The sequence below is a fragment of the Brevundimonas sp. UBA4553 genome (genome assembly GCF_002387245.1).
GTDB lineage: Bacteria > Pseudomonadota > Alphaproteobacteria > Caulobacterales > Caulobacteraceae > Brevundimonas.
This window is the reverse complement of record NZ_DGLD01000022.1, coordinates 1-49771: the sequence shown is the minus strand read 5'-3', so window position 1 is coordinate 49771 and position 49771 is coordinate 1. Positions and strand designations below refer to the sequence as shown.

At 67.5% G+C, this 49771-nt stretch carries 50 protein-coding genes; 28 read left to right on the top strand and 22 right to left on the bottom strand.

The window, feature by feature from the left end:
- Positions 1 to 722: RNA polymerase sigma factor RpoD (gene rpoD, locus B4A39_RS16170; protein WP_292037851.1), on the top strand; the 722-nt coding region annotated here is incomplete at its 5' end.
- Between the two features lie 74 nt (positions 723 to 796).
- Here rpoD and B4A39_RS16165 read toward each other — a convergent pair.
- Complete coding sequence (locus B4A39_RS16165; protein ID WP_292037847.1) at positions 797 to 1285, bottom strand: Lrp/AsnC family transcriptional regulator; 489 nt, start codon at positions 1283 to 1285, stop codon at positions 797 to 799.
- A gap of 109 nt (positions 1286 to 1394) precedes the next feature.
- Here B4A39_RS16165 and B4A39_RS16160 point away from each other — a divergent pair, with 109 nt between their 5' ends.
- Positions 1395 to 2369 carry a DMT family transporter gene (locus tag B4A39_RS16160; protein ID WP_292037843.1) on the top strand — a complete coding sequence of 325 codons (975 nt, stop codon included), beginning with the start codon at positions 1395 to 1397 and terminating at the stop codon, positions 2367 to 2369.
- Positions 2370 to 2414: 45 nt separating this feature from the next.
- Here the strand turns inward: B4A39_RS16160 and B4A39_RS16155 are convergent, their stop codons facing one another.
- From B4A39_RS16155 to B4A39_RS16140, 4 genes are all read right to left on the bottom strand, one after another.
- Complete coding sequence (locus B4A39_RS16155) at positions 2415 to 2762, bottom strand: DUF1428 domain-containing protein (RefSeq protein WP_292037838.1); 348 nt, start codon at positions 2760 to 2762, stop codon at positions 2415 to 2417.
- A 146-nt stretch (positions 2763 to 2908) separates the two neighbouring features.
- Positions 2909 to 3400 carry a VOC family protein gene (locus tag B4A39_RS16150; protein ID WP_292037830.1) on the bottom strand — a complete coding sequence of 164 codons (492 nt, stop codon included), beginning with the start codon at positions 3398 to 3400 and terminating at the stop codon, positions 2909 to 2911.
- On the bottom strand, positions 3397 to 3873 hold the full coding sequence (locus tag B4A39_RS16145) for an SRPBCC family protein (protein ID WP_292037824.1): 477 nt from the start codon (positions 3871 to 3873) through the stop codon (positions 3397 to 3399). Before B4A39_RS16145 ends, B4A39_RS16150 begins: the two co-directional genes overlap by 4 nt.
- A gap of 2 nt (positions 3874 to 3875) precedes the next feature.
- On the bottom strand, positions 3876 to 4319 hold the full coding sequence (locus B4A39_RS16140) for a VOC family protein (RefSeq protein WP_292037816.1): 444 nt from the start codon (positions 4317 to 4319) through the stop codon (positions 3876 to 3878).
- A 56-nt stretch (positions 4320 to 4375) separates the two neighbouring features.
- On the opposite strand from B4A39_RS16140, the gene B4A39_RS16135 reads away from it, so the two are divergent.
- The gene (locus tag B4A39_RS16135; protein ID WP_292037811.1) at positions 4376 to 5068 is read left to right on the top strand and encodes a winged helix-turn-helix transcriptional regulator; all 693 of its coding nucleotides are present in this window, start codon (positions 4376 to 4378) and stop codon (positions 5066 to 5068) included.
- Between the two features lie 15 nt (positions 5069 to 5083).
- Here B4A39_RS16135 and B4A39_RS16130 read toward each other — a convergent pair whose 3' ends face one another.
- Positions 5084 to 5299, bottom strand: a complete 216-nt coding sequence (locus tag B4A39_RS16130; RefSeq protein WP_292037801.1) for a flagellar hook protein FlgE — start codon at positions 5297 to 5299, stop codon at positions 5084 to 5086.
- A gap of 223 nt (positions 5300 to 5522) precedes the next feature.
- Here B4A39_RS16130 and B4A39_RS16125 point away from each other — a divergent pair, with 223 nt between their 5' ends.
- The 3 genes from B4A39_RS16125 (at position 5523) to B4A39_RS16115 (ending at position 8755) form a co-directional block, all read left to right on the top strand.
- Positions 5523 to 7535, top strand: coding sequence for a DEAD/DEAH box helicase (locus B4A39_RS16125; protein ID WP_292037792.1), 2013 nt, complete (start codon positions 5523 to 5525; stop codon positions 7533 to 7535).
- A gap of 50 nt (positions 7536 to 7585) precedes the next feature.
- Positions 7586 to 7924, top strand: coding sequence for an Mpo1-like protein (locus B4A39_RS16120; RefSeq protein WP_292037789.1), 339 nt, complete (start codon positions 7586 to 7588; stop codon positions 7922 to 7924).
- A gap of 81 nt (positions 7925 to 8005) precedes the next feature.
- The gene (locus tag B4A39_RS16115) at positions 8006 to 8755 is read left to right on the top strand and encodes an SDR family NAD(P)-dependent oxidoreductase (protein ID WP_292037784.1); all 750 of its coding nucleotides are present in this window, start codon (positions 8006 to 8008) and stop codon (positions 8753 to 8755) included.
- A 75-nt stretch (positions 8756 to 8830) separates the two neighbouring features.
- Here B4A39_RS16115 and B4A39_RS16110 read toward each other — a convergent pair whose 3' ends face one another.
- Positions 8831 to 9385, bottom strand: coding sequence for a 3D domain-containing protein (locus B4A39_RS16110; RefSeq protein WP_292037780.1), 555 nt, complete (start codon positions 9383 to 9385; stop codon positions 8831 to 8833).
- A 402-nt stretch (positions 9386 to 9787) separates the two neighbouring features.
- On the opposite strand from B4A39_RS16110, the gene B4A39_RS16105 reads away from it, so the two are divergent.
- The 4 genes from B4A39_RS16105 to B4A39_RS16090 all read left to right on the top strand — a co-directional run bounded on the left by B4A39_RS16105 (position 9788) and on the right by B4A39_RS16090 (position 12323).
- Positions 9788 to 10819, top strand: a complete 1032-nt coding sequence (locus tag B4A39_RS16105; protein WP_292037779.1) for a S1/P1 Nuclease — start codon at positions 9788 to 9790, stop codon at positions 10817 to 10819.
- A 165-nt stretch (positions 10820 to 10984) separates the two neighbouring features.
- A complete protein-coding gene (locus tag B4A39_RS16100; RefSeq protein ID WP_292037778.1) occupies positions 10985 to 11773 on the top strand; it encodes an RNA methyltransferase in 789 nt (262 codons plus the stop codon).
- The gene (locus B4A39_RS16095) at positions 11773 to 12003 is read left to right on the top strand and encodes a hypothetical protein (protein ID WP_292037774.1); all 231 of its coding nucleotides are present in this window, start codon (positions 11773 to 11775) and stop codon (positions 12001 to 12003) included. Before B4A39_RS16100 ends, B4A39_RS16095 begins: the two co-directional genes overlap by 1 nt.
- Entirely contained in the window at positions 12000 to 12323 is a 324-nt protein-coding gene (locus B4A39_RS16090; protein ID WP_292037767.1) for a YnfA family protein, read from the top strand. Before B4A39_RS16095 ends, B4A39_RS16090 begins: the two co-directional genes overlap by 4 nt.
- Here B4A39_RS16090 and B4A39_RS16085 read toward each other — a convergent pair.
- Together B4A39_RS16085 and B4A39_RS16080 are read right to left on the bottom strand one after the other, a co-directional pair.
- Positions 12320 to 13021 (bottom strand): NAD-dependent deacylase, encoded by a 702-nt coding sequence (locus tag B4A39_RS16085; RefSeq protein WP_292037763.1) that lies wholly within the window; start codon positions 13019 to 13021, stop codon positions 12320 to 12322. The genes B4A39_RS16090 and B4A39_RS16085 overlap by 4 nt on opposite strands.
- Positions 13018 to 13902, bottom strand: coding sequence for a LysR family transcriptional regulator (locus B4A39_RS16080; protein WP_292037758.1), 885 nt, complete (start codon positions 13900 to 13902; stop codon positions 13018 to 13020). Before B4A39_RS16080 ends, B4A39_RS16085 begins: the two co-directional genes overlap by 4 nt.
- A 169-nt stretch (positions 13903 to 14071) precedes the next feature.
- Between B4A39_RS16080 and B4A39_RS16075 the strand changes: the two genes are divergently transcribed.
- The 11 genes from B4A39_RS16075 (at position 14072) to B4A39_RS16025 (ending at position 23360) form a co-directional block, all read left to right on the top strand.
- Positions 14072 to 15178, top strand: a complete 1107-nt coding sequence (locus B4A39_RS16075; protein WP_292037750.1) for an S-(hydroxymethyl)glutathione dehydrogenase/class III alcohol dehydrogenase — start codon at positions 14072 to 14074, stop codon at positions 15176 to 15178.
- Positions 15179 to 15228: 50 nt separating this feature from the next.
- Positions 15229 to 15597, top strand: coding sequence for a hypothetical protein (locus B4A39_RS16070; RefSeq protein WP_292037747.1), 369 nt, complete (start codon positions 15229 to 15231; stop codon positions 15595 to 15597).
- Between the two features lie 66 nt (positions 15598 to 15663).
- Complete coding sequence (locus tag B4A39_RS16065; RefSeq protein WP_292037742.1) at positions 15664 to 16128, top strand: GFA family protein; 465 nt, start codon at positions 15664 to 15666, stop codon at positions 16126 to 16128.
- Positions 16129 to 16150: 22 nt separating this feature from the next.
- Positions 16151 to 16567 carry a VOC family protein gene (locus tag B4A39_RS16060; protein WP_292037735.1) on the top strand — a complete coding sequence of 139 codons (417 nt, stop codon included), beginning with the start codon at positions 16151 to 16153 and terminating at the stop codon, positions 16565 to 16567.
- 55 nt (positions 16568 to 16622) lie between these two features.
- Positions 16623 to 17009 carry a VOC family protein gene (locus B4A39_RS16055; RefSeq protein ID WP_292037733.1) on the top strand — a complete coding sequence of 129 codons (387 nt, stop codon included), beginning with the start codon at positions 16623 to 16625 and terminating at the stop codon, positions 17007 to 17009.
- 79 nt (positions 17010 to 17088) lie between these two features.
- Positions 17089 to 17790, top strand: a complete 702-nt coding sequence (locus B4A39_RS16050) for a hypothetical protein (protein WP_292037725.1) — start codon at positions 17089 to 17091, stop codon at positions 17788 to 17790.
- Positions 17791 to 17858: 68 nt separating this feature from the next.
- A complete protein-coding gene (locus B4A39_RS16045) occupies positions 17859 to 18416 on the top strand; it encodes a hypothetical protein (protein WP_292037721.1) in 558 nt (185 codons plus the stop codon).
- A 19-nt stretch (positions 18417 to 18435) separates the two neighbouring features.
- On the top strand, positions 18436 to 19269 hold the full coding sequence (fghA, locus tag B4A39_RS16040) for an S-formylglutathione hydrolase (RefSeq protein WP_292037715.1): 834 nt from the start codon (positions 18436 to 18438) through the stop codon (positions 19267 to 19269).
- 6 nt (positions 19270 to 19275) lie between these two features.
- Entirely contained in the window at positions 19276 to 19521 is a 246-nt protein-coding gene (locus tag B4A39_RS16035; RefSeq protein ID WP_292037711.1) for a hypothetical protein, read from the top strand.
- Positions 19522 to 19635: 114 nt separating this feature from the next.
- Positions 19636 to 21480: a DUF885 domain-containing protein gene (locus B4A39_RS16030; RefSeq protein WP_292037705.1), complete on the top strand. Its 1845-nt coding sequence runs from the start codon at positions 19636 to 19638 to the stop codon at positions 21478 to 21480.
- An 86-nt stretch (positions 21481 to 21566) separates the two neighbouring features.
- Positions 21567 to 23360, top strand: a complete 1794-nt coding sequence (locus B4A39_RS16025) for a DUF885 domain-containing protein (protein ID WP_292037700.1) — start codon at positions 21567 to 21569, stop codon at positions 23358 to 23360.
- A gap of 57 nt (positions 23361 to 23417) precedes the next feature.
- Here the strand turns inward: B4A39_RS16025 and B4A39_RS16020 are convergent, their stop codons facing one another.
- The gene (locus B4A39_RS16020) at positions 23418 to 24494 is read right to left on the bottom strand and encodes a DUF1176 domain-containing protein (RefSeq protein ID WP_292037691.1); all 1077 of its coding nucleotides are present in this window, start codon (positions 24492 to 24494) and stop codon (positions 23418 to 23420) included.
- A 186-nt stretch (positions 24495 to 24680) separates the two neighbouring features.
- Here B4A39_RS16020 and B4A39_RS16015 point away from each other — a divergent pair, with 186 nt between their 5' ends.
- Together B4A39_RS16015 and B4A39_RS16010 are read left to right on the top strand one after the other, a co-directional pair.
- Entirely contained in the window at positions 24681 to 25901 is a 1221-nt protein-coding gene (locus B4A39_RS16015; RefSeq protein WP_292037684.1) for an NADP-dependent isocitrate dehydrogenase, read from the top strand.
- A 322-nt stretch (positions 25902 to 26223) separates the two neighbouring features.
- Positions 26224 to 26772, top strand: a complete 549-nt coding sequence (locus B4A39_RS16010) for a DUF2939 domain-containing protein (RefSeq protein WP_292037678.1) — start codon at positions 26224 to 26226, stop codon at positions 26770 to 26772.
- 114 nt (positions 26773 to 26886) lie between these two features.
- Here B4A39_RS16010 and alaS read toward each other — a convergent pair whose 3' ends face one another.
- A complete protein-coding gene (gene alaS, locus B4A39_RS16005) occupies positions 26887 to 29532 on the bottom strand; it encodes an alanine--tRNA ligase (RefSeq protein ID WP_292037671.1) in 2646 nt (881 codons plus the stop codon).
- 132 nt (positions 29533 to 29664) lie between these two features.
- Positions 29665 to 30147 carry a ribonuclease E activity regulator RraA gene (rraA, locus tag B4A39_RS16000; RefSeq protein WP_292037665.1) on the bottom strand — a complete coding sequence of 161 codons (483 nt, stop codon included), beginning with the start codon at positions 30145 to 30147 and terminating at the stop codon, positions 29665 to 29667.
- Positions 30148 to 30263: 116 nt separating this feature from the next.
- Here rraA and B4A39_RS15995 point away from each other — a divergent pair, with 116 nt between their 5' ends.
- Positions 30264 to 30521, top strand: coding sequence for a hypothetical protein (locus B4A39_RS15995; RefSeq protein WP_292037661.1), 258 nt, complete (start codon positions 30264 to 30266; stop codon positions 30519 to 30521).
- A gap of 145 nt (positions 30522 to 30666) precedes the next feature.
- Here B4A39_RS15995 and recA read toward each other — a convergent pair whose 3' ends face one another.
- The 5 genes from recA to B4A39_RS15970 form a co-directional block, all read right to left on the bottom strand.
- The gene (gene recA / locus B4A39_RS15990) at positions 30667 to 31746 is read right to left on the bottom strand and encodes a recombinase RecA (RefSeq protein ID WP_292037659.1); all 1080 of its coding nucleotides are present in this window, start codon (positions 31744 to 31746) and stop codon (positions 30667 to 30669) included.
- A 144-nt stretch (positions 31747 to 31890) separates the two neighbouring features.
- A complete protein-coding gene (locus B4A39_RS15985; protein ID WP_292037651.1) occupies positions 31891 to 33402 on the bottom strand; it encodes a CYTH and CHAD domain-containing protein in 1512 nt (503 codons plus the stop codon).
- 88 nt (positions 33403 to 33490) lie between these two features.
- Positions 33491 to 34240, bottom strand: a complete 750-nt coding sequence (locus tag B4A39_RS15980) for an SDR family NAD(P)-dependent oxidoreductase (RefSeq protein ID WP_292037645.1) — start codon at positions 34238 to 34240, stop codon at positions 33491 to 33493.
- Positions 34241 to 34363: 123 nt separating this feature from the next.
- Entirely contained in the window at positions 34364 to 36340 is a 1977-nt protein-coding gene (gene acs / locus B4A39_RS15975) for an acetate--CoA ligase (protein WP_409449585.1), read from the bottom strand.
- Entirely contained in the window at positions 36328 to 37695 is a 1368-nt protein-coding gene (locus B4A39_RS15970) for a DcaP family trimeric outer membrane transporter (RefSeq protein ID WP_292037637.1), read from the bottom strand. Before B4A39_RS15970 ends, acs begins: the two co-directional genes overlap by 13 nt.
- A gap of 173 nt (positions 37696 to 37868) precedes the next feature.
- Between B4A39_RS15970 and B4A39_RS15965 the strand changes: the two genes are divergently transcribed.
- Complete coding sequence (locus B4A39_RS15965) at positions 37869 to 38483, top strand: response regulator transcription factor (protein WP_292037633.1); 615 nt, start codon at positions 37869 to 37871, stop codon at positions 38481 to 38483.
- Positions 38484 to 38515: 32 nt separating this feature from the next.
- On the opposite strand, the gene B4A39_RS15960 is transcribed toward B4A39_RS15965, so the two are convergent.
- Positions 38516 to 41896 carry a hybrid sensor histidine kinase/response regulator gene (locus tag B4A39_RS15960; RefSeq protein ID WP_292037629.1) on the bottom strand — a complete coding sequence of 1127 codons (3381 nt, stop codon included), beginning with the start codon at positions 41894 to 41896 and terminating at the stop codon, positions 38516 to 38518.
- A 100-nt stretch (positions 41897 to 41996) separates the two neighbouring features.
- On the bottom strand, positions 41997 to 43670 hold the full coding sequence (locus tag B4A39_RS15955; protein WP_292037626.1) for an MFS transporter: 1674 nt from the start codon (positions 43668 to 43670) through the stop codon (positions 41997 to 41999).
- A 250-nt stretch (positions 43671 to 43920) separates the two neighbouring features.
- Between B4A39_RS15955 and B4A39_RS15950 the strand changes: the two genes are divergently transcribed.
- Positions 43921 to 44073 (top strand): hypothetical protein, encoded by a 153-nt coding sequence (locus tag B4A39_RS15950; RefSeq protein ID WP_199183607.1) that lies wholly within the window; start codon positions 43921 to 43923, stop codon positions 44071 to 44073.
- Positions 44074 to 44086: 13 nt separating this feature from the next.
- Here B4A39_RS15950 and B4A39_RS15945 read toward each other — a convergent pair whose 3' ends face one another.
- The 3 genes from B4A39_RS15945 to B4A39_RS15935 form a co-directional block, all read right to left on the bottom strand.
- On the bottom strand, positions 44087 to 45532 hold the full coding sequence (locus B4A39_RS15945; RefSeq protein WP_292037615.1) for an NAD-dependent succinate-semialdehyde dehydrogenase: 1446 nt from the start codon (positions 45530 to 45532) through the stop codon (positions 44087 to 44089).
- A gap of 72 nt (positions 45533 to 45604) precedes the next feature.
- On the bottom strand, positions 45605 to 46210 hold the full coding sequence (gene fixJ, locus B4A39_RS15940; protein WP_292037607.1) for a response regulator FixJ: 606 nt from the start codon (positions 46208 to 46210) through the stop codon (positions 45605 to 45607).
- Positions 46207 to 47661: a sensor histidine kinase gene (locus B4A39_RS15935; RefSeq protein WP_292037589.1), complete on the bottom strand. Its 1455-nt coding sequence runs from the start codon at positions 47659 to 47661 to the stop codon at positions 46207 to 46209. Before B4A39_RS15935 ends, fixJ begins: the two co-directional genes overlap by 4 nt.
- 387 nt (positions 47662 to 48048) lie before the next feature.
- Here B4A39_RS15935 and B4A39_RS15930 point away from each other — a divergent pair, with 387 nt between their 5' ends.
- On the top strand, positions 48049 to 48777 hold the full coding sequence (locus tag B4A39_RS15930; protein ID WP_292037586.1) for a TorF family putative porin: 729 nt from the start codon (positions 48049 to 48051) through the stop codon (positions 48775 to 48777).
- A gap of 34 nt (positions 48778 to 48811) precedes the next feature.
- Positions 48812 to 49771 (top strand): HAMP domain-containing protein (locus tag B4A39_RS15925; protein ID WP_292037580.1); only part of this gene is annotated, 960 nt, incomplete at its 3' end.

Sequence of the window (49771 nt, the reverse complement as noted above, 5' to 3'; positions counted from 1 at the left end):
AGGCCAAGAAGGAAATGGTCGAGGCCAACCTGCGCCTCGTGATCTCCATCGCCAAGAAATACACCAACCGCGGCCTGCAGTTCCTGGATCTGATCCAGGAGGGCAACATCGGTCTGATGAAGGCGGTCGACAAGTTCGAGTACCGTCGCGGCTACAAGTTCTCGACCTACGCCACCTGGTGGATTCGTCAGGCGATCACCCGCTCGATCGCCGACCAGGCGCGGACCATCCGCATCCCGGTCCACATGATCGAGACGATCAACAAGATCGTCCGCACCAGCCGCCAGATGCTGCACGAGATCGGCCGCGAGCCGACCCCGGAAGAGCTGGCCGAAAAGCTGGCCATGCCGCTGGAGAAGGTGCGCAAGGTCCTGAAGATCGCCAAGGAGCCGATCTCGCTGGAGACCCCCATCGGCGACGAGGAAGACTCGCACCTGGGCGACTTCATCGAGGACAAGAACGCCGTCCTGCCGATCGACGCCGCCATCCAGTCGAACCTGCGGGAGACGACCACTCGGGTTCTGGCCTCGCTGACGCCGCGCGAGGAGCGCGTCCTGCGGATGCGCTTCGGCATCGGCATGAACACTGACCACACCCTGGAAGAGGTCGGCCAGCAGTTCAGCGTGACCCGTGAACGCATCCGTCAGATCGAGGCCAAGGCCCTGCGCAAGCTGAAGCACCCCTCGCGGTCGCGGAAGCTGCGGAGCTTCCTGGACAGCTGATCGGTTCGATCGCCTGAAGATCAGCGCCGGCGGGGTTTCGACCTCGCCGGCGTTTTTCGTTCCGGGTCAGGCGTTCAGGGAATGATCAGGGAGGCGTCGGTCTTCACCCGGTCCAGGGCGATCAGGGAGCGGAACCGGTTGACGCTGTCATTCTCCTCGAACAGCCGCTGCGTCAGCGCCTGATAGGCCGCCATGTCGGTGGTGACGACGATCAGGATGAAGCTGGTGCCGCCGGTGACATAATAGCACTGCTGCACCTCCGGCTCGTTCTGGAACCGGATCTTGGCGTTCTGCACGGTCTCGGCCCGCTCGTCCTGCAGATAGACCTCGACGATGGCCGTGATCGTCAGCGGCACGGCCCTGGGGTCCACCAGGGCGACGTTGCCGCGGATGACGCCGCTGGCCTCCATGGCCGCAATGCGCCGTTGAACGGCGGCGGCGGACAGGTTGACGGCTTCGGCGATGGTGCGTTGCGGCGTCCGGGCGTCACGCTGAACGATCCGCAGGATCGCGCGGTCGAAGCTGTCCAGCGGGCGCTGGGAGGGTGCGGGTCGTCCGGCCATCGGCGTTTCTTGTTGTGCGAGTTTTTGTTGCGTCTGGGCCTGTGATCGAGAGGAAACGCCCCGTCCGCCCCTTGGTATAGCTCGCCGCCGAGCCAAGCGGGAACTGGAAATGACGACTGAAGCGATCGGACAGGCGCCGAGCAACCGGACGGCGATCGGCGTGGCCTGCGGGGTCGGCGCGGGCGCTCTGTGGGGGCTGGTCTTCCTTGCGCCGGAGCTGGCGCGGGACTTCAGTCCTCTGCAACTGACGGTCGGGCGTTATCTCGCCTATGGCCTGATCGCGGGCGTGCTGCTGGCGCCGCGGTGGAAGGCGGTGACGGCGCGGATCGACCGTCGCGACTGGCTGAACCTGTTCTGGCTCGGCCTCACCGGCAACACGCTTTACTATATCCTGCTGTCGACGGCCGTGCAGACGGGGGGCATCGCCATGACCTCGCTGGTCATCGGCTTCCTGCCGGTGGCGGTGACCATCATCGGCAGCCGCGATCACGGCGCCGTGCCTTTGCGTCGGCTGCGCCTGCCGCTGCTGCTGTGCGTCGCAGGGGCCGTCTGCATCGGCTGGCAGGCGCTGGCCGCCCCGGCCGAGACCGCGCACGCCACCCGCCTGATCGGTTTCGCCTGCGCCGTCGGGGCCCTGGCCTCCTGGACCTTCTTCGCCGTCAGGAACGCGCGGCGCCTGCGTCAGCTGGAGACGGTGTCCGCCCACGACTGGAGCCTGCTGACCGGCGTGGTCACCGGGGCGCAGAGCCTGCTGCTGTTGCCCTTGGCCCTGCTGGTCGCCGGCGAGGCGCAGCACGCGGCGGGGGACTGGATGCGGTTGGCGGGGGTCTCGGTCGGCGTGGCCGTGCTGGCCTCGATCGCGGGCAATAATCTGTGGAACCGCATGAGCCGGCTGCTGCCGCTCACCCTGGTCGGTCAGATGATCCTGTTCGAGACCCTGTTCGCCCTGATCTACGGCTTCGCCTGGGAGCAGCGGCTGCCGACTGCGATGGAGGGGCTGGCCTTCGTGCTGGTCGTGCTCAGCGTCGCCACCTGCCTGCGCGCCCATCGGGCCAGACCGGGCCTGGCGCAGGGCGAGGCATAGCGAAAACGCCGGGGACGGCGGCCGTCCCCGGCGCTGTTCGTCAGATCAGTTCTGGAACACGGTTTCGAAGCCGCCCCACATCATGCGCTTGCCGTCGAAGGGCATGTCCATGTCGGCCATGGCGGGGTCTTCCTGCATCTTGGCCCAGGCGTCGTCGGCGGTCTTCTTGTCGGGCCAGACCAGCCAGGAGAAGACCACGGCCTCGCCTTCCTCCAGCTTCACCGCCATGGGGAAGCTGGTGACCTTGCCGTCCGGCACGTCCACGCCCCAGTTCTCGATCTGGGCGGTGGCGCCATAGCCCTTGAACAGGGGCCAGGATTTGCGCGCGGATTCGATGTAGCGCTCCTTGTTCTCGTTCTTCACGGGGGTCAGGAAGCCGGTGACGTAGGACATCTTGGTTTCTCCTTCAGAAGTTGGCCCCTGTGGCTCGCCGCGCGCGGCTCGCTGATTGAGGGGCAGGGGGCGGATCATCGTGAAAGACGCAGGCGCAGGCTTGGTGGAAAGCGACAGTTGGCTCGAGGGCAGTCTGGCGTGGCCGTTTACCCAGCCTTGTCAGCAGCGGCCTCGAGGGTCGCGATGTCGATCTTGTGCATCGTCATCATGGCCTCGAAGGCGGCCTTGGCGCGGGCGGGGTTGGGATCCTCGTAAAAGGCCATCAGGCGACGCGGGGTGATCTGCCAGTTCACGCCCCAGCGGTCCTTGCACCAGCCGCAGGCGCTTTCGGCGCCGCCATTGCCGACGATGGCGTCCCACAGGCGGTCGGTCTCGGCCTGATCATCGGTCATGATCATGAAGGAGACGGCCTCGGTCTGGGGGAAGATCGGCCCGCCGTTGAGGCCGAGATAGCGTCGTCCCGCCAGGGTGAACTCGACCACCAGTTCAGCGCCTTCAGGGCTGGACGGATTGTCGGCGGGGCTGGCCGAGACGCGCTCGATGCGGCTGTCGGGCAGGCCCAGGGAGACATAGAACTCCGCCGCCTTTCGGGCCTGGCCCAGGTCATACCAGATGCAGGGAACGATCTTGTCGGTCATGACGTCCTCTCCTGTTCGGCCAGCCTCTCGGCGACCTCGCCCAACTGATCGGCGGCGGCGCCCCAGCCGGGCTCGAAGCCCATGCTGGCGTGGGTCTGCATGGCCTTGTCGTCCCAGTGGCGCGCGCGGGCGATGTAGCGCGTGCCGTCGCCTTCGGGTTCGAACGTGTCGATGCGCACGAAGTTCATCTCGCCCGGCTGCGGGAGCCAGCCTTCGGTCATGGCGCCGGTGGTGAAGATGCGACGTTCGGGGACCACCTCCAGCACCACGCCGCGATACTCATGCCGCTCGCCCTCGGGGGACTGCATGACGATGTCGGTGCGCCCGCCGGGGCGCAGATCATAATCGACCTGGGGCGTGGTCCAGGGGCGGGGGGTGAACCACTCAGTCCCGTGTTGGGTGAAGGCCTTCCACACGGTTTCGGGCGAGGCCTTGATGAAGCGGCTGACGCTCAGTTCGAACAGGTCGCTCATGATCAGCCGCCTCCGACCTGGGCGGCGAAGGCCTCGGGGCCCTCGGCGGCGGCTTCGGGGTCCATCCACATGACTTCCCAGATGTGGCCGTCGGGGTCGGCGTAGCTGCGGCCGTACATGAAGCCGTAGTCCTGCTTCGGATTGGGATCGGCCTGGCCACCGGCGCGGGCGGCGCGGTCGATCACGGCGTCGACGGCGTCGCGGCTGTCCTCCGACACGCAGATCAGCACCTGGGCCGTCTTGTGCGCGTCGGGGATGGCGCGGTCGGTGAAGCTGGAGAACTTCTCGTGGGTCAGCAGCATGGCGTGGATGGTCTCCGAGAACACCAGACAGGCGGCCGTCTCATCCGAGAACATCGGGTTCTTCGTGGCGCCCACGGCCTCGTAGAAGGCGACTGAACGGGGCAGGTCGGTGACGGGCAGATTGACGAAGATAAGCTTGTTCATTGGCGATCCTCCCTGATCTGGCGTAACGGTGTCCTATCGTGTTATGTTAGTCAACTATGAAGTTAGAAAAAGTAACTAAAGAGTCCGCCGGCCGTTCCCGCCGCTATCACGACGCCTGCGGCGCCGCCCACGGCCTCGACCTTGTCGGCGAGCGCTGGGCCCTGCTGGTGATACGAGAACTCATGATGGGGCCGCGGCGTTTCAGCGACCTGCGCAAAGACCTGTGCGGCCTGTCCGCCAACGTCCTGACGCAGCGGCTGGAGGGGCTGGAAGCCTCGGGCGTCGTCCAGCGGCGCAAGCTGCCGCCGCCCGCCTCGGTCCAGGTCTATGAACTGACCGACTGGGGCTATGAGATCAAACCGGTCTTCATGGTGCTGGGCCGCTGGGCCGCGCGCTCGCCCCAGCACGATCCGACCCTGCCGATCAGCGCCGTGTCGATCATGCAGTCGTTCGAGACCATGTTCGACGCTGGGCGAGCCCAGGGCGCGGCCATGCGTCTGGGCTTCGTTTTAGGCGAAGACCGAATGGTGGTGGACGTGGCCGACGGCGTCATCGCCACGCAGCGCGGCGAGGTCGAGGGTTGCGACGTGGTCGTGCGCGCGACGCCCCCCGCGGTCGTGGCCGCCGCCGTCTATGGCAAGGTTCCGCTGGCGGCGCTGGAGAGCGAGGCGGGCATGATCATCGAGGGCGACCGCGAAATCTTCGCCCGCTTCATCGACTTCTTTCACCTGCCCGGGAAGGCGGGCTGAGCGGAACCGGTCAGGCTAGACCAGCACGTCCAGCAGCGTGCCCGTCATCTCGTCGGCGGTGCGGGCCACGGCGGCGTTGGCGGTGAAGTCCTGTCGGGCGCGGATCTGCTCGACCGCCTCGACCGCAAGGTTGTCCAGCGAACCGCTGGCCGTGCGTCGGGCGCTGGCTTCGAAGCGGTTGGCGGCGGTCTGCATTCCGGCGGCGGCGATGCTCAGGGGCGGGATCGTCATGGGCGGTCTCCGGGCTGAAAGGAACTCTGCGGACGGTCAGGATCGTGGCTTTGAGGTCAATGGCGCCTGAACAAGCGTGGTGAACGGCGGTCTTTTTCCGGAAACGCGCCGCATCGGGGCCAATATTGGTGTATAGAGACCGCCTCCTCCTCGCCCGGCCGGCTGTTCGCCTTGGCCGGGCGCGGTCGTTTCGACGACCGCATTGCTCTTTTTCAGGTCGTATATGCCCTTTCCCGCGATCCACCCCGCGCTAGACCGCGCTCTCGTCAACAAGGGCTATGCCGAGCCCACCCCGGTTCAGGCGGCGGTTCTGGACGGCCACGGCGAGGCCGACATGCTGGTCTCGGCGCAGACCGGATCGGGCAAGACGGTGGCGTTCGGCCTGGCGGCGGCCTCGACCCTGCTGGGCGACGACGAAAGCTTCGGCCCGGCGGACGCGCCGCTGATGCTGGCCATCGCCCCGACGCGCGAGCTGGCGCTGCAGGTCTCGGCCGAGCTGGAATGGCTGTACGGCGAGTCCAAGGCCAAGATCACCACCTGCGTCGGCGGCATGGACGCCCGCAAGGAAGCCCGCGCGCTGAACTACGGCATCCACATCGTCGTCGGCACGCCCGGCCGCCTGAAGGACCACATCGATCGCGGCAACCTGGACCTGTCCGCGCTGAAGGTGCTGGTGCTCGACGAGGCCGACGAGATGCTCGACATGGGCTTCCGCGAAGACCTCGAATACATCCTGGAGCAGTCGCCGGCTGAACGCCGCACCCTGCTGTTCTCGGCCACCATCGCCCGCGACATCGCCATGCTGGCCAAGCGCTATCAGCGCGACGCCGTGCGTATCGACACGGTCGACCGCAGCCAGCCGCACAGCGACATCGAATACCGCGCCCTACGCATCGCTCCGAACGAGATCGAGCACGCTGTCGTCAACGTGCTGCGCTTCTACGAGGCGCCGGGCGCCCTGGTCTTCTGCTCGACGCGCGACAGCGTGCGTCACCTGCAGTCGTCGCTGCTGGAGCGCGGCTTCTCGACCGTGGCCCTGTCCGGCGAAATGGGTCAGCGCGAGCGGACCGACGCGCTTCAGGCCCTGCGCGACGGCCGCGCCCGCGTCTGTGTCGCCACCGACGTGGCCGCGCGCGGTCTGGACCTGCCCGATCTGGGCCTGGTCATCCACGCCGAGCTGCCGATCAACAAGGCCACCATGCTGCACCGTTCGGGCCGCACCGGCCGCGCGGGCAAGAAGGGCACCTCCATCCTGCTGGTGCCCAGCAGCCGCCGCCGCAAGGCCGAGATGCTGCTGGGCTCGGCAGGCGTCGAGGCCACCTGGGCCGCCGCCCCGACCGCCGACGAAATCCTGGCCAAGGACGAGCAGCGCCTGCTGGCCGCTCCGATCTTCGCCGAGGAAGGCAATGAGGACGACGCCGGCCTGATCGCCAAGCTGGTCGCCGAGCGCACGCCCGAGGATCTGGCGCGCGCCCTGCTGGTCCTGCTGCGCAAGGATCTGCCGGCCCCCGAGGATCTGACCGATCCGGGCCAGGGTCCGCAGCGCAAGCCGCGCGAAGCCGGCGACGCCTTCGCCGCGGGGGCCTCGCCCTTCGAGCGTCTGCAGCCGGACCAGGTGTCGTGGTTCCGTATGGATATCGGCCGCAACCGCAATGCCGATCCCAAGTGGCTGATCCCGATGATCTGCCGCATCGGCGGCATCACCAAGCAGCAGATCGGCTCGATCAAGACCTTCCCCGAAGAGACCCGCTTCGAGATCGCCAACACCCACGTCGAGGCCTTCAGGAAGCTGGCGGCCATGAACACCAACGAGGCGAACATCACGCCGTCGGAAGCCCCGCATTCGGGCATGTTCAAGGGCGGCGCGCGCAACCGCCGCGACGAAGGCGGCGAGCGTCCCTACGCCAAGAAGCCCTTCCGCCGCGACGAGGACGGCGAGGGCGGTCGTCCGCCGTTCAAGAAGAAGCCGTGGCAACCGCGCGAGGGCGAGGCTGAGGGCGAACGTCCGGCCTTCAAGAAGAAGCCCTACGCTCCCCGCGCCGACGCGCCGGAAAGCAGCCAGTTCTTCGACAAGCCCTATGAGAAGCCCTTCGCCAAGGGGCCGGGCGCCAAGAAGCCGTTCAAGCCCAAGTCGGACTTCAAGGCCGGCGGCAAGCCGGGCTTCAAACCGGCGGGCAAGCCTGCCGGCGCCAAGCCGTTCAACAAGGCCGGCAAGCCCGGCAAGCGGTTCGACTGATCGCTGATCGCTGACTTGCCCCCGGTTCGATCCGGGGGCAGGCTGCGGCCATGACCGCACGCGATCCACAGACTGGCCGGGACATTGGAGGGCGATACGCCTCCTTTTCGGCCTTCTACCCCTATTACATCCACGAGCATTCCAACCGGACCTGTCGCCGCATCCATGTGATCGGGACGGGGCTGGTGATCGCCGCCTTTCTGGCCTTCTGCGTGACGCTGAACGCCTGGTGGCTGCTGGCCATGCCGGTGGTCGGCTACGGTTTCGCCTGGGTCGGGCACTTCTTCTTCGAGAAGAACCGGCCGGCGACCTTCAAATACCCGCTGTGGAGCCTGATGGGCGACTTTCGCCTGTTCTTCGAGACGGTCAGCGGTCAGCGGAAGTTCTGATCACGTCCCCGTGCAAACGGGTCGAAGCGTCGCCTTGGGCGCCCATATGTCGGTCACGCTTTCAGTCGAAGGAGACCGCGTATGGAACTTGAGAACCAGGTCATTATCGTCACGGGCGGCGCCAGCGGGATCGGGCGCGAAGCCTGTCTGGCCCTGGCGCGCAAGGGCGCGGATCTGATCGTCGCCGACTTCAATCTGAAGGGCGCCGAGGCTGTGGCCGACGAGGTCCAGGCCCTGGGCCGCAAGGCTCATGCCTTCAAGGTCGACGTCTCGAAGGCCGAAGAGGTCAAGGCCCTGGTCGACTTCACCGTGGACCGGCTCGGCACGTTGAACGGCATGTTCAACAATGCCGGCATTGGTCTGGTGAAACCCTTCCTCGAGATGGAGCCGGCGGACTACCTGAAGGTGATCGAGGTCGACCAGCACAGCGTCTACTACGGCCTGCTGTACGGGGCGCGGAAGATGGTCGAACTGGGCGTCAAGGGCGCCTTCGTCAACACCGCCTCCATCTATGGGTCGATCGCCGCGCGGGGCAGCTTCAACTACAATGCGGCCAAGGCGGCGGTGGTCTCGATGAGCCGGTCGGGGGCGCTGGAGCTGGCCGAGCATGGCATTCGCGTGGTCGGCGTCGCGCCCGGCTTCATCGACACGCCGATCCTGGGCGACGATCCGAAGCTCAAGGCGCCCCTGGCGGCGCAGCACATGCATAACCGGCTGATTCAGCCGGAGAAGGTCGCCAGCGTCGTCGCCTTCCTGTTCACCGACGCGGCCAGCGCGGTCAACGGTTCGACCATCGCGGTGGACGACGGCTTCCTGTCCTTCAAGGTCTGACCGGGCCTGAGCGACGCAGCAAAAAGGCGACCGGATCGCTCCGGTCGCCTTTTTTGTCGGGGACGTCGCCGTCCTTTAGTTCGAAGCCGTTTCCCAGGCCGGCGGGCAGCCGTCGAAGTCGCCGGCGTCGGCGATGGTCAGGGTCTTCATGTTCAGGCTCATGGCCTGGCGCATCGAGCCGCGGCCGTGGCCTGTGTAGAGGTCGACCTTGGCGCCCTTGATCGCGCCGCCGGTGTCCGAGGCGTACCAGTAACCGTCGTGGATGGTGCCGTCGCTCATGCGCAGGCCGACGGTTTCGCGAATGAACAGCTTGGTGCGGCGGGGGATCACGCGCGGGTCGACGGCGACCGTGCGCATGGCGATCGGACGGCAACCAAGCGAATCATTGCCCGTCGCTCCGCCGCCGCCTGCGTGATAGAGGCGCGCCGAGGCGCGCCAGTCGGGATCGCCCGTCATCAGCTCGGTCTGTTCGGCCGAGAGCGCGGACGCATCGATGGAACCTTCAGCCGCCGCGGCGGTTTCCATTGCAGCCGTCTCGATCGCGACAACGGCTTCATAACGCTGAGGCTCTCCGGAACCGGAGAAGGCCAGAGCCCAGAACATGGCAAGCGCTGCGGCTGTGTTCAGCATCGAACAGACTCAGGAAGCACCGGTCCCGACACGATCCGGCAGCGGGTTTCTGACCCCCAATTGTGGCCAAACCGTGTCGGTAGAGATCAGGCGCGGCCTCGCGCTACGATCATCGTTCGATTAGTCCACAGGGCGATGAGCATATCGCGCAAATGTCACAGCATATGTGGCAGCAACGAAATCAGTATTGATCGGTTGTGGCTTCTATACTGTGGCGATCAGCTGTCCGGTTAACACCTATGTCTGTCTGCGTAACACTTTATTGCGAAGAAAGTCTGCGGCCAGGTTCAAGATGACGTCAGCGTGATCGAGCGGACACGTCGCGCGCGCCACGGGTGGAGGCGGGGCGGGGAATGGGATAAGCGGTCGTTTCCCTTCGAATTTTTCCGCCGGTGTTCTCCGATGAAGCGTCAAGTCAAACGCCTGATGATCTCCGCCGCCGCCTTGATGCTGGTCGCGGCCCCCGCCGTTCATGTGGACGCCTGGGGAAACACCGGCCACCGCCTGATCGGCGTGGCTGCGATGCGCGGGCTCAGCGACGACCTGCCGGCCTTCCTGCGCACGCCTGGCGCCATTGCTGATGTCGGCGAACTGGCGCGCGAACCCGACCGCTGGAAGGGCGCCGGCCAGCCGCATGACCGCGAGCGCGACACGGCCCACTTCATCGACTTCGACGACAACGGCCATGCGATGACGGCGAACGGCCCGCACATCGACGCCCTGCCGCGCCTGAAGTCGGACTTCGACACGGCCCTGGTCCAGGCGGGGATCAAGATCGACGAGGTCGGGTACCTGCCCTACGCCCTGATGGACGCCTATCAGAACCTGGGCCGCGACTTCGCCTACTGGCGCGTGCTGACCGCCGCCGAGGCACGCGAGATGGATCCGGGCAACAAGGCCTGGTACCGGGCCGACCGTGAGCGCCGCGAGGCCCTGATCCTGCGCGACATCGGCGTCCTGGCCCACTATGTCGGCGACGGCTCGCAGCCGCACCACACCTCGATCCATTTCAACGGCTGGGGCGACTATCCCAACCCCGAGGGCTTCACCAACTCGCGCCGCACCCACGGAATCTTCGAGGGCGAGTTCACTTCGCGCGTGGCCCGTCTGGATGCGGTGGAGGCGGCGATGAGCCAGCCTCAGGTCTCGGGTCTGGACCTGCGCGCCCGCACGGCGGCCTATCTGAAGACGACGCTGGGCACCGTCATTCCCTTCTATCGCCTGGAGAAGGCGGGCGGCTTCAGCGACGCCGATCCGCGCGGCGCGGCCTTCGTCACCGAGCGTCTGGCGGCGGGCGCCTCGGAACTGCGCGACCTGATCATTCTCAGCTGGCGCGAGAGCGGCACGGTCTCCATCGGCTGGCCCGCCGTCAAGGTGGCCGAGGTCGAGGCCGGGACGGTCGATCCCTGGACCTCGATGATCGGCGAGGACTGATCCCTCTTCCTTCTCCCTTGCGGGAGAAGGTGGGCCCGAAGGGCTCGGATGAGGGGTCTCTCAACGCCCGGAAAGGATGAGGTGGTCGGCGTCAGCGCGACCCCTCATCCGTCAGGCTTCGCCTGCCACCTTCTCCCGCAAGGGGAGAAGGACTATGCAGCCCCCATGACTGAACTCACGCCCCCCGTCGTCATCCTCGACAAGTCCCAGATGGCCGAAAACATCGGCGCGGTCGCCCGTGTCATGGCGAACTTCGGCCTGTCGGAACTGCGGCTGGTCACGCCGCGCGACGGCTGGCCGCAGGAGCGGGCCTGGGCCATGGCCTCGGGCGCCGACTGGGTGCTGGACGGGGTGCGCGTCTTCGACAGCGTGGCTGAGGCGATGGCGGACCTGCAAACCGTCTTCGCCACCACCGCCCGCCCGCGCGAGACGCGCCAGCCTGTCCGCACCCCGCGCGAGAGCGCCCGCGTTCTCTATGACGACACCGCCTCGGGGTTGAAGACCGGCCTGCTGTTCGGCGGCGAGCGCGCCGGGCTGGAGACGACCGACATCGCCCTGTGCGCCGGGATCACCACCATCCCCATCGACCCGCGCCACCATTCGCTGAACCTGGCCCAGGCCGTGGCCATCAACGCCTATGAGTGGCGCACCCTGATCCTCGACGCCCCGCCGCCGCGCTTCCGCGAGGGCGAGCCGCCCGCGTCGAACGAACTGCTGGTCGGCATGTACGAGCATTTCGAGACCGAGCTGGAGGCCGGCGGCTTCTTCCATCCGCCCGAGAAGAAGCCGTCGATGAGCCAAAACCTGCGCGTCATGCTGGGCCGCGCCGCCTTCACCGAGCAGGAAGTCGCCACCATGCGCGGCGCCATCCACGCCCTCGCCAAGGGCCGCGGCCGAGTGCTGGCCAAGCTGGCCGAAAAGCGCGCGGCGGAAGAAGCGAAGAAGGGCGAGTGATGACGGAGGCTCAGGTCGAGGCGCTGCTACGGCAGTTGTGCGTGGATCTGGGCTTTTGCGTTCATGGCGACGCTGCCGATCGCTTGATCGATCACCCGCCCGCTACGATCGACGAGTTCGCGCGCGCGGTCTTCACAGCTGAAGGGCTCGACTATGAGGCTGATCCTCGCGACGGCCTGAAGCAGGCCGTGCGCGACATGGTTGCGCTTCATCAGGCGGAGAAGAAATGAAACTCGCCCTCATCTATCCGCTGGCCGCCCTGGCCGAGATCGGCGGCTGCTTCGCCTTCTGGGCCTGGTTGAAGCTGGATCGGTCGCCGGTCTGGCTGGTACCGGGCGTGCTCTGCCTGATCGCCTTCGCCTGGCTGTTGACCCTGGTTCCGGCCGAGACGGCGGGGCGGGCGTTCGCGGCCTATGGCGGGGTCTATATCGTCGCCTCGTTGGCGTGGATGGCGCTGGTCGAGAACACGACGCCGGACCGCTGGGACCTGATCGGCGGGGCGGTCTGCCTGATCGGGGCGGGGGTCATCCTGTTCGGGCCGCGCGGCTAGAGGCTAGAGAAAAAGGCGGGCACGGTCTCGGAGGCGGGGCCATAGACGCCCTCGTCGAACAGGCGCGCGCCCTGCGTCGGCTCCAGATTGATCTCCACCGTCCGCGCTCCGGCCATCCGCGCCGACTGCACGAAGCCCGCCGCCGGATAGACCGCGCCCGAGGTGCCGATGGAGACGAACAGGTCGCAGGCCTCCAGCGCCGCCTCGATCCGCTCCATCGCCAGCGGCATCTCCCCGAACCAGACGATGTGCGGGCGTAAAGTCCCCTGCGGATGATGCGGCGAGGCGTGGGCGGCCTCCAGATCGCCGGTCCAGTCGCAGACGACTCCGGATGCGGTGCAGCGCGCCTTCAGCAGTTCGCCGTGCATGTGGATCAGCTCGAAGCCGGGGGGCGGCGGCGTCTCGGCGTGCGCCCGGTCGTGCAGGTCGTCGACGTTCTGCGTCACCAGCAGGAAGTCGCCCCGCCACCGCGCCGCCAGATCGGCCAGGGCGCGGTGGGCCGCATTGGGCTGGACTCCTGCCAGATGCCGACGCCGCTGGTTGTAGAAGTCCTGCACCAGGGCCGGGTCGGCGGCGAACCCCTCGGGCGTCGCCACCGCCTCGATGCGATGCCCCTCCCACAACCCGTCCGAGGCGCGAAACGTCGGCACGCCGCTTTCGGCCGAGACGCCGGCGCCGGTCAGGACGACAAGGTTCATGTGGGGCTCCTTTGGGCGAGACTGTCGTGCAGCCAGTCGATCATGGCGCGGACCTTGGGCGGGACGTGGCGAGGGTGGGGATGGACGGCCCAGACGCCTTCGTCGGGCGGGCGAGCATCGTCCAGCAGGGAGACGAGGGCGCCCGAGGCCAAGGCCTCGGCAACATAGAAGTCGGGCAGTTGGCACAGGCCCAGCCCCTGCAGCGCCGCGTCCAGCACCGCCGCGCCGGAGTTGCAGCGCCAGCGGCCGGAGGGGCGAAGGCTGACCTCGCGCCCGGCCTCGGTGAAGCGCCAGTGCTCGGCTGAGCCGATCAGGCCGTCGTGGCTGGGGATCTCGGACAGGTCGCGCGGGGCGCCGCGCCGCGCCAGATAGTCGGGACTGGCGCACAGGATCAGCCGTCGCGAGGCCAGTCGCCGCGCCATCAGGCGAGAGTCGGTCAGATGGCCGAACCGCACCGCCAGATCATAGCCGTCGCCCACCAGGTCGCGCAGGCGGTTGTCCAGATCCAGCTCGATCCGCAGCTCCGGGTTCTGGCGCGCGAAGGCGTTGACGGCGGGGGCGATGAAGCGCTCGCCATAGGAGACCGAACAGGTCATCCGCAGCAGGCCGCGCGGGGCCTGATCGTCGGGCTGGACGGCGGCCAGGGCCTCGTCGCGTTCGTCGATCAGGCGGCGGCAGCGGGCGAGGAAGTCGCGGCCCGCGTCGGTCAGTTCGACCCGGCGGGTGGTGCGGTGGAGCAGGCGGGTCTGTAGCCGATCCTCCAGCCGGGCGATTTCGCGGCTGACGGCCGAGGTCGACAGGCCCAGCCGCCGGGCGGCGGCCGAGAAGCTGGCCTGTTCGGCGACAGCGGTGAATTCGTCGATCCCGTCCCAGCGGCTCATGGGGACGTTCGATCATGATTGTTGCAGCACGACAATAATGTTTTGCGGTTGTCGCCATATCGGCCCCGCCGCGACGGGCGTAGAACAGACGCCAATTCAGTCACCTCCTGTCCCTGAAGCAGCGAGCGACCGCGTCGCGAGCGTTAGGGCGTCCGAAGGACCACTCATCATGAAAACCCGCGCCGCCGTCGCGTTCGAAGCCAAACGCCCGCTCGAGATCGTCGAGGTTGATCTGGAAGGTCCGCGCGCCGGCGAGGTGCTGATCGAGATCAAGGCGACGGGCGTCTGCCACACCGACGCCTATACGTTGGATGGTCTGGACTCTGAGGGCATCTTCCCCAGCATCCTCGGCCACGAAGGCGCGGGCGTGGTGGTCGAGGTCGGGCCGGGCGTGACCAGCCTGGCCGTCGGTGATCACGTCATCCCGCTCTACACGCCGGAATGCCGTCAGTGTAAGTCGTGCCTCAGCCGCAAGACCAACCTGTGCACCTCGATCCGCGGCACCCAGGGCAAGGGCCTGATGCCCGATGGCACCAGCCGCTTCAGCTACAAGGGTCAGGCCATCGCCCATTACATGGGCTGCTCGACCTTCTCGAACTATACGGTCCTGCCCGAGATCGCGGTGGCCAAGATCCGCAAGGACGCCCCCTTCGACAAGGCCTGCTACATCGGCTGCGGCGTGACGACGGGCGTGGGCGCCGTGGTCAACACGGCCAAGGTCGAGCCGGGCGCCAACGCCGTGGTCTTCGGCCTGGGCGGCATCGGCCTGAACGTCATCCAGGGGTTGAAGCTGGTCGGGGCCGACATGATCGTCGGCGTCGACATCAACGGCGACAAGGAAGAATGGGGCCGTCGCTTCGGCATGACCCACTTCGTCAATCCGAAGGAGGTGCCGGACGTGGTGGCCCATCTGGTCGAGCTGACCGGTGGCGGCGCCGACTACACCTTCGACTGCACCGGCAACACCGTGGTCATGCGTCAGGCGCTGGAAGCCTGCCACCGCGGCTGGGGCGAGAGCATCGTCATCGGCGTGGCCGAGGCGGGCAAGGAGATCGCCACCCGTCCGTTCCAGCTGGTCACCGGCCGCGTCTGGAAGGGCTCGGCCTTCGGCGGCGCGCGTGGGCGTACTGACACGCCTCGGATCGTCGACTGGTACATGGACGGCAAGATCGAGATCGACCCGATGATCACCCACACCCTGCCGCTGGAACGCATCAACGAGGCGTTTGACCTGATGCATGAAGGCAAGAGCATCCGCTCGGTGATCGTCTTCTAATATCCTGATGAGAAGCGGCGACGGGGGCGAGGATGAGCTAAGATCTTTTGGTGTTCGAGCCGTCCGTCGTTCCCATCGACCGCGAAGCCTTTCAGGTTTGGTACGAAGCCTTCATGCGTTGGGACGGCGCGTGGGACTACAATGATCCCGCCGTCTGTTCGCCAGCTCTACAGCGATGGGAAGCGGGTATGCGGCGGCGATTTTGGGCGTTGAACGGCCCGCACGCCTCGCGAACAGGGCCGTGGCTCAGACCCTCCGATTCCGCGGATATCACCTGTGCGCCCAGCGCCATCTATGCGGGTTTTGCCTGGAGCCGAGCTAATGTGGCGCAGGAATTGGCGCTCACCCTCGCCAAGCGGCATGGCGTGGGCTTCTATGATGTCAGTGGCGACGGCTCTGTCTGGCGACCAGATACCTGAGCGTGCGCGCTGACTGTCAAAGAGCATTCGCTCGGTGATCGTCTTCTAAAAAGAAGGGACTGGCCCATGCGTGACTGGAAGCTGCCGTGGAAGGGCGCCTGCCTGTGCGGCCAGGTAAGCGTTCGAGTCACCGAGGCGCCGGTTTTCGCTTCCGCCTGTCACTGTCGGGCCTGCCAGAAGCTGACGGGCGGGGCCTATTCGCTGACCCTGATGCTGCCGGCCTCTGGGCTATCGGTCGAGGGCGAGACGGAGATCGGCGGCCTGCACAATCCTGTGCCGGAGCATCACTTCTGTCCGTCGTGCAAGACCTGGCTGTTCACGCACGGCATCGCCGGCGGGGCCTTCGTCAACCTGCGACCCAGCCTGCTGGATGATGGGGGCTGGGTCGTGCCCTATGCGGACACGGGCGCTGCCGATCGTTTGCTGGGGGTCCAGTCCGGCGCGCGGGTGCAATATCCCGAGTTTCCGCCGGTAGAGGACTATGCCGGATTGATGGAAGGCTACGCCCGTGACGGGGCAAAGCCGAGGTGAGCCGCTTCCAAAGGCTGGGTGCATGACGACGGCCAGGGTCACGGGACTGAACCATCTGACGTTCGCCGTCAGCGATCTTGACCGCTCGGTCGCCTTCTATCGCGACCTGTTGGGCTGTGATCTGAGAGCGCTCTGGGCGCGCGGGGCCTATCTGGAGGCGGGCGGCCTGTGGCTGTGTCTGTCGCTGGATGCGGCGGCGCGATGCGAGCCGCACCCTGACTACACCCACGCGGCGTTCAGCGTGGAAGCCGAGGCGTTCGAGGCGCTTTCAGCGCGGGTGTGTGCGGTAGCGGCGGTCTGGAAAGAAGACGGCAGCGAAGGGGCGTCGCTCTACTTCCTCGACCCGGACGGTCATCGACTGGAATTGCACGTCGGTTCGCTGGAGAGCCGCCTGCGGCACTATCGCGACCATCCCGAATTGGGCGTCACGCTCAGTTAGTTGTCAAAAGAAACTGATCTGCCTAAAGCTTGGGCGAACAAGAGGGAGAAAGACCATGTTCACGCACGTCACCCTGGGCGCCAACGACGTCGAGGCGTCGCAGAAATTCTATGACGCGGTGCTCGGCGCCCTGGGGCACCAGCCCGGCGTCTTCAGCGATCAGCCGCTGCCGGGCGTCTGGTACATGACGCCGCGCGGCATGCTGGGCGTGGTTACGCCGCGCGACGGCGAGGCGGCCTGTCACGCCAACGGCGGCACCATCGGTTTCGCGGCGGCCAGCCCCGAGGCGGTCATCGCCTTCGCCGAGGCCGGCGTCGCGGCGGGCGGCACGGCCATCGAGGACCCGGCCGGGCCGCGCGTCACGCCCTTCGGTGCGATGCACCTGGCCTATCTGCGCGATCCTTCGGGCAACAAGATCTGCGCCGTTCACCGGCCGTCGTAAAAGCCAAGCTTGCGACAACTGACCACGGGGCGACGTCGGCGTGATCCGTTACCAACCCGCGATCAATGGGAGGATCATCATGAAGTTCGACGCGCAAAAGGCCCTCATCGCCTATTCGGGCGTTCTGACGGCTGTCTTCGTGGGGGTGATGGTCTCGGGGGAGGTGTCGGGTGTCGGCCCGGCCCGCTTCACCGAGATCGACGTCCAGCGCATCAATGTGCGTGAGCCGGACGGCACGCTGCGGATGGTGATATCTAACCAAACATCCTTCCCCGAGATCCCCTATCGCGGGCGCGAGGTTCCGCATACGGGCCGGGACACGGCCGGGATGCTGTTCATGAACGAGGAAGGCACCGAGGTCGGCGGCCTGGTGTTCGGCGGCAAGAACGCCGACGGCGTCAAGACATCGGGCGGCAGCCTGACTTTCGACGGCTACGAGCAGGATCAGACCGTCCAGATCATGGGTTTCCAGCAGGGCGCGCGCCGGGTGTCCGGCGTCTTCGTCAACGACCGGCCCGAGGAGTCGATCGACTACGACGTCCTGACCCGGTTGTCCGGCCTGACGCCGGAACAGCAGCAGGCGGCGATGCTGGCGGCCAATATGGACGGGCAACCCCGCGCGTTCCTGGGGCGTCAGGGCTCGGGCGCGTCGGAACTGGTGCTGCGCGACGGCGCGGGCCGGGCGCGCCTGGTGCTGAGCGTGGCGGCCGACGGCGGCGCCCGCATCACCTTCAAGGACGAGAACGGCCAGGCGACGCGCGTGGTGACGCCCGAAGGCTGACGGCGGGCCTATCTGCCTGGGTCGGCAAGGGATAGAAGCAGGGCCTTAGCTTTGAAGGCGGAGACGAGATGAGGGCGAAAGCGGCGATGACGGCGGGGCTGGCGGCGTTCAGCCTCTCGCTCGGATTGGCGGCCTGCGACCGGAGCGCCGAGGTGGCGCCGGCGGCCGAGGCGCCCGCCGAGGCCTGGGTGGGCAAGGACGTGGTTCTCTATCTTCCCGATCCGGTCATGAAGGCGCGGGTCGAGGTGTCGGCCCTGTCGCCCTACGTCAATGCGGCGACGATTGCGGCGGAGGGCGCCGTGCGCGCCGCGCCGGTCCAGCCCGGCGCCTCCGGCATGGTGTTGCTGATGGTCAAGCCGGGCGGGCGGGCCAAGGCCTGGGTCGTCACCGGCGAACCCGCTCCCAGCCCCGAGACGATCGCGGCGGTGGTCAAGGCGGTCGAGGCCGTGCCGGCGCCCGCCGTGCGCCAGGGGCCGATTCTGGTCGGCGTCGGCTTCGACGCCTGGGGCGGCGGCGCCCCGCCGGCCGGGGCCAGCCCGCCGATCCCGCGCGACTGGTACAGCCAGTTCTCGAAGGACGGCGGCCGACTGGATGACGCCTTCATGGCCCGGGTCTGGCCCGACTGATTTCTGGAGTTCGATTGTGATGGAAACGACCAAGACCCACGCCGTTCACGGCGGAACCCTGCGCTATCTGAAGCATGACAGCGCGACCACCGGCACGCCCATGACCCTGTCGGTCTTCGTCCCGGCGGGCGAGGGGCCGTTCCCGGTCCTGATCTGGCTGTCGGGCCTGACCTGCACAGAGGATAATTTCACCACCAAGGCCGGGGCCTATAAGGCCGCCGCGGAGCACGGCGTCATCATCGTCGCGCCCGACACCTCTCCTCGTGGTGAAGGCGTGGCCGACGACGCCGCCTATGATCTGGGCCAGGGCGCGGGCTTCTATGTTGACGCCACCGAAGCGCCCTGGGCGCCGCATTTCCGCATGGAATCCTACGTCACCGACGAACTGATCGCCCTGGTCGACGCCCAGTTTCCGACCACCAAGACGCGCTCCATCTTCGGCCATTCGATGGGCGGGCACGGCGCGCTGACCCTGGCCCTGCGCCATCCCGAGCTGTTCCAGTCGGTCTCGGCCTTTGCGCCGATCTCGTCGCCGACGCGCTGCGCCTGGGGCGAGAAGGCGTTCAACGCCTATCTGGGCGAGGACCGCGCCGGATGGGCGAAACACGACGCAGCCCTGCTGATCGAGAGCGGCGCGGCGGCGGGCGTGTTTGACGACATACTGGTGGATCAGGGCGACGCCGATCCCTTCCTGACGGATCAGCTGAAGCCGGAACTGCTGGTCGCGGCGGCCAAAAAGGCCGGGCAGGGGCTGACCCTGCGGATGCAGCCGGGCTATGATCATTCCTACTTCTTCATGGCCAGCTTCGTGGATGACCACGTCGCCTTCCATGCGAGCCGCCTGAAAGCCTGAGACTTCATGACCGACGCCGCCCCCAATTTCGACCACGTGGACTTCGACGCGATGTTCGCCGCCCTGTGCAGCGAGGTCGGCTTCTGCCTGCACGAAAAGGGACAGAAGCGGGTGATCGAGGCCCTGCCCAAGGGGCTGGATGCGGCCATGCGGGCGGTGCTGGCGGCTGAGGGCGTGGACGAACCCAATGCGCCCGGCGATCTGAAGAAGGCGGTGCGCGACTGCCTCAAGGCCCACGTTCAGCCGGGCTAACCCCTCACGGGGGCGAAGGATGGAGGAAACTTCATCCGCCCCGTGATCAAGACGCCTTGCGGGGCGGCTCCGCTTCGATAGTGTCCCCTTCCATCGCTTTTGGGAGGAAGCCCTATGATGGATCGTCGTCGCCTGTTGATGTCCGCCGCCCTGGGAGGCGCGTTCGCGACCTCGGGCGTCGCCCGTGCGTTCGCCCAGACCGCCGCCGCGCCGGCTGCCGGCCAGGCCTCCGGACCCGCCTCGGCCCAGTTCCTGGCCCTGCTGGACAAGATCGCGCAGGAAATGATCCTGTCCGACCCGGAGACCCTGACCATGCTGGGCATGGACCGGGGACCGATGGCGCAGGCCCGCTTCAAGCTGAGCGACCGGTCCCAGGCCAAGATCGACGCCGACAAGGTCAAGTTCATCGACGGCATGAAGGCGGTGAAGGCCATCGACAAGGCCCAGCTGACCACCGAAGAGCAGACCTATTACGACTCGCTGGACTTCTTCGGCGACACGGTGATGGAGGGCTACGACTTCCCCTACGGCGGCGGCATGTTCCCCTCGCCCTATACGGTCAGCCAGCTGGGCGGATCCTATCAGCAGATCCCGGACTTCCTCGACAGCCAGCACCGCATCGAGGCGGCGGACGACGCCGACGCCTACCTGTCGCGCCTGTCGGACTTCGCCAAGGGTCTGGACGACGAACGCGCCCGGATGCAGGCCGACTTCGCCGCCGGCGCGGTGCCGCCCGACTTCGTCATTGACCGCACCCTGACCCAGATGGCGGCCATCACCGGCACGGCCGCGGCGGAGTCGGTCATGAGCCAGTCCCTGGCGCGTCGAACGGCCGAGAAGAACATCCCCGGCGACTGGGCCGCGCGCGCCCAGGCCATCCTGACCACGGAAGTCTATCCGGCCATTCAGCGTCAGGCCGACGCCTTGAAGGCGGTGCGTCCCGGCGCGACGCACGACGGCGGCGTCTGGCGCCTGCCCAAGGGCGAGGACTATTACCGGTTCGGGCTGAAATACTTCACCACCTCGTCGATGACGCCGGACGAGGTGCATCAGATGGGGCTGGAGCAGGTGGCGGAGATCTCGGCTCGCGCCGACGCCCTGCTCAAGGCCCAGGGCCTGACCCAGGGTTCGGTCGGCGAGCGCATCGGCGCCCTCGGCAAGGATCCGCGCTTCGTCTATCCGAACACGGACGCGGCCAAGGAAGAGCTGATCAAGGAACTGAACGTCCAGATGGTCGCCATGCAGGCGCGGATGCCGGAATACTTCGGCCGCCTGCCTACCTCGCCTTGCGACATCAAGCGCGTGCCGGTGGCCATCGAGGCCGGGGCGCCGGGCGGCTACTACCAGTCGCCGGCTCTGGATGGCTCGCGTCCGGGCGCCTACTACATCAACCTGCGCGACACGGCGGAATGGCCCAAGTGGACCCTGCCGACCCTGACCTATCACGAGGCGGTGCCGGGCCATCACTTCCAGATCGCCCTGCAACAGGAGAAGCCGGACACGCCGCTGCTGATGAAGGTGATGGGCTTCTCGGCCTATTCCGAGGGCTGGGGCCTGTACGCCGAGCAGCTGGCGGACGAGATCGGGGCCTATGAGAACGATCCCTTCGGCCAGATCGGCTATCTGCAGTCGCTGATGTTCCGCGCCGCGCGCCTGGTCGTGGATTCCGGCCTGCACCACAAGCGCTGGAGCCGTGAGCAGGGCATCCGCTACATGGTCGAAACCCTGGGCGATCAGGAAAGCAGCGTCGCCACCGAGGTCGAGCGCTACTGCGTCTGGCCGGGTCAGGCGTCCAGCTACAAGGTCGGCCACACCACCTGGGTCAAGCTGCGCGAGGACGCCAAGAGACGTCTGGGCGACCGCTTCGACATCAAGGGCTTCCATGACACCGGCCTGAACCTGGGCGGCGTGCCACTGACGGTGCTGGAGCGGACCCTGAACGCCTGGACGCCCGCCTAAACCCGGGCACGGGCGCGCCGGCCCGACGACTGTCTGAGTAGGAGGGGGCGCGCGGCGTCGCGCCCGCCTCGACGGGAGCCTGAACCATGATCGACCGCCGCCGCCTTCTGCTGACCGCCGCCGCCACGGCCGCCGTCGCGCCCTCCCTGGCCCAGGCCGCCGTCGCGACAGACGCCGACGCGCGGCTGAACGCCCTGCTGGACGGCTGGTTCGAGGCGGACATCGACGAGGCGCCCGAGCGGGCCACCAACCTGGGCCTCGACCGCGGCGCCCGCGCCGGTCTGTCGTCGAAGCTGAGCGAGGCCGGCCCTGGCGCCATACGCAAGGATCGCGACAAGGCCGTCAGCCGCTGGGCGACGCTGCGCGACTTCGACAAGACAGGTCTGTCCGAAGCCGGAGCCCTGAACTACGCCATCGCCGCCTTCGGTCGCGAGACCTCGGCCGAGACCGCGCGCTTCGCCTATGGCGCCGGGCCGGGGCGTCCGTCACCCTATGTCGTGACCCAGCTGTCGGGCGGCTATTTCGAGACGCCGGACTTCATGGACAACCAGCACCGTATCGAGGATGCAGTCGGCGCCGACGCCTTCCTGTCGCGCCTGACGGCCTTCGCCGGGGTGCTGGACGGCGAAACGGAGAAGGTACGCGAGGACGCCGGTCTGGGCGTTATTCCGCCCGACTTCATCATCGACCGGATGCTGCCGCAGATCCGCACCCTGCACGACACCTCGGCCGCCGATCTGGCCATGGTCAAGTCGCTGACCCGGAAAACGGCCGCCCTGAACCTGTCCGGTTATGACGCCCGCGCAGCGGCGATCGTCGATCAGCAGATCAAGCCCGCCCTGGCCCGCCAGATCGCCGCTCTGGAGGCCATCCGTCCGCAAGCCGTCCACGACGCCGGGGTCTGGCGTCTGCCCGACGGCGAGGCCTTCTACGCCAACGGCCTGAAGTCCAACACGACCACCACCCTGAGCGCCGCCGAAATCCACAAGATGGGCAGGGAGCAGGTCGCCGAGATCAGCGCCGAGATCGACGCCATCCTGAAGTCGCAGGGCTATACCCAAGGCACGGTGGGCGAACGGGTCCAGGCCCTGAACAAGGATCCGGCCCAGCTCTTCCCCAATACGGATGCGGGCAAGGAAGAGCTGCTGGCCTGGCTCAACGAGCAGGTCGCGGCGCTCGAACCCAAGTTGCCGACCGTCTTCGGTCGCCTGCCCAAGAGCCACGTCGAAATCCGCCGTGTGCCGGTCTCGATCCAGTCGGGCGCGCCGGGCGGATACTATCAGGGGCCGCCGCTGGATGGCTCGCGCCCGGGCGCCTACTACATCAACCTCCGCGACAGCGGGAACTGGCCGAAGTTCGCCCTGCCGACCCTGACCTATCACGAGGCCTCGCCGGGCCACCACCTGCAGGTCGCCCTGCAGCGCGAGTCGGGCGAGCTGCCGCAATGGCGCCGGGCGGGCGGCTTCTCGGCCTATAACGAGGGCTGGGCGCTCTACGCCGAGGCGGTCGCCGCCAATGACCTGAACGCCTATGCCGACAACCCGCTGGGCCGGGTCGGCTTCCTGATGTCCTACCTGTTCCGGGCTGTTCGTCTGGTGGTCGACACCGGGCTGCATTCCGAGCGCTGGAGCCGGGAACAGGCGGTGGAATACATGGCGGCCTCGGGCGCCAAGCCGCTGGACGCCTCGAACAGCGAGATCAACCGCTACTGCGTCTGGCCGGGCCAGGCTTGCGCCTACAAGGTCGGCCACACGGTCATCGCCCGCCTGCGGGCCGAGGCTGAGGCTCGCCCCGGTTTCGACCTGCGCGCCTTCCACGACAAGGTGCTGGTGAACGGCTCGCTGCCGCTGGCGGTGCTGGAAGCCCAGATGCGGGCCTGAGGCTCAGCATCGACCGAAGACCGGCCCGGGCGTGAGATCGCCCGGGCCGTTTTCATGTCAGCGGCTGCGCCAGGTGCTCGGCCACAGGTCGGCGGGGACGCCCCAGCATTCGCGCATCTCGCTTTCCGAGACGAGGGCGAAGTCACGGCCTGTCCAGGCCCAGACGGAAGCGATGCCGCAATCGCCGACGCCGCGTCCCTTGTTGAAGGCGGTCAGGGTGCGGCTGGTCGGATCGTACTCGCCGTTGACCACCTCGTCGGCGGGCTCGCGCGATGTCGGAAAGCGAACGGGTTGCGGGTTCGCCCCATTCGGCTCCGTCACGAAATAGCGCAGCCCGAAATTATAGGCGCCTGAGAAGCAGGGCACGCCCCACAACTCCTGATCCGCAGCAAGGCGATCGACGGTGACATTGCTCTGGAAGGTCGGGCTGTAGGCGGTGTCGGCGCGGCACTGTTTGACGTCCGCCCGCGCTTCGAATGCGGCGGGCAGGGTTCGTGACGGCAGGTTGGTCTGGGCGACGGCGGGCGCGGAGACGACGCGGGGCAGGGCGGGGGCAGCGGGGACGCTCGAGGCCGGCGTCGCGCCACGCCGCACCAGGGCGCCAGCCGTGCCGAGGCGCCCCTGCCGTTCGTCGATCCACAGGAGGGCGGCCGCCGCGCCCGACGGCGACAGCGCGACGTCGTCGCCAAGGCTGAGGCGGCGACCCTTGGCCAGAGCATCGATCAGGCGCGGCGTCGGGTCCTGAATGCGCCCGACGCTGTCGCTCTCCATCGTCAGCGCGAACCGCTGGCCGTCCACGCTGAGGGTCAAGCCTTCAGGCCCGGCCGCGCGATCGACCAGGCCGGCGTGAACCTGGGGCCTGGCATCAGGGCCAGCGTCGAGCGTCACGCGAATCCAGCCGCCGCTGTTTGCCGCTGGACCGAAGGCCGAGCAGGCGTTGCCGTTGTCGCAGATCGCCAGCCAGTCGCGGAACTTGCGCGTCTCGGGCCGGACAGGCGTCGCCGCATCGGCGCTGTAGGCTGGCGAGGTTGCGGATGCGGTCTCGGGCGCGGCGCTGTCGCCGGAGCTCCTCTCGTCACAGGCTCCCACAGCCAGGGCGGCGGAGGCGGTCAGCAACAGGCTGCGGAGCATCATGCAAGGCGTCCTCGTGGGGCGAAGCGGGGCCGACATGAACGGCCAGGCCGGCGCAGGGTTCAAGCCGCGTTCCGGCCTTTTCACGCGGGGAGGCGGTTCAGGCCGCTCAACCTTTGCGCCCGCGCGCGCGTCTCGCTATACCGCCCGCACGATATTCCTTCCCTGATTAAGAGACAGAGGCAGAGCATGGCCAAGATCAAGGTCGCCAATCCCATCGTGGACATCGACGGCGACGAAATGACCCGGATCATCTGGCAGTGGATCAAGGACAAGCTGGTCTTCCCTTACCTTGATCTGGAGCTGGACTACTACGATCTGGGCATGGAGAGCCGTGACGCCACGGACGACCAGATCACCATCGACGCGGCTCACGCCATCCAGAAGCATGGCGTCGGCGTCAAGTGCGCCACCATCACCCCGGACGAAGCTCGCGTGGCCGAATTCGGCCTGAAGAAGATGTGGAAGTCGCCGAACGGCACCATCCGCAACATCCTGGGCGGCGTGGTCTTCCGCGAGCCGATCATCTGCTCGAACGTGCCGCGTCTGGTGCCGGGCTGGACTCAGCCGATCGTCGTCGGCCGTCACGCCTTCGGCGACCAGTACAAGGCCACCGACTTCCTGTTCCCGGGCAAGGGGACGCTGTCGATCAAGTTCGTCGGTGAAGACGGCGAAGTGATCGAGCACGAAGTCTTCAAGGCGCCGTCGGCCGGTGTGGCCATGGGCATGTACAACCTCGACTCGTCGATCCGCGACTTCGCCCACGCCTCGTTCAGCTACGGACTGGCCCGTAACTACCCGGTCTATCTGTCGACCAAGAACACCATCCTGAAAGCCTATGACGGCCGCTTCAAGGACATCTTCCAGGAAGTGTTCGACGCCGACTACGCCGAAGAGTTCAAGGCTCGCGGCCTGACCTACGAACACCGTCTGATCGACGACATGGTGGCCGCCGCCATCAAGTGGTCGGGTGGTTTCGTCTGGGCGTGCAAGAACTACGACGGCGACGTTCAGTCGGACATCGTGGCGCAAGGCTTCGGCTCGCTGGGCCTGATGACCTCGGTCCTGATGACGCCGGACGGCAAGATCATGGAAACCGAAGCCGCCCACGGCACCGTGACCCGCCACTATCGCCAGCATCAGAAGGGCGAGGCCACCTCGACCAACTCGATCGCTTCGATCTTCGCCTGGTCGGCTGGCTTCAAGCACCGCGCCAAGTTGGATGACAACGGTGCGCTGCTCGAGTTTGCCGAGACGCTGGAACGTGTCGTGGTCGAAACCGTCGAGTCGGGCTTCATGACCAAGGACCTGGCCCTGCTGGTCGGCGACCAACAGTCGTGGCTGACGACCGAGGGCTTCCTGGACAAGGTCTCCGAGAACCTGAAGAAGGCCCTGCCGAACATCGGCTAAGGGCTTCTTGTTGGGCCGCAGTCAAAAGGCTCAGCCTTTTCGACCCGACGCGGCCTGACACGCTCAAGCAGAGCGAAGCGCGTTAGCGCAACAAGAATGGGCCCGTCGGAGCGATCCGGCGGGCCTTTTTTGTTTGAGCCCCCTCTTTGCAGCCACCCCGCACGACCCGCTTCGCGTCCCGGAATGACGGCGGTGCGTGTGTCCAAGGGTCAACGACCCTTGAGCCCCTCTTCGAACCATGCCCTTAATGTCGTTGGGGGTTTTCGAGGTCGTGTCGTCACATGTCGCTTACCCGTCGCGTTCGTAAGGCAGGGGAGGGCCGATGAACCAGAAGCTGATCATTCGACTGGGCGGCGCCGCCGTGGCGGTCTTCGTCCTGGCCTACGCCGCCTCGCCCCTGCTGGCGGCGCGCGCGCTGGTGCAGGCGGCCAGGAGCGGCAACGAACAGGCGCTGGAACGCCAGGTCGACTTTCCCGCCTTCCGCGCCAGCCTGAAAGACGAGCTGAGCGCTCGCATGGTGGCCGAGATGCGCAAGGATGACCGTCTGGGCGGTCTGTCGGGCCTGGGCATGCTGCTGGCCCCGACCTTGGTCGGCGGGGCGGTGGACGCCTTCGTCACGCCCCAGGCCATCTCGGCCATGGTGAGGGAGGGCGAGGCGCCCAAGCCCGATCTGGCCAAGGTCGAGCCCGAGGTCGGCCCCAGGCCCGAAAGCAAGAGAGTGCGTCAGTCCTGGGGGTATCGCGACCTCGACACCTTCGCTGTCACCCTGACTCGCGATGATCAGCCGGACGAGCAGGTCTCCCTGCTGATGAAGCGCCGCAACCTGTTCGGCTGGAAGCTGGCGGGGATTGATCTGACCAAGCCGGAATAGCTCATATCCGCTCACCCCCGCGGAGGCGGGGATGAGCGGATTATGGGGATCAGCCAAAGAAAAAGGGCGGCGCATCCGATGCGCCGCCCTTCGTCTTTCAGCCTCTAAGGGCGATCAGCCCTTCAGCGCAGCCCGTACAGCCTCCAGGCCGGCCTCGGCCTTGGACCCGTCAGGCGCGCCGCCCTGGGCGAAGTCGGGCTTGCCGCCCGCCCCCTTGCCGCCCATGGCGATGACGGCGTCGCGGGCCAGGTCGGCCGCGTTCACCTTGCCGGCCATGTCCGGCGTTGCGGCGACCGTGATGGCCGCCTTGCCGTCGACGACGCCGACCAGGGCGACGACGCCCGAGCCGATCTGCTTCTTGAAGTCCTCGGCCACGCCGCGCAGGCCCTTGCCGTCCACGCCGTCGAGGACGCGGGCGATCAGGGTCACGCCGTTGATGGCTTCCGGAGCCGCGTTGGCGCCTGCGCCGCCGCCCAGGGCCAGTTGCTTCTTCAGGTCGGCGACCTGCTTCTCCAACGCCTTGCGTTCCGCGCTCAGGGCCTCGACCCGGGCCGGGACGTCGGCGGTCTGGATCTTGAAGCTTTGGGCCAGTTGGCGGGCGACGTTGGCCTGATCCAGCAGGAAGCGGCGGGCCGCGTCGCCGGTCAGGGCCTCGATGCGGCGGACGCCGGCGGCGACGCCGCCTTCCGACACGATCTTGAACAGGGCGATGTCGCCGGTGCGGTGGACGTGGGTGCCGCCGCACAGTTCGACCGAATAGGCGCCCTCGCCGGACAGGGCGTGGCCGAGGGTCAGGACGCGGACCTCGTCGCCGTACTTCTCGCCGAACAGGGCCACGGCGCCGGCCTCGATGGCGGCTTCCGGGTTCATCAGCTCGGTCGTGGTCGGGATGTTCTGGCGGATGACCGCGTTCACCTCGTCCTCGATGCGGGCCAGTTCATCCTCGGTCAGCGGGGCGTTGTGGCTGAAGTCGAAGCGCATGCGCTCGGCGTCGACCATCTGGCCCTTCTGAGCGACGTGCGGGCCGAGCACGTTCTTCAGTGCGGCGTGCAGCAGGTGGGCGGCCGAGTGGTTGGCGCGGGTGGTCGGACGCGAGCCCGGCTCTACCGTGGCCGTCACCGTGGCGCCGACCGTCAGGGCCGCGCCCTGGGCCACCTGGACCGTGTGAACGAAGAGGTCGGCATGCTTCTTGGTGTCCAGCACCCGGCCTTCGCCGTTGGCCCAGACGAAGCCGCCCTTGTCGCCGGCCTGACCGCCGCCTTCGCCGTAGAAGGGCGTCTGGTTCAGGACCACCTCGACCACGTCGCCGGCCTCGGCGGCGTCGACCGCCGCGCCGTCCTTGAGGATGGCGACGACCTGGCCTTCACCGGTTTCCGACTCATAGCCGGTGAACTGGGTCACGCCGTGCTGGTCGCGAAGGGCCAGCCAGGCGCCGGCCGAGGCCGTCTGGCCCGAGCCGGTCCAGTGTTCGCGCGACCGGGCGCGCTGCTCTTCCATGGCGCTTTCGAAGCCGTCGACATTGACCGAGAAGCCGCGACGGCGGGCCTCGTCCTGCGTCAGGTCCAGCGGGAAGCCATAGGTGTCGTAGAGGGTGAAGGCCGTCTGGCCGTCCAGCATGTCGCCGGCCTTGAAGTCGCTGGTCGCCTGATCGAACAGGTTCATGCCGCGGCCGAGCGTGGTGCGGAAGCGGATCTCTTCCTGCTTCAGCGTGTCCTCGATGAAGGCCTGGGCGCGGCCCAGCTCGGGATAGGCCTCGCCCATCTCCTGCACCAGGGTCGGCACCAGGCGGTGCATCAGCGGGTCGGCCGCGCCCAGCAGGTGGGCGTGGCGCATGGCGCGACGCATGATGCGGCGCAGAACATAGCCCCGGCCTTCGTTCGAAGGGGTCACGCCGTCGGCGATCAGGAAGGCGGTTGAACGCAGGTGGTCGGCGATGACGCGGTGCGACGGGGCGCGTTCGCCCTCGGCCTTCGTGCTGGTCAGTTCTTCAGAGGCGTTGATCAGGCTCTTGAACAGGTCGACTTCATAGTTGGAGTGGACGCCTTGCAGGACGGCGGCGACGCGCTCGAGACCCATGCCGGTGTCGACGCTGGGCTTGGGAAGGTCGCGAACGATCTGATCGTTCTCCTTCTCGTACTGCATGAAGACGTTGTTCCAGATCTCCACGAAGCGGTCGCCGTCCTCATCGGGGCTTCCCGGAGGGCCGCCGAAGATGTGGTCGCCGTGGTCGTAGAAGATCTCGGTGCAGGGGCCGCACGGGCCGCTGTCGCCCATGGCCCAGAAGTTGTCGGCGGTGGGGATACGGATGATCTTCTCGTCGGCGAAGCCGGTGACCTTCTTCCAGATGTCGAAGGCTTCGTCGTCGGTGTGATAGACGGTGACCAGCAGGCGGGCGGGATCAAGACCGAACTCCTTGGTCAGCAGGCCCCAGGCGCTCTCGATGGCGTGGTCCTTGAAGTAGTCGCCGAACGAGAAGTTGCCCAGCATTTCAAAGAAGGTGTGGTGACGCGCGGTATAGCCGACGTTGTCCAGATCGTTGTGCTTGCCGCCGGCGCGCACGCATTTCTGCGAGCTGGTGGCGCGCTTGTAAGGCGGGGTAGCGGCGCCGGTGAAGTAGTCCTTGAACGGCACCATGCCTGCGTTGACGAACAGCAGGGTCGGGTCGTTCTGCGGCACCAGCGGAGCCGACTGCACCTTCTCGTGGCCGTCGGCCGCGAAGTAGTCGAGGAAGGTGGAGCGGATCTGTTTCAGGCTGGTCATGGCGTATCGCTCTAAGGAATTCGGGCGCGCGGGGAGAATGTCGGAACGGGCGTCATATAGGGATTTTGCGCCGAACGCATCACTGGCGCGTGATCGGAGCCGCAGGCGCGCGCTTTTCCGGCCCGGCGGGCTCTAATCGTGCAGCCGCCGTGGCGCGACGATGAGGCCGTCCGCATCGGCGTAGAGCCAGTCACCGGGGGTGAAGATGACGCTGCCGAAGCTGGTGGGGATGTCGATCTCGCCGATGGCGTCGCGGTCGGCGCGGAGGGGAATGGTTCCCGCAGCCTTGATGCCAACGTCCATGGTGTCGATCACGCCGCTGTCGCGGATTGCGCCGAAGACGACGAGGCCGGCCCAGCCGTTGTCGATGGCCAGCCTGGCCAGATTGTCGCCGACCAGGGCGCGCTTCAGCGAGCCGCCGCCGTTTACCACCAGAACCGCGCCCTGACCGGGCCGCTCCAGCGTCTGGCGGACCAGGGCGTTGTCGTCCAGCACGCTGAGAGTGCGGATCGGGCCGTGGAAGGCGCCGACCTTGCCGAAACTGCGGAACGGGATGTGGCAGACCTTCACCACATCGGGATGGGCGTCGCAGAGGTCGGCGGTGGTGATGGTCATTTAGGCTACCTGTTGGGCGCAACCTGTGGGTGCGGGATGTAATGTGAATTCTGAGAATCGTCGTTATATTGACGTGCCTGAAAATATCTTCAGGCCTGATTTCAGGGAGACCAGATATGCGTACCATAGCCAAGTTGGCTGTCGCTGGCATCTTGTTGGCAGCGACCGCATCACCGGCCGCAGCGTTCAGGCCGCCGCTCTATGTGTATTCCTACACCTACTATTCCGACGCTTCGAAAACGACGGTCGTGGGGTACTCCAACGATATCTGCTGGGAATTTGAAGGCCGTGTGTGGGTGCAAACCTTCCAGCACCAAACACTTTATTACACGGCCGAGATTAGCCACGAGTGCCGGGTTGGTGGCCCTCTTTAGAAAGTCGATACGTCAGAGGTATGTACCTCGCACAAAAAAAGGCCCGCCCGAGATGCTCGGGCGGGCCGGCTCCGTCCGACCGGCCCCGCGGGGTCGGTAGGCGGGTCGCGGGACGACGGACGGAAGCTCTAGCGGAGCGGCTGGATCAGCCCTCCATATCCTGACCTTCATCGGGTTCGGGCGCGCCCAGCATGTCGTCGGCGATCTTGGCCGTGGACTGACGCACGGCCTTCTCGATGGCGAGGGCCATGTCGGGATTGTTCTTGAGGAACTCCTTGGCGTTCTCGCGGCCCTGACCGATGCGGGTGGAGTCGTAGGAGAACCAGGAGCCGGACTTCTCGATGATGTTGGCCTTGACCCCCAGATCGATGATCTCGCCGATCTTGGAGATGCCCTCGCCGTACATGATGTCGAAAATGACCTCGCGGAACGGCGGGGCGACCTTGTTCTTGACCACCTTGACGCGGGTGGTGTTGCCGACGACCTCGTCGCGGTTCTTGATCGCGCCGGTGCGGCGGATGTCGAGACGGACCGAGGCGTAGAACTTCAGCGCATTGCCGCCCGTCGTCGTTTCCGGCGAGCCGTACATGACGCCGATCTTGTGGCGGATCTGGTTGATGAAGAGGACGATGCACTTCGACTTGGAGATCGAGGCCGTCAGCTTGCGCAGGGCCTGCGACATCAGACGAGCCTGCAGGCCGGGCAGGCTGTCGCCCATCTCGCCTTCGATTTCAGCGCGCGGGGTCAGGGCGGCGACCGAGTCGATGACCACGATGTCCACGGCGCCCGAACGCACCAGGGTGTCGACGATCTCCAGCGCCTGTTCGCCCGTGTCGGGCTGCGACACCAGCAGGTCGTCCAGATTGACGCCCAGCTTTTGAGCATAGACCGGGTCGAGCGCGTGCTCGGCGTCGACGAAGGCGGCCACGCCGCCCTTTTTCTGGACCTCGGCCACGGTGTGCAGGGCGAGGGTCGTCTTGCCGGACGATTCCGGGCCGAACACCTCGATCACCCGCCCGACCGGCAGGCCGCCGATGCCGAGCGCCATGTCCAGGCCCAGCGAGCCGGTCGAGACGCTCTCGATTTCATTCACCTGCCCGGCCTTGCCGAGCTTCATCACCGAGCCCTTGCCGAAGGCGCGGTCGATCTGCGCGATCGCCGCCTCCAGAGCGCGTTGCTTTTCACCGTCTTCTTTACCCACGAGCTTCAATGCCGCCTGTGCCATTGGTTTTCTCTCCCTTGCCATGATTCCATTCTGGGCTTTGGGAGAGACCCGCCAGGACCCGCTCCCTCTGTTAGACGGACTATGTGCATGGTTTGTTCTGGTTCACAAGATGTTCTCATTTGTCGAGCGAGAACAAAATAAGACCTACGACCGTTTCTGACGTGATCTTCGCCCGGTCCAGAAGGGCCTAGTGTCGTGGAAACGCCCGCAGGCCTTGATCGCGGCGGTCAGCAGGGCGGCTTCGTCGCGTTCGCGCCGACCAATGACCCGCCCGGCGGTGAAGGCGATTTCGGGGTCGCCGAGAGCAGCTTCGCCGGGGATTTTGTCGCGCGCCACGGCCAGATCGTTCAGCGCGCCGAGCGTATCCTGCAGCCGTTCCAGCGCCTTCAGATAGCGGGGGCGACGCCGACTGGCGGGAAACAGGTCGGCGAAGAACTCGGCGGCGTAGCGCAGGCGCTTGGCGCGGATGCGCAGATGGTGGCGGGCGTCCGCGTCCAGTTCGGTCAGGTCGCGCGCGCGATGTTCGACCTGACGGTGCAGTCGGTCGAGGGCCTCGGCCGCGAAGGGCGCGACCGGCTCGTCGGGCAGGGGCGCCGTTTCGATCCAGGCGGTCGTCTCCAGCATCAGCAGGGCGTAGCGGGGAGAGGCGATGGCCGCCAGGACGCGGTCATAGGCCCGTCCTCGAGCGGTCAGCAGATGACGGCCCAGAGCCGCCAGTCCCGGCGATGGGGCCTCCAGCGCGGTTGGGTGGAAGACATCGCGGATGAAGACGTCCAGGTCGCGGGCGGCGTCGGCTTCCTGCGCGAGCCATTTCAGTTCGGTCTCGACGCCTTGGCGCTCGGGCTCGGCCAGCAGGGGCTTGAACACGCCGATGGCGGCGCGCAGGCGGCGCAGGCCCACGCGCATCTGGTGCACGGCCTCGGGGCGGCGCACGACCCGAAGCAGTTCGGCGTTGGCCGAGACCTGGGCCAGACAGGCCATGGCGATGTGGCGGAAGGCCTCGCCGGTCGTGGCGTCAGGCGACAGGGGCATGGCGACGGCACGGCGCGGGCTGCGGTTTTCGCCTTCAGCCAGACGCCAGCCGCGTTCGGACTTGCTCTCGAACACCGGGACGATGGCCAAGTCGCGCGCCAGCCGTCGGGCGAGGGCGAACAGGGCGGCGGGCGGGCCGGATTTTAGTTCCAGCTCCAGTTCGTAGATGGGGTCGCGGCGGTCCCCAGCCGTCAGTTCGCCGGCGTCGAAGGCGACCTCGATCCGGGCGCCGTCCTGTTCGACCATACGGATGCGGCGGACCACGGTCGCGGCGAAGCGGGGCGACAGGTCGCGGCGGCGGCCCTTCAGCCGCTTGTGCGCGGGCGTGGACTTGAGCGCGGCGAGTTCCAGGGCCTCCGAGGGAACAGGGACCTCCCATTCGTCGCGCGCGGTCTGGCCGGGGGCGGACTGGCGCTTCAGGGTCTGGACAAAGCCGCCCAGCGTGGCGCGGACCCGCAGGCTGCACCCGGCGGCGCGCAGGACGCCGTCCGGGGTGTCGAAATAGACCGAGCGCAGGGACTGGCTGGTCTGTGGCCCCTGCAACGCCGGGTGCCCCGACAGGCGCACGACCGCGCCCGGCCCGAGGCGGAACTTCAGCTCGGTTTCGGTCGCGGGCGAAGCCATGAGGCCATTCTAGGCCTCTCGCCGTCGTCCCGGAAGCGGCGAAGCTCGTGGGCGATCCTCCCCCGTGAAGCGAGGAGGATTGAAGCGTTCAGCCCCGCGCCACCTGGAAGCCGGCGAAGGACTGGCTGACCGGCATCAGCTCCAGGGCGTTGATGTTCAGGTGCGCAGGCAGGCTGGCGACCCAGAACAGGGTCTCGGCGATGTCTTCGCCGGTCATGGGCTGGGCGCCGCCGTAGAGGGCGTCGGAGGCGGCCTGATCGCCGCTGGTGCGGACCAGGGTGAATTCGGTTTCGGTCATGCCGGGTTCGATGGAGGTGACGCGCACCCCCGTGCCGTGCAGGTCCGACCGCAGGCCCAGCGAGAACTGGCGCACGAAGGCCTTGGTGCCGCCATAGGCGTTGCCGCCCTTGTAGGGGTAGCTGGCGGCGACCGAGCTGATGTTCAGGATGGCGCCCTTGCGCGCGATCAGGCGCGGAAGCAGGCGCCGGGTAATGGTGACCAGACCGGTGATGTTGGTGTCGATCATCTGACGCCACTGATCCAGATCGGCGTCCTGAGCGGCGGCCGTGCCCAGCGCCAGACCGGCGTTGTTGATCAGGACGTCGATGTCGCGGAAACCCTCGGGCAGGGCGTCCAGGGCGGCGTCGATGGCGGTCTCGTCGCGGATGTCGAAGGCGATGGGGTGAACCACGTCCGCGCCCAGTTCGGCGACCAGTTCGTCCAGACGCTCGGCGCGGCGGCCGGTGGCGATGATCTTCCAGCCGGCGGAGGCGAAGCGGCGCGCCGCGGCTTGGCCGATGCCCGCCGTGGCGCCGGTGATGAGGACGGTTCCGCTCATGGTCTGCTCCTGTTCGCTGTCGCCGGTTGTCTAGCGCCGCTGTGGCCCGGTCTCCAACACGAAACGGCCGACGCCCTCTTCAGGAACGCCGGCCGCTTGCTCCGGGGAGAGGCGGTGGGGTCGTCAGGCGGCCCGGTTCTTCACCAGGTCGTCGACGACCGAAGGGTCGGCCAGGGTCGAGGTGTCGCCCAGGGCGCCGATCTCGTTCTCGGCGATCTTGCGGAGGATGCGCCGCATGATCTTGCCCGAGCGGGTCTTGGGCAGGCCCGGCGCCCACTGGATCACGTCAGGGGCGGCGATGGGGCCGATCTCCTCGCGCACCTGGGCGACCAGGGCCTTGCGCAGGTCGTCGGTGGCCTCGACCCCCTTGTTCAGGGTGACGTAGGCGTAGATGCCCTGACCCTTGATGTCGTGGGGGAAGCCGACGACGGCGGCCTCGGCCACGTCGTCGTGCAGGACCAGGGCGCTTTCGACCTCGGCCGTGCCCATGCGGTGACCCGAGACGTTGATGACGTCATCGACCCGGCCGGTGATCCAGTAGTAGCCGTCGGCGTCGCGACGGCAGCCGTCGCCGGTGAAATACTTGCCCGGATAGGTCGAGAAATAGGTGTCGAAGAAGCGCTGGTGATCGCCATAGACCGTGCGCATCTGGCCCGGCCAGCTGTCGGTGATGCAAAGGTTACCCTCGGTCGCGCCGTCCAGCACGCCGCCTTCCGCATCCACGATCTGCAGCTCGACGCCGGGCAGGGGCTTCGTCGCCGAGCCGGGCTTGAGGTCGGTGGCGCCGGGCAGGGGCGAGATCAGGACGCCGCCGGTTTCCGTCTGCCACCAGGTGTCGACGATGGGCAGGCGGCTGTCGCCCACCACCTCATGATACCAGCGCCAGGCCTCGGGGTTGATCGGCTCGCCGACCGTGCCCAGCAGGCGCAGGGACTGGCGGCTGGTCGCCCTCACCGGGGCGTCGCCTTCGCGCATCAGCGAGCGCAGGGCGGTGGGGGCGGTGTAGAAGATCTCGACCTTGTGCTTGTCTATGACCTGCCAGAAACGGCTGACGGTCGGATAGTTGGGCACGCCCTCGAACAACAGGGTCGTGGCCCCGTTGGCCAGGGGGCCGTAGACGCCATAGGAGTGGCCGGTCACCCAGCCCACGTCGGCGGTGCACCAGAAGACCTCGCCGGGGCGGTAATCGAAGACCAGTTCGTGGGTGTAGCTGGCCCAGAACAGATAGCCGCCCGTGGTGTGCAGCACGCCCTTGGGCTTTCCGGTCGAGCCCGAGGTGTAGAGGATGAAGAGCGGGTCTTCGGCCTGCATCGGCTCCGGGTGGCAATGGGTCGTGACCTTGGCGGCCTCGGTCTCATAGTCGCGATCGCGGCCTTCGACGAAGCCCACGTCCGCGCCGGTGTGGCGGATCAGCAGGACGCCGTCGACGCCCGAGACCTTCTCCAGGGCCTTATCGACATTAGCCTTCAGCGGAACCTTCTTGCCGCCACGGCAGCCCTCGTCGGCGGTGATGACGAAGGTCGAGCCGCAGTCCTCGATGCGCCCGGCGATGCTGTCGGGCGAGAAGCCGCCGAAGATGACCGAGTGGACCGCTCCGATGCGGGCGCAGGCCAGCATGGCGTAGGCGGCCTCGGGGATCATCGGCAGATAGATGGTGACGCGGTCGCCTTTGCGGACGCCGTTGGCCTTGAGCACATTGGCCATGCGGCAGACGCGCTCATGCAACTGGCCGTAGGTGACGTGCTCGCTGTCGGTCGGCTCGTCGCCTTCCCAGATGATGGCGACATCGTTTTCGCGATGCGGCAGGTGGCGGTCGATGCAGTTGGCCGAGACGTTGAGCACCCCGTCCTCGAACCAGCGGATGCGGAAGTCGGCCTTGTCGAAGCTGACGTCCTTGATCTTCGACGGGAAGGTCATCCAGTCGAGGCGTCTGGCCTGCTCGCCCCAATAGGAGTCTGGGGTGTCACGCGCCGCGATCCGGGCCGCGTCATAGCCGGCGCGGTCCATGTGGGCGCGAGCGGCCAGGTCGGCGGAGACGGGATAGAGTTCCGGATCAGACACGCGCGCTTTCCTCCAGTTTCTTGCTCTTAGAAGCCGTATTTGGCGAACAGGATCAGACGGGTCATGTCGCCGTCGAGCCCGGACTCCAGCTTGCGGTCAGCGAACATCAGTTCGGCGCCGAGATCAAACGCCGTGACCGGCGACCAGATCAGGTTGGCGTGCAGGCTCTGGGCCGAGCGGTTGGCGCCCGTTCCGGTCAGCAGGACGTCGTTGTCCACCTTCTGCGCCGACCAGATCAGGCTGGAGCGCCAGCCCGGCGTCCAGACGTGGCGGTAGGCGGCGAAGCCTGCGATCACCCCAATGGCGTCCAGTTCGCCCGAGGCGTCCACGACGGCGTCGTTGGAGAAGTTCAGCCCTAGGTATCGGCCCACGCCTTCGCCGCCCGAGAGCATGAAGCGCAGGTCGTCCTGCGCCCCGACCTTGATCTTGGCCGAGGCGGACAGGCCCCAGCCGGTCGCCGTGCCGTCGATGTTGGTGGCCGGGTTCTGATACTTCAGCTGACGCAGCAGGCCGGCGAACTGAACATCGCCCCAGGGGCGGCTGAGGGCGTAGCGCGCCGTCAGGTCGGGCAGGCTGTTGTCGTCGGCGATGATCCTGGCGCCGCCGCCGAACGGCGTCACCGTGGTTTCGGGATTCTCGACGGCGATGGAGAAGGGGCCGCGCGTATAGCGGACCTGCACCTGGCGGGCGAAGACCGTGCCTTCGGCGGCGCCGACGAAGTCCGCCGATTCCGGCAGGACGGCGGTGTTCTGGAAGTTGGTCCACTCCTGGCCGATCAGCCAGTTGTCGATGGTGACGAAGGCGCGGCGCAGGGCCAGGTTGGAGGCGCTGGTGACGCGCTGATCGCCGGCGCCGGGCAGGCTCTCGAAGTCCATCTCCAGCCGGGTGCCGATCTTGCGGCCGCCGACCAGACCGTCGGTGGTCAGCCAGAAGCGGGTCTGGCGGGCGTTGAAGTCGGTGGCCGTGTCCTCGCTGGCCCCGCCGACCGGGATCGAGCCGGGCACGTGGTAGTCGCGCAGCAGGTCGCCGTTGGCCGGGTCGCCGTCGGAATAGCTGGAGACCATGGCGTCGGCCTTGATGAAGCCGCCGAACTTGACCGTGTGGTCGCCGATGCGGAAGCCCTCTTCACGCGTCGCGGTCGACACCGGCGTCGGCGCGGGCGAGGCCGCGGCCGGCCGGGTCTCCAGTCGGATGATGTCCTGGGCCATGGCCTGGGACTGAGCCGTCTGCTGGCTACGGGCGGCCGCGACCTCGGATTTCAGGCTGTTCAGTTCGGCTTCGAGCTGGGCGATGCGGGCCTCGAGCGCCGCATTGGCGTCCTGCGCCAGAACGGCGCCGGGGGCGAACAACAGCGCAGCCGCAGCGGCGCCGCCGAGCAGGCGGTATCTTCCCATGTCATCTTCCTCCCGGGTGCGTCTGATGCGAACCTTGAGCGGCCAGCATTCCGCGCGGGGGCGGTATGCGGCCATTAGCCATTGGTCTAGTTTCGACCAAAGTCGAGGCGCGGCATGGTGTCGTCACAGCGCGGCCTCGACCCGAAAAAGAACCGCGCGCGGGAAGGATTTTCATGGATCGCATCGTCGTCGCCGACGACCACCCTCTGTTTCGGGCGGCGCTGAGATCGGCCGTTGAAAAGGCCGCGCCCGGCGCCGTGATTGCGGAATGCGCCAGTCTGGCCGAGGTTCTGGCTGCGCTGGGCGAGGGCGCGACCGATCTGCTGCTGCTCGACCTGAAACTGTCGGACAGCGATGGCATGGGGGGGCTGACCCGCATCCGCGCCGACCACCCGGCGGTGCCGGTGGCCGTGGTCTCGGCCAGCGAGGAGCCGCCAACCGTGCGCCGCGCCCTGACCCTGGGCGCCGCTGGCTTCATCCCCAAGTCCGCCGCCCTGCCGGTCATGGTCGAGGCCATAGCCGCCATCCTGTCCGGCGACAGCTGGGCCCCCGACGTGGGCGAGCCGGGGGCCGAGGAAGGCGACCTGGAAGCCCGCATCGCCAGCCTGACCCCGTCGCAGCTGCGCATCCTCGAAGGCCTGCGCGCCGGCCGGCTGAACAAGCAGATCGCCTTCGACCTCGGCGTCACCGAGGCCACGATCAAGGCCCACCTGACCAGCGTCTTCCGCAAGCTGGGGGTGCACAACCGGACGCAGGCGGTGATTCTGGCGCAGTCGATCGATCTCTGAATCCCTCCTCCCACAAGGGGAGAGGGAAGAGACTAACTCGACAGAAACGCCTTCAGCGCCGCCGGTTTGACCGGCTTGGGCAGCAGGATGGCGCCAGCCGCCGTCGCGGTCTCCTTCAGGCCCTCGCGCGTGTCCGCGGTGACCAGGCCGATGCGGCGCAGACCGCGCGCCCGCAGGGCGTCCACCACCGTCAGTCCGTCCGCCCCGTCGCCCAGATGCAGATCCACCAGCGCAGCGTCGAACGGTCCCTGAGCCGCGATCCCGTCGGGGACCGACCGCGCCGTCGTCGTCTGCGCGCCCCAGCGGCTCAAGAGAGCGGTCAGGGCGTCGAGGATGGCGGGCTCGTTGTCCACGCACAGGACCCGCAGGCCCGCCAGCGGCAGTCGGGCGTCGCCGTCGACCGGGGCGACCGAAACCGTCTGGGGAGCGGCGCGCGGCGCGCTGACGCGGAAGGTGGTCCCGCGTCCGACCCGCGACGCCATGGACAGCGGATGGCGCAGTAGGTCAGACAGCTTCTGCACGATGGCCAGACCCAAGCCTGCACCGGGCTCGTCCACCGGCGCGCCGGGCAGGCGCACGAACTCGCCGAAGACGCTCTGGTGATCATCGTCGGGTATCCCGCGCCCGGTGTCGCAGACCAGCATCTGCACCGTCTCGCCGTCGCGTCGGGCGCCGACCAGAACCCGACCGTGGTCAGTGTAGCGGATGGCGTTGGCGGTCAGGTTCTGCAGCATGGAGCGCAGCAGGTCGTGGTCGGAGGCGACCCACAGGCCCGACGGCGCGACCGTCAGCCTCAGCCCCTTGGCGCGGGCCATGGGGGCGAACTCGCGGCGCAGCTCGGCGAACAGGGCGTCCAGCGACAGGGGGGCCACGGCGGGCTGCACCCCGCCCGCCTCAAGCTTCGACAGATTGAGCAGGGCGGTCAGCAGGCGGTGGGCGCTGTCGATCGAGCGGTCGGCGTTGGTGGCCAGGCCGCGCCCGGCGGACCCCGGCGCCAGGGACGGTTCCTCCTGCAGCGCGGCGATGAACAGGCGCGCGGCGTGCAGGGGCTGCAACAGGTCGTGACTGGCGGCGGCGAGGAAGCGGGTCTTGGAGGCCGTGGCGTCCTCGGCCAGACGGCGGGCCTCCTCCAGCCGTTCGGTGCGGTCGGCGACGCGGGCCTCCAGCCTTTCGTTGGCCTCTTTCAACTCGCGGGCGGCCCGGCGCAGGGCGGTGATGTCGGTATAGCTTGTGGCGTAGCCGCCGCCCGGGATGGGGGCGCCAGAGGAACGCAGGATGCGACCGTCGGGCTGCTCGCGCTCGTGGTCGTGCGGAATGCGGCGCGACAGGGCTTCGAGGCGCCGTTCGATCCAGGCTTCGATGTCGCCGGCGTCGGCGTCGGTCTCGCCCCGCTCGGCGTTCAGGCGATAGACGGCGGCGATGGGCAGGCCGACGTGGACGAAGCCGACGGGCAGGTCGAACATCTCGACATAGCGCCGGTTCCAGGCGGTCAGACGCAGGTCCTCGTCCACCACGCTGACGCCCTGGTCGATGTTGTCCAGCGTGGTCTGCAGCAGGTCGCGGTTGAACTGGACCGCCTGCGAGGCCTCGTCCAGCATCCGCACCACGTCCTCGGGCGCGCGGCCGCCGGCGGCCAGGGCGGCGGCGATGACGCGTCGGGCCGAGGCGGCCCCGACGGCGCCCGCCAGCATCCGCTCGGCGGCGCGGGCCAGCCCGGCGTCGGCCGGGTCGGCGTCGCGCAGCTTGCGATCCGTTTCGCGGGCCCAGGCGGCGAAGGCGCGCTCGGCCCGCTCGTCGCCGATGAAGCGGGCGACCAGGGCCTTCAGGTCGCCGACCGAGGCCCCGGCCGAGCCGCCGCGCCCCTCCATCCAGTCCGGTCCCAGCCGGTCGACGAAGGCGCGGGCCTGGACCCGGTCGATCAGGCGCGGGCGGCCCAGCTTCGACACCAGGACGAAGACGCCGAGGTTCAGCCCCAGGCTGAGGAAGACCCCTGCGGCGAAGGGATCGGCCAGACCGATCATGGCCGGGACGTTCAGGCCGAAGCCGGGCGCCAGTTGCGGCGCGACCAGCATGACCAGCCAGACCGTCATGCCCACGGCCAGCCCCGCCAGCGCCCCGCGCGCCCGTCCGCCGCGCCACAGCACCGCGCCGAACAGGGAGGGCGCCAGCTGGGCCAGGGCCGCGAAGGAGACCAGCCCCATGGCGGCCAGACCGCGCGACTGATCCATGGCCTGGTAATAGACCCAGGCCATCAGCAGCAGGGCGACGATGGCCACGCGGCGGATGTTCAGAATGGCGCGCGCCATATCGCCGGCGCGTTCGCCCCGCCGCCGTCGCTCGGACGCCAGCAGGGGCAGGATCAGGTTGTTGGACACCATGGCCGACAGGGCCACGGCCTCGACGATGACCATGGCGGTGGCCGCCGAGAAACCGCCCACGAAGACGATGGCCGTCAGGGCCGAATGACCGGCGTTGAGCGGCAGGGCCAGCACCAGCAGGTCGGGATTGACGTGAGGCGCAAACAGACCGCCCGCCGCCACCAGGGGCAGGACCGCCAGGCTGGTCAGCATCAGATAGAGGGGAAAGATCCAGCGGGCGCGCTTCACCTGGGCCGGATCGCCGCCCTCGACGAAGGCGACGTGGAACTGACGCGGCAGGCAGAAGATGGCCAGGGTCGCCACCAGGACGATGGCCCAGAAGCGCCCGTCCAGGTCGGGCCAGTGCGCCAGATCGCCGAGGCTGGCCGCGACGTCCGCCGAGGCCGGGGCGCGCGTCAGAAGGATCAGGGCGAAGACGGCCACGGCCAGCAGGGCCGCCAGCTTGACGATGGACTCGATGCCGATGGCCTGGATCAGGCCGCGGTTGTGTTCGGTCAGGTCCGGCCGCCGGGCGCCGAACAGGATGGCGAAACCGGCCAGCACCCCGGCCATGACCAGCACCGTCAGGCTCTCGGACCCGGCGACCGGCGTGCCTTCGGTCAGCATCTCGCCGGCCATCGACAGGGATTTCAGCTGCAGGGCGATGTAGGGCAGGGAGCCAAGGATCGCGACGGCCGCCACCGCCGCGCCGAGCGCCGGGCTCTTGCCATAGCGCGAGGAGATGAAGTCGGCCATCGAGCCGACGTTCTCGCGCCGGGCCGCCGCCGCGATCCGCTTCCACAGCGGAAACAGGACCGTCACCCCGAGCGCCGGGCCGATATAGATGGGCAGGTATTCCCACGCCGACCGCGCCGCCGTCCCCACTGCTCCGTAGTAGGTCCAGGAGGTGCAGTAGATGGCCAGCGACAGGGCATAGAGCGACGGCCCCAGCGCCCCGCCGCGCGTCTTGATCGACGGCCGTTCGTACCACCAGGCCACCGCGAAGAGCGTGGCCATATAGGCGGCCGTCAGGGCCAGGGTCGCGAGGCTGAACATGACCGACATGTGGGACCGAGCGGCGCCGTGGAACAAGGGAAAAGAAAAGGGGGCGACCCGGTGAACCGGACCGCCCCCGCAGGTTGGCGAACTTTCTGGATCAGGCGTTCAGATCGACGTCCTTGCCTTCCTTGACCAGCAGGAAGCCGAGCACGACGGTCGCGAGCGCCACCACGATCGGATACCAGAGGCCGTAGTAGATGTTGCCCGTGGCCGCGACCATGGCGAAGGCCGTGGTCGGCAGGAAGCCGCCGAACCAGCCGTTGCCGATGTGATAGGGCAGGGACATCGAGGTGTAGCGGATCTTGGTCGGGAACATCTCGACCAGAGCCGCCGCGATCGGCCCGTAGACCATGGTCACGTAGAAGCCGAGGATGAAGAGGATCAGCACCACCATCGGCTTGTTGACCAGGGCGCTGTCGGCCTTGGCGGGATAGCCGGCGGTGGTCAGGGCCTCGCCCAGGCCCGCTTCCCAAGTCTTCTTCTGGGCGGCGAAGTCGGCGGTGGTCATGGCGTCGCCGCGGAAGCTGGGGACGACCGCCTGATCGCCGATGCGGACCTCGGCCACGGTCCCGGCGGGGGCCGCGACATTGGTGTAGGTCACGCCGGCCTTGGCCAGATAGGCCTTGGCCACGTCGCAGGAGTGGTTGAACACGGTCTTGCCCACGGGATCGAACTGCAGATGGCAGTCGGCCGGGTCGGCGTAGACCGTGACGGGGGCCGAAGCGGCCGCCGCCGCCAGACGCGGGTTGGCGGCTTCGGTCAGGGCGTTGAACAGCGGGAAGTAGGTGATCGCCGCCAGCAGGCAGCCGGCCAGGATGATCGGCTTGCGCCCCACCTTGTCCGACAGCCAGCCCCAGAAGATGAAGAAGGGCGAGGCCAGCAGCAGGGCGATGGCCAGCAGGACATAGACCAGGGTGGCGTCGACCCGCAGCACCCGCTCCAGGAAGAAGAGGGCGTAGAACTGGCCCGTGTACCAGATGACCGCCTGACCGGCGGTCAGACCGACCAGGGCGATCAGGACCAGCTTCAGGTTCGGCCACTTCATGAAGCTGTCCTTCAGGGGCGTCGTAGAGCCCTTGCCTTCAGCCTTCATGCGCTTGAACGAGGGGCTCTCGGCCAGCTTCAGGCGGATCCACAGGGAGACGCCGAGCAGCAGGATCGAGACCAGGAAGGGAATGCGCCAGCCCCATGCAGCGAAGGCCTCCTCGCCTACGGCGAAGCGGACGCCCAGGATGACGACCAGGCTGAGCACCAGACCCGCCGTGGCCGTGATCTGGATGAAGGAGGTGTAGAAGCCGCGCTTGCCGTGCGGGGCGTGCTCGGCGACGTAGGTGGCGGCGCCGCCGTATTCACCGCCCAGGGCCAGGCCCTGGATCAGGCGCATCAGCACCAGGATGATCGGCGCGGCGATGCCGATGGCCGCATAGGGCGGCAGCAGGCCGACCACGAAGGTCGACAGACCCATCAGCAGCATGGTGACGAGGAAGGTGTTCTTGCGTCCCCACAGGTCGCCCAGGCGCCCGAAGACGATGGCGCCGAAGGGTCGGACCGCAAAGCCCGCAGCGAAGGCCATCAGGGCGAAGATGTAGCCGGTGGTCTCGTTCACGCCCGAGAAGAACTGGACGGTGATGATCGCGGCCAGCGAGCCGTAGAGATAGAAGTCGTACCATTCGATGACGGTGCCGACGGACGACGCCAGAATCACGAGCCGGTCGTTCTTGTCGACCGTGTGTTCCGCGCCCTCCGCCGCACCTGCGGTGCGGTCGGTCATGGGCAGTCCCTTCCTTTATGGTCGCGTGGCGCGACCGTTTCCTCGCGATCCTGTGCCGGATCGTCGAGGATGAGACTGACAGCAGGGCGGCGGATTTGCAGAGAGCGACTTTGGTCGAACGGCGGCGTCTGTTAGCCGCGCGGGACGTGAAACTTGGACCGACGGGCGTTTCCGTGTTGTCGTGGAGCGTCACAGGGGCCACATGAAGGTTTGACGTCGCCGTCTGGCGACCCGGCGCGAGAGGACATCAATGGCCCGTAAGCCCAACTACAGTTTCGAACGGCAGGAGCGCGAGCGCGCCGAGGCCAAGAAGGCCGAAGCCAAGGCGGCGGCCAAGGCCGCCAAGAAGGCCGCCAAGGCCGCCGGCCTGACAGAAGAAGACGCAGAGCCCTCCGAGGACTGACGGCTTCGGGTCCTTACAGACCCATGCAGACGTATTTCAGCTCGAGGTAGTCCTCGATGCCGTGGCGCGAGCCCTCGCGACCCAGGCCGGATTGCTTGATCCCGCCGAAGGGTGCGACCTCGGTGGAGATCAGGCCGGTGTTGACGCCGATCATTCCGGTCTCCATCGCCTCGGCCACGCGCCAGACCCTGCCCATGTCGCGCGCATAGAAGTAGCCGGCCAGTCCGACCTCGGTGGCGTTGGCCATGGCCAGGCCCTCTTCTTCCGTTTCGAAGCGCACCACCGGCGCAACGGGACCGAAGGTCTCCTCCTTGCAGATCATCATGTCGGACGTGACGCCCGACAGGACCGTGGGCTGGAAGAAGGTTCCGCCCAGAGCGTGACGTTGGCCGCCGGTTATCACGGTCGCCCCTTTGGCCCGGGCGTCGGCGATATGTTCCTCGACCTTCTTGACCGCCTTGGCGTCGATCAGCGGGCCGATCTGCACACCGTCTTCCAATCCATTGCCGACCCTGAGGGCGGCCGTCGCCCTGGCCAGCTTGGCGACGAACTCATCATGCACCGACGACTGGACGTAGAAGCGGTTGGTGCAGACGCAAGTCTGGCCGCTGTTCCTGAACTTGGAGGCCACGGCGCCGGCCACCGCCGCATCGATGTCGGCGTCGTCGAAGACCAGGAAGGGGGCGTTGCCGCCCAGCTCCAGGCTCATCTTCTTTATGGTGTCCGCCGACTGCTGCATCAGCAGGCGGCCGATCTGGGTCGAGCCGGTGAAGCTGATCTTGCGCACGGTCGGGTTGGACGTCAGTTCGCCGCCGATGGCCGAGGCCGAGCCGGTGACTACGTTGAACAGGCCAGGCGGCAGGCCCGCCTCCTCGGCCAGGACCGCCAGGGCCAGGGCCGACAGCGGCGTCTGGCTGGCCGGTTTCAGCACCACGGCGCAGCCCGCCGCCAGCGCCGGGCCGACCTTGCGGGTGATCATGGCGGCCGGGAAGTTCCACGGCGTGATGGCCCCGACCACCCCGACCGGCTGTCGCAGGGTGATCAGCCGCTTGCCGGCGTCATGGGTGGGAATGACCTCGCCATAGGTCCGCTTTCCCTCCTCGGCGAACCATTCGATGAAGCTGGCGGCGTAGGCGATCTCGCCCTTGGCCTCGGTCAGGCTCTTGCCCTGCTCGCGGGTCAGCAGGCGACCCAGGGCCTCCTGTTCCGACATCATCAGATCGAACCAGCGACGCAGAATTCGCGCCCGTTCGCCGGCGGTCTTTGCGGCCCAGGGCTTCATGGAGGCTTCGGCGGCGGCGATGGCGCGGCGGGTCTCGGCGGCGCCCATGTCCGGCGCCGTCGCCAGAACCTCGCCGGTCGCCGGGTCCGTCACCTCGAAGGTGGCGCCGTCGTCGGCGTCGATCCAGCGGCCGTCGATATAGGCCTGATGGCGAAGCAGGCGGGCGGGATCGGACATGAAGCGGCTCCTGATGCGAGAGGAGCCGTCATAACGCGCCGCAAAGCCGGCGGCTGCAAGACGGCGAAACGCCTAGCCGAGCGTCAGCCCCATGCGGACCAGGGAGGACAGGCTGTCGGCCTCCATCTTGGCCATGACCTTGGCGCGGAAGACCTCGACGGTGCGCGGGCTGATGTCCAGGTCCAGGGCGATGGCCTTGTTCGAATGGCCATGGATCAGGGCGTCGAAGACCTGACGCTCGCGCGGGGTCAGGCGGGTCAGGCGCTGCTCGGCGGCGACACGGGCGGCCTGCTCGTGACCGACATGGTTCAGCCGGGCCAGGCAGCCGCGCACGGTCTCGATCAGGCGACGCGGATCGAAGGGCTTTTCGATGAAATCGACGATGCCGGCCTTCATCATCTGCACCGCCATGGGCACATCGGCGTGGCCGGTGATGACGATGACGGGCCAGGCGTCGCCACGCAGCTGGGCCAGGCGGCGGACGACTTCGTCGCCCTCCATGTCCGGCATGCGCACGTCGGTGATGACGCAGGCGGTGGCGTCGTCGGGCAGGGCGTTGAAGAAATCGATGGCGCTGGAGAAGCCCCGCGCGCGAATTCCCTCGCCGCGCAGCAACATCAGGAGAGAGTCGCGTACGGCGGCGTCGTCGTCGATGATGAAGACGGAATGGAGGCTCATGCGTTCTCGACGCTCGTTTCGCGATTGAGGGTGAAGGAGAAGGCGGCGCCCCCCAGCGCGCTTCTCGAGACTTGCAGTCGACCGCCGTGGCTTTCGACGATGGTGCGGGTGACGGACAGGCCCAGGCCCATGCCGCCGGACTTGGTGGTGGTCAGCGGCTGGAAGATGCGTTCGATCTGGTCGTCGGGGATGCCGGGGCCGTTGTCCTCGACGCTGATGCGATAGTGGGTGTCTGAAACCGGGCGGCCGACGATGACGACCTCGGGCGCCGCGAGGTCGCCGACGGCCTCCACGGCGTTCCGGGTCAGGTTGACCATGGCCTGCTGGAACTGGATGCGTTCGGCCTGCACCTGATCCTCGCCGGCGGCGACGTCCAGGCGGATGGCGACCCCCTTGCTGGAGCCGATCATGGTCAGGATCGGCCCCAGGTCCTCGACCATGGAGGAGGCGCGCTCGCTGTCCAGCTTGCGGGCTTCCAGCGACAGCAGTTCCCGCATGCGACGGATGATCTTGCCGGCGCGCAGCAGTTGTCCCTTGGCCAGCTCCACGGTGCGCAAGGCGCTGTCGCCCAGGACGCCGGCCTTTTCCATGTCGACCTGACTGGCGTGCAGATAGGTGGCTGCGGCGCTGAGCGGCTGGTTCAGTTCATGGGCCAGGGTGGCGGCCATCTCGCCCAGGGAGTTGAGGCGCCAGACCTTGTTCAACTGGGCGTGCAGTTCGCGCGCCTGGGCGTCGGCGGCGTGCCAGCGGCTGAGATCCGTCAGGCACAGAGCGATATGGGGCCGGCCGTCGGCGTCGGGCGCCAGGCCGTACTGGATGCTCAGGGGAAAGCTGGCGCCGTCGGGGCGCAATCCGGTCCAGTGACCGTCCCGGGCCTCCAGCGCGCCGCCCGGCGCGCCGGCGGCGAGGATGGCCGTCACGTCGAAGCCGGGGGCCATCAAGGCGAACTGTCGCCCCTGGGCCGAGGCTTCCGGCAGATCGAACAGGGCGGCGGCGGCGGGATTGAGGTTCTGTACTGCGCCCCGGGTGTCCAGCGTCACCACCGGCACGAAGGCGAGGGCGGTGTTCAACATGGCGTCCTTGGCCGCCAACTGACGGGACAGATCGCGCGCGCGGCTCTGGACGTCGCGCATGGCCCAGCAGACCTCGGCCAGGATCCAGGACACCGCGGCGAACAGCAGGGCGTTCGTCGCCGCATCCGTCAAACTCTCGCGCGGCACCAGCGTCAGGTTGACCGCTACGGACAGGGCGACGGCCAGGGCCGTGGCGGTCCGATGCGCCAGCAGGGCCGTGATCATCACGGCCGGGATCATCGGCAGATAGTAGAACTGACCCAGACCTTCCAGCAGGGTTCTCAGCCCCAGAGCCCCAGCCACAGCGACGATCGCCAGCAGTATTCCGCTCCAGCGGCGACGCGATACGGCGCCGGCAAGAGACAGGATGCTATCCATCGCCGATTGAATGGGACGTCTCCTCACGCTTCTGATGGTTGAACGGGGAAGCTGCTGAAGAACAATCTACAGACTCTCGCCGACGCGCGCCTTCTATACACAGGTCACGCGTTTCGCAAATCCGGTGTTAACCATGAGGATCTGCGGCCACGCTTAAGTCTTAATTGATGTCACGCTTTTGTATAGGGGCAAAAAAATGGCAATTACTGCAAAGATGGTTTCTCGCCATTAACGATGATCACTTGGCCACGGTGTCGAGCGACGAAGCCTTGATCTTAAGGTCCGCATTTGTCGGCAATTCTGCCGATGCGGGTTTCTACGTAGCCCGTGATTTACAAAAATCTACGTTTGTTCGGCGAAACAGACCTCACAGTCACCGAGGTAGAAATGCTCGTCCAACAGAGTACCGCTCAGCGCCAGAACGGCGCGGCCATCGTCCCCATGGTCGCCGGCATCGCCGTCGCCCTGGGTGTTTCCAGCGCCGCGCAGGCGCACGCTATCGCCACTCCCGACTTCAGCGTTCAGGTCGGCGTCGCCAGTGAGTATGTCGGCAAGGGCCTGGGCAAGAGCGCCGGCGACCCCAGCGTCAACGGCACGGTCGAAGTCTCCGGCGGAGATTTCTACGCCAACGTCTTCGCTTCGACCGCCAAGCTGTCGCAAGGTTCCGACGCCGAGATCGTCAGCGCCATCGGCTGGCGCCCCGACGCCGCCGGCTTCAAGTTCGATCTTTCGGTGGTGAACCGCGACCTGCCCGGCACCCGCGCCGGCGTGGACGCCAACTTCTGGGAATATCAGGCCGACGCCTCGCGCAAGCTGGGGCCGGTCAATACGCGCCTGCGCGTCAACTATACGCCCGATGGTTTCGCCGCGACCAAGGAAGCCTGGTGGGTCGAGCTGCAGGGCACGGTTTCCGTCGGACCCAAGACCAAGGCCTCTGCGGCGATCGCGGACCGCACGGCGGACGGCGGCGCGGAATACGCGGCCTGGAACGTCGGCGTGAAGCACAAGCTGACCGAGAAGCTGGCGCTGGATGTGCGCTGGTACGACACCGACAGCCACGCCTTGGGCGAGAACTACGACGGCCGCCTGGTGGGCGCGCTGACGTTCGCGCTCTGAGCCGATTGAACAGAAAGTTCCGGGGGAAAGACCAATGAACATGTTGAGCGATCTGAAGATCGAAAGAAAACTGATGGCGGCCTTCGCGGTCGTCATCCTGGCCATCGTCGCCATGGGCGCGACCGTGTTCATGCAGATCAGCGCGCTGGAAAACGCGCGCATGGACCGCGTTCGCGCGTCGGCCGTGCAGCGCGAGGCGGAGGCCGCCAAGTTCTATCTGGCGCGTCAGGAAAGCAGCTATCGCGGCTTCCTGCTGTCGCGGGACGGCTACTATCTGGAGCGCCTGACCGCGCACCGCGAGAACTTCGACAAGAGCCTGGACCGGATCGCGCAACTGGATCGCACCAGCGAGGATGAAGTCCGCGCCGCCCGCGCCGCCGCCGACGACTGGGCCAAGAACGTCGTCGAGGCCGGCCGCGTCCTGGTGGCCCAGCCGGCGACCTACGCCGAGGCCCTGGCCATGGTCGGCCGTGAAGGCTCGGCGGACAAGTATATCAGCCCGGCCGAAGACGCCCTGGAGACCCTGGTCGACGAGAAGGCGCAGCAGAGCCGCGTCTATGGCGAGATCCAGGACTCGGTCGCCAAGTCGGTGCGCATGGTGCTGATCGGCGGCGTGGTCCTGGCCCTGATCATCTCGGCGGCCATGGCCTTCCTGCTGACCAACCTGCTCGGCAAGCCCCTGCTGTCGATGACCTCGGCCATGCGTCGCCTGGCCGGCGGCGACACCTCGATCATCGTCCCGGCCGTGGGCCGCAAGGACGAGGTCGGCCAGATGGCCTCGGCGGTCGTGGCCTTCAAGGACGCCGCCATCGCCAACGCTCGCCTTGAAGCCGAGGCTGTGGCGCAGCGTCAGGCGACCGAGGACGAGCGCGCCCGCGTCGAGGCCGAGAAGGCCCGCACGGCCGAAGAAGACCGCGTGGCCATCACGGCCTTGGGTCAGGGCCTCCAGGCCATGGCCGGCGGCGACCTGACCCATCGCATGACGGTGCAGGTC

What these genes read in the sequence shown, in the direction of transcription:
- B4A39_RS16090 (WP_292037767.1), top strand. Translation starts at nt 12,000, where the DNA reads ATGAAACTCGCCCTCATCTATCCGCTGGCCGCCCTGGCCGAGATCGGC.
- B4A39_RS16055 (WP_292037733.1), top strand. Translation starts at nt 16,623, where the DNA reads ATGTTCACGCACGTCACCCTGGGCGCCAACGACGTCGAGGCGTCGCAG.
- B4A39_RS15960 (WP_292037629.1), bottom strand. Translation starts at nt 41,896, where the DNA reads ATGTTCAGCCTCGCGACCCTGGCCCTGACGGCCGCCTATATGGCCACG.
- B4A39_RS16015 (WP_292037684.1), top strand. Translation starts at nt 24,681, where the DNA reads ATGGCCAAGATCAAGGTCGCCAATCCCATCGTGGACATCGACGGCGAC.
- B4A39_RS16145 (WP_292037824.1), bottom strand. Translation starts at nt 3,873, where the DNA reads ATGAGCGACCTGTTCGAACTGAGCGTCAGCCGCTTCATCAAGGCCTCG.
- B4A39_RS16120 (WP_292037789.1), top strand. Translation starts at nt 7,586, where the DNA reads ATGACCGCACGCGATCCACAGACTGGCCGGGACATTGGAGGGCGATAC.
- B4A39_RS15970 (WP_292037637.1), bottom strand. Translation starts at nt 37,695, where the DNA reads ATGGGAAGATACCGCCTGCTCGGCGGCGCCGCTGCGGCTGCGCTGTTG.
- B4A39_RS15965 (WP_292037633.1), top strand. Translation starts at nt 37,869, where the DNA reads ATGGATCGCATCGTCGTCGCCGACGACCACCCTCTGTTTCGGGCGGCG.
- B4A39_RS16110 (WP_292037780.1), bottom strand. Translation starts at nt 9,385, where the DNA reads ATGCTGAACACAGCCGCAGCGCTTGCCATGTTCTGGGCTCTGGCCTTC.
- B4A39_RS15950 (WP_199183607.1), top strand. Translation starts at nt 43,921, where the DNA reads ATGGCCCGTAAGCCCAACTACAGTTTCGAACGGCAGGAGCGCGAGCGC.
- B4A39_RS15980 (WP_292037645.1), bottom strand. Translation starts at nt 34,240, where the DNA reads ATGAGCGGAACCGTCCTCATCACCGGCGCCACGGCGGGCATCGGCCAA.
- recA (WP_292037659.1), bottom strand. Translation starts at nt 31,746, where the DNA reads ATGGCACAGGCGGCATTGAAGCTCGTGGGTAAAGAAGACGGTGAAAAG.
- B4A39_RS15985 (WP_292037651.1), bottom strand. Translation starts at nt 33,402, where the DNA reads ATGGCTTCGCCCGCGACCGAAACCGAGCTGAAGTTCCGCCTCGGGCCG.
- B4A39_RS15995 (WP_292037661.1), top strand. Translation starts at nt 30,264, where the DNA reads ATGCGTACCATAGCCAAGTTGGCTGTCGCTGGCATCTTGTTGGCAGCG.
- B4A39_RS16075 (WP_292037750.1), top strand. Translation starts at nt 14,072, where the DNA reads ATGAAAACCCGCGCCGCCGTCGCGTTCGAAGCCAAACGCCCGCTCGAG.
- B4A39_RS16060 (WP_292037735.1), top strand. Translation starts at nt 16,151, where the DNA reads ATGACGACGGCCAGGGTCACGGGACTGAACCATCTGACGTTCGCCGTC.
- B4A39_RS16160 (WP_292037843.1), top strand. Translation starts at nt 1,395, where the DNA reads ATGACGACTGAAGCGATCGGACAGGCGCCGAGCAACCGGACGGCGATC.
- B4A39_RS16100 (WP_292037778.1), top strand. Translation starts at nt 10,985, where the DNA reads ATGACTGAACTCACGCCCCCCGTCGTCATCCTCGACAAGTCCCAGATG.
- B4A39_RS16150 (WP_292037830.1), bottom strand. Translation starts at nt 3,400, where the DNA reads ATGACCGACAAGATCGTTCCCTGCATCTGGTATGACCTGGGCCAGGCC.
- B4A39_RS16105 (WP_292037779.1), top strand. Translation starts at nt 9,788, where the DNA reads ATGAAGCGTCAAGTCAAACGCCTGATGATCTCCGCCGCCGCCTTGATG.
- B4A39_RS16045 (WP_292037721.1), top strand. Translation starts at nt 17,859, where the DNA reads ATGAGGGCGAAAGCGGCGATGACGGCGGGGCTGGCGGCGTTCAGCCTC.
- B4A39_RS15945 (WP_292037615.1), bottom strand. Translation starts at nt 45,532, where the DNA reads ATGTCCGATCCCGCCCGCCTGCTTCGCCATCAGGCCTATATCGACGGC.
- B4A39_RS16155 (WP_292037838.1), bottom strand. Translation starts at nt 2,762, where the DNA reads ATGTCCTACGTCACCGGCTTCCTGACCCCCGTGAAGAACGAGAACAAG.
- B4A39_RS16165 (WP_292037847.1), bottom strand. Translation starts at nt 1,285, where the DNA reads ATGGCCGGACGACCCGCACCCTCCCAGCGCCCGCTGGACAGCTTCGAC.
- B4A39_RS16030 (WP_292037705.1), top strand. Translation starts at nt 19,636, where the DNA reads ATGATGGATCGTCGTCGCCTGTTGATGTCCGCCGCCCTGGGAGGCGCG.
- B4A39_RS16025 (WP_292037700.1), top strand. Translation starts at nt 21,567, where the DNA reads ATGATCGACCGCCGCCGCCTTCTGCTGACCGCCGCCGCCACGGCCGCC.
- alaS (WP_292037671.1), bottom strand. Translation starts at nt 29,532, where the DNA reads ATGACCAGCCTGAAACAGATCCGCTCCACCTTCCTCGACTACTTCGCG.
- rraA (WP_292037665.1), bottom strand. Translation starts at nt 30,147, where the DNA reads ATGACCATCACCACCGCCGACCTCTGCGACGCCCATCCCGATGTGGTG.
- B4A39_RS15955 (WP_292037626.1), bottom strand. Translation starts at nt 43,670, where the DNA reads ATGACCGACCGCACCGCAGGTGCGGCGGAGGGCGCGGAACACACGGTC.
- B4A39_RS15930 (WP_292037586.1), top strand. Translation starts at nt 48,049, where the DNA reads ATGCTCGTCCAACAGAGTACCGCTCAGCGCCAGAACGGCGCGGCCATC.
- fixJ (WP_292037607.1), bottom strand. Translation starts at nt 46,210, where the DNA reads ATGAGCCTCCATTCCGTCTTCATCATCGACGACGACGCCGCCGTACGC.
- B4A39_RS16095 (WP_292037774.1), top strand. Translation starts at nt 11,773, where the DNA reads ATGACGGAGGCTCAGGTCGAGGCGCTGCTACGGCAGTTGTGCGTGGAT.
- B4A39_RS16065 (WP_292037742.1), top strand. Translation starts at nt 15,664, where the DNA reads ATGCGTGACTGGAAGCTGCCGTGGAAGGGCGCCTGCCTGTGCGGCCAG.
- B4A39_RS16115 (WP_292037784.1), top strand. Translation starts at nt 8,006, where the DNA reads ATGGAACTTGAGAACCAGGTCATTATCGTCACGGGCGGCGCCAGCGGG.
- B4A39_RS16140 (WP_292037816.1), bottom strand. Translation starts at nt 4,319, where the DNA reads ATGAACAAGCTTATCTTCGTCAATCTGCCCGTCACCGACCTGCCCCGT.
- B4A39_RS16020 (WP_292037691.1), bottom strand. Translation starts at nt 24,494, where the DNA reads ATGATGCTCCGCAGCCTGTTGCTGACCGCCTCCGCCGCCCTGGCTGTG.
- B4A39_RS16130 (WP_292037801.1), bottom strand. Translation starts at nt 5,299, where the DNA reads ATGACGATCCCGCCCCTGAGCATCGCCGCCGCCGGAATGCAGACCGCC.
- B4A39_RS16010 (WP_292037678.1), top strand. Translation starts at nt 26,224, where the DNA reads ATGAACCAGAAGCTGATCATTCGACTGGGCGGCGCCGCCGTGGCGGTC.
- B4A39_RS16050 (WP_292037725.1), top strand. Translation starts at nt 17,089, where the DNA reads ATGAAGTTCGACGCGCAAAAGGCCCTCATCGCCTATTCGGGCGTTCTG.
- B4A39_RS15935 (WP_292037589.1), bottom strand. Translation starts at nt 47,661, where the DNA reads ATGGATAGCATCCTGTCTCTTGCCGGCGCCGTATCGCGTCGCCGCTGG.
- fghA (WP_292037715.1), top strand. Translation starts at nt 18,436, where the DNA reads ATGGAAACGACCAAGACCCACGCCGTTCACGGCGGAACCCTGCGCTAT.
- B4A39_RS16135 (WP_292037811.1), top strand. Translation starts at nt 4,376, where the DNA reads ATGAAGTTAGAAAAAGTAACTAAAGAGTCCGCCGGCCGTTCCCGCCGC.
- B4A39_RS16080 (WP_292037758.1), bottom strand. Translation starts at nt 13,902, where the DNA reads ATGAGCCGCTGGGACGGGATCGACGAATTCACCGCTGTCGCCGAACAG.
- B4A39_RS16125 (WP_292037792.1), top strand. Translation starts at nt 5,523, where the DNA reads ATGCCCTTTCCCGCGATCCACCCCGCGCTAGACCGCGCTCTCGTCAAC.
- B4A39_RS16085 (WP_292037763.1), bottom strand. Translation starts at nt 13,021, where the DNA reads ATGAACCTTGTCGTCCTGACCGGCGCCGGCGTCTCGGCCGAAAGCGGC.
- B4A39_RS16035 (WP_292037711.1), top strand. Translation starts at nt 19,276, where the DNA reads ATGACCGACGCCGCCCCCAATTTCGACCACGTGGACTTCGACGCGATG.